The sequence below is a fragment of the Ruegeria sp. BI7 genome (genome assembly GCF_056537925.1).
In genome coordinates this window covers 113195-169324 of record NZ_JBQFSK010000006.1, presented here as the reverse complement: position 1 = coordinate 169324, position 56130 = coordinate 113195, and the positions used below count along the sequence as shown (strand labels likewise).

Genomic DNA, 56130 nt, shown 5'->3' with positions numbered 1-56130 from the left:
GAACTCGCCCAGAACCGCAAAAGAACCGGGCGCGGTCGGGGTCGAGTTACATGTGTCGACAAAGCTAATGTGTTCCGCGCTTTTGCGTTCTTCAGATCGATGTTTGATACAGAAGCTGCACACCATCCCGAATTGCAGGCAGACCATGCCTATGTTGATGCCACCGCTCTATGGATGGTTCAAAAGCCTTGGGAATTCGATGTATTGGTGACTGAGAACATGTTCGGAGACATCCTCTCCGACCTTGGCGCGGGTCTCATGGGTGGTCTTGGACTGGCTCCGTCGGCGGATATCGGGTTGAAGCACGCTGTATTCCAACCCTGCCATGGTTCCGCTCCGGACATTGCGGGACGGGGTATTGCCAATCCTTTTGCGATGATCCTGTCCGCAGCAATGATGCTTGAATGGTTGGGGTTGACCCATGATCATCCAGACCTGTCCAACGACGGCGAACGGTTGAGCGAAGCCGTGGAAAAGGTGACTGCGAACGGACAGAACCTGACGTGTGACTTAGGTGGCACCGCCGGAACGCAGGACGCAGCCGCGTCGGTATTGGAAGCATTGCGGGCATGAAAACTCAACAAGCCATCAGGGTCGCGTGTGTGGGTGCGGGGTACTTCAGCAGGTTCCACTACGAAAGCTGGTCCCGAATGCCCGGAGCGGTTCCGATTGCATCCTGCAACCGTGATATCAACAAGGCGAAGGAAACAGGACTGGCCGCTTACGACGATTTGTCAAAAATGCTGGAGGCGGAAGAACCGGATCTCGTGGACATCATCCTTCCACCTGTGGCGCAGGCCGCCGCCATCCGAACGGCACTGCGGTTTGGTATCAAGTGGCTGATCTGCCAAAAACCTTTCTGCATGTCATTGGATGAAGCTAAGAAGATCGTTTCGGAGGCTGAAGCATTAGGCGCAACTATTGTCGTGCATGAGAATTTTCGCTTTCAGCCCTGGTATCGTGCGATCAAGGTAGCGATGACCGAGGGTCGAATTGGAACACCTCTACAAGCGACTTTCCGACTTCGACCCGGTGACGGACAGGGACCAAGCGCCTACCTAGACCGGCAGCCGTACTTTCAGGATATGCCACGTTTCCTCGTTCATGAAACAGCGGTTCACTGGGTAGACACATTCCGATTTTTATTCGATGCGCCCAGCGCAGTTTATGCGGACTTGCGTCAAGTTAACCCCGTTATCGCGGGCGAGGATGCAGGTTACATCCTGTTTGACCACCCCAACGGTTTGAAAGCTCTGTTCGATGGGAACAGGTGCCTTGACCACAGCGCCGAAAACCTGCGTCAGACCATGGGCGAAGCTCTCGTCGAAGGAACAGATGGATCACTGGTTCTTAACGGCGACGGGTCAGTAGAACTCCGCGTTTTTGGAAAACAGGAGCGGCAGCAGATTCTACCTCCAAGCGATCACGATGGGTTTGGAGGAGACTGCGTCCACGCCTTGCAAAGTCACGTCGTTTCAGGCCTTGTAAAGGGCACGCCGCTGGAAAACACGGCCCGAGATTATCTGGACGTGATCCGCATTGAAGAGAAGATCTATCTTTCGGCTGCGGACGGACGAAAAATCAACCTGGAGACGCCGTGAAGGATCAGGACGCAAAAACTCTTTCCAATACGCAGCGCGCTGTAAGGGACTTGCGGCGGATGATCCTGTCCGGCGAACTTGCGGCTGGGACAGACCATCTGGAGTCGGAACTCGCCGAAACTCTGGGCATGTCCCGCACCCCGATACGGGAAGCTGCGTTGATGTTGGAAAGTAAAGGGTTGCTGGAAATGCGGCCCCGCAAGGGCGTGCGGATACTACCTGTTTCATCAGATGATATGCGTGAAATTTACGACATACTGACGGAACTCGAGAGCCTCGCAGCGCAGCGCGCTGCCGAAGCGGGTTATTCCGAAGATGAACTGGCGGTACTTGCTGGATCAATTGCAAAGATGGACCAAGCCATCGAAGCCGGAGACCTTGAAGCCTGGGCCGAGGCCGACGAGTTGTTTCATCAGGAGCTCGTTCGGTTGGGCGGCAACAAACGGGTCGAAGCGATTGTCGCCATGATGAGCGACCAGGTGCGTCGCGCGCGCGCAACGACGTTGTTCATCAGGCCCCTGCCCGTCAAATCCAATGAAGATCACCGGGTTGTTTTTCAAGCGATTAGTGAAGGTCGTCCAGATGCCGCCCGCGAACGTCATCGAGAACACAGGCTGCAAGCGCAGGCTATGCTTTGCGGGATACTCGAAAAGCATCGGCTCAACAGCCTCTGATCTTCTCGTGTCCGGTCGTTAATCAACTAAAATAACTGCCAATTTTCGACAACAAAGGCGCTCCGAATACTTGTCGCCCACGGCAGTCCACGGTTGCGTCCGGCTGTTCTGATTTTCTTTTTTCAAATCACTCAACCAATCACTGCATCGTTTGGGGTTGATGTGGTCCGAATTCGTATTAAATTAGTACGATATCGCACTATTGGAGAGTCAAGATGCCAAACCGAAGACGTTTTCTCAAGATTCTAGGCGGAGGCACAATACTGGCGGCAACCGGTGCGGTTGCGTTTCTCGCTACACGCACGCCGCATGACGCGCTGGCTCCGTGGACGCCAAAACCGTATGACGACCCACGCAAAGTTGCTTTGTCCTATGCAATTCTCGCCCCCAATCCGCACAACTTGCAACCTTGGCTGGTCGAGTTGGTTGGGCAAGACAGGGTGCGCATCCACCGTGATACAGATCGCGAGCTTCCGGAGACCGATCCTTACCACCGCCAGCTCTATATTGGCCTCGGCGCCTTTGTTGAGACGATGGTCCTGGCGGCAGGTGCTCTCGGGTTCGATACCGAGGTCAAGTTACTGCCAGATGGGGATGACGGGCCCATCGCAGAAGCAGTGTTTGTGCCGGGCGGGACATCCGATCCACTATCAGATCAAATCCTCAACCGACATTCAAACAAAGAACCGTACACTGAACAGCGGCTGTCCGAGGCGGAAGTGTCGGCCCTTGAAAACTACGCCACTCTGATTACCAGTGAAGATTTGGTGGCCCGTATTCGAGACCTCACGACACGCGCCTTTGAAATCGAAATGCGAACGCCGCAGACCCTGAAAGAATCCGTCGACCTGATGCGGATCGGGAAAGCAGAAATCATTGCCAACCCAGACGGGATTGAATTGCGCGATCCCATGCTGGAAACGCTGCGACTTACCGGCCTATTGGACAATGAGACCCTGATGAACGTTGACCACCCAGGCACTCAGTCACACATGCAAGGCTACTTCGCAATGCTGGACGCGACGCCGCAATACGCAGTCCTCACGACAGCCACAAATACGCGAAGCGATCAACTCAATGCCGGGCGTCGATTGATGCGTTTTTACCTGAAGACAACCGAAATGGGCCTGGGCGTTCATCCGGTCAGTCAGGCGCTTCAGGAATATCCCGAGATGGCCGATGAATACGCTCTGGCGCATGAGCTTCTTGCGCCAACAGGGCACACAGTGCAAATGTTGCTGCGTTTGGGGTATGGACCCGAACCAATTGCCACACCCCGCTGGCCGCTGGAGACACGAATTCTGAATGAAGCCTGAGGATGAGACCAACGAAGTCTACCGGTTCTTCACCGAGGTCGGGATCATCAATCAGTTGATCTCGACCAAGCTTGAAGCGTTCTTACCTGGTCGAATGACAGCGACTCAATTTGGAATTTTGGGCCATCTGGTACGGCGTCCCGAGGGTGAAACCCCACTGCAACTCTCGAACGCGTTTCAGGTGCCCAAAACTTCGATGACGCATATGCTCGCCAGCCTTGAAAATAACACCTTGATCACTCTTGAGACCAACCCAGATGACAAGCGTTCTAAAATTGCCCGGTCGACGCCGCAAGGCGCTGAGTTTTTGGAAACGTGTATGGATCGGATGTCGACAGCCCTCGGTCCGGTGATGTCCGAACTCGGGCCTGAGCCGTTTCATGAAACGCTGCCTAATCTGACGCTCATACGCGAAACTTTGGACAGCGAGCGCGACTAGCGGAAACCTGCGTCGACCCAAGCAAACAGAAAAGCTCTCAGAACATCATGCAATCCGCGCCCGGCGGCAGCGGCGGTGATCCTTCAGGCAATGTAGGCGTATAGTCAAATGTCACAATCTTCGCGCCGCCATCGAATGCCACGAACAGTTGGTTGGATCCCGGCCTAATGGCGATGCCTTCTGGGTCGGTTCCGAACTCCAACAAACTTTGCTGGGCGAGCAGTTGGCCATCTCCCGTGAACTCATACAGGCTGTTTGACCCTTCCCAGTCATCAACAATCAACATGTATCCGGTACGCGGATCAATCGCGATGCCCTGCGCCTCGCTCAAGGGCGGAGAGAGCTTCATGGTATCCAACCTCGCCGCCAGAGTGCCCTCGGTGGTGAACCTGGACAACCGTTCAGGGTCATCCTCGACAGTCACGATCTGTCCCGCGGCGTTGATTGCAATTCCTTCCGTATCCGCGAACCCACCTTCCAATTCGAAAGGCGCTCCCAGGGGTGATCCATCCTTGGTGACACGTTGAAGACTGCCGAGACCATCACCCAGCAACAAGTGATCCCCTTCAACAGCAATTGCTTTGATCCGAAAGAGATCGCTGGATATTCGGCGCAACTCATCCCCTTGCAATGTAACGAGAATTGCTTCGGGCCCCTCGTTGGCAATCCACAAGCCACAAAACGTTGGATCGTAGTCAAGGCTTGCAGGTTGGTTGAGCTCGTAGCGCCCAGTTTCGCGAAGCTCCAACGCCGTGGCCGGAGAAGCCCCAGCACAGATCAGTAAGGCTATGGTTCTTGCAAACACTCAGGATGCTCCCAGAAAGGTATGTTGTTTTTACCTGATTATTGCGCCCCTTCAGTGAGAAAGAACAGCTCAATGGGCCGAGCAAGGCCACGTATTTGGTGATCCCCACAGCTAACGAACATGTTCGGTGCAGCACTTGCAACGGCTAACGTCGCCAACACTCTCTGACCAATTGATTTTGTTAAGTTTTCAATTCGGCTTGCGACGTTCACCGCACCGCCCAAAACCGTAAAATCAAGCCTGCCGGGGCTGCCGATGTTACCGTAGCTGACCTGCCCAACGTTGATCCCAATTCCAATGTCCAAGGGCGGTTTTTGGAACTCGTCTCGTCTAGTATTGAGAGCTTTCAAACCTCTCAGCACACTCTGCGCTGCAAGAGCCGCCATTCTGCAACGGTCGGCATGGTTTTTTTGAGATTCAATAGTGAAGATCGACAGGATGCCATCACCCATGAACTTGAGGACGTCTCCACCGTTGTCTTCTACGGCTTTGACCACCAGATCAAAATAGTCGCTGAGCGTGTCGAAGACTTCTTCTTCCGTAGAGGTTTCGGAAAGTGCCGTAAAGCCTCGCAGATCAGAGAACATAACCACGGCATCCAGAGTTGTTCGCTCACCGCGCTTGATGTTACCGCTCCAGACTGCCTCGGAAGGCCCATCTCCTAAATAGGTTCGAAGTAGACCTTTAGACGATTTTCGCATCGTCACAGGTTCCAGAGCCGAAGAAAGGGCCGGTAAGACCGCTTCAATCAGCCTTAAATGTTCCGGCGAGAATCCATCCGGCGCCTGTGTAACGAACGTACAACCATGCAGCGATCCATCACCGTAATAAAGCAAAGTAGCGTAGTAGTCGGTGCCGCCTTGCTCTGCAAATTCCAAATAGGATGAATGCTCTGTTTCTGAGTCCAGTTGCTGGAGACTTTTGTGAAGCGGCTTTCTATTCGCCAGAATATATTCGAATGAGCTCCCAACATAACCATCCGTCAACGTCGTCTCATGTGTGACATCGTAGCTGTCGGTGCCGTTGGGCGTCCAAACCACGCCCCAAGCAATAAGCAGTGGATTGGCAAAGCGCTGGCCAATGTTTACTCGCCACAGCGGAACTCCGGCTTCGACCAAGGAGGAACAAAACTGTGACACCACCTTTACGGGATCGCCGGAGCGACGACCTTCTGTAATCATCCATTCGGTTAGTCGAGTGACTTCTTCCATGGACCCAAGTTAGTCGCATGGAAACGATCAGCAAAGACTATTGGATTGGCAACGTCGCTTGTTTTTTTGAGTCGCCTGATCTGGCTGGTTCAACGAAGATTGGAGCGCTGCGCCCGGGCGACCTTCAGTAGAAACCAATCTCGCTGACATCTACGTTGGCCTCATGATCGCGCCCGAAGGCTACAACCCCAACTGAGGTTATTGCGTCCGCAACGGGAATAGCGCGCAACATGGCACCTGAAGCTTTGAAGCCTGACAGAGGCAAATAGACTTCGGCCCACTCGTCAGAAGTTGCGAACTCGGCCTGATAGTATTGCCATGGAAGCACGGTGCCACTTGTCCTGAGGTGGACGAAGTATTGTTCGCCGTTGCCCCGGACCAATAGCCTGACACCTGATACACCCGTATCTGGCCGATCAGGCAACTTGCGTCGGAACTGGATGAAGCCGCCGTTGTTTTCTGTACTCACGGTTCCGGTCAACCGCGCGAATGCAACATCACCTTCCGAATGAAACTGCACCTGCCCTGAAGAGACCCCTCCCATGACGGTGTCGGCAATGTAGTCCCAACGAGTCTCCGGAGACTCGGAGAAGTCCTCAGCAAGATTTCCATCAGCCTGCGCCATTGTAGATCCGATGATAAATAGCCCTGAAACAAGCCCAACGAAGTTGCCACGCATATTGTTCTTCCTCAGTTCAATATCGCAATGGAAAGGTTAAGCGCCGTGGCAAATGCGACCCATGCTAAGTACAGCAGGAAGGCCAGTGCGGAAACCTGATCCGAATTCCTGACCCGAGCGATGAACATGACGATGACAACCAACAACGCGACAATGACCACAAGGGCAAACCACGGCTGTTGCAGTACGAAAAAGGTTGGAGACCACAAAAAGTTCAGACCCATCTGCGCCCACCACAGCTTCATTGCGGTCGAACTTCGGTCTGTTTCAAACTGACGCCAACCCGTCACAGCAATCAAGACATAGAGCACCGTCCAAACTGGGCCAAAAACCCAATTTGGTGGGTTGAAGGCGGGTTTAGAAAGCTGCCCATACCAATCGCCGGGTGCGGTCAATATCCCGATCAGGATGCCGCCTCCCATCACGAGGGCAAGAAATGCTATGCGGACCATCCAGTTCGACATTGTAAGGCAGCTTTCAGCAGTCCTTGGTCGCTACGTTGACAACTGCGTCGGAAGAGAAGGTTGCAGCTTTGGTCTCAACTGCGTCGGCATATGACACTGTTGCGCCTTCGATCTCGGACCCGGTTACGGTGATTTCGCGTTGCCCGATTGTATCATCAACATCGATGGTAAAGGCGAGTTTGTCCCCGACTGCGAGGGAGGCTATCTCAAGTTCAATTGTGTTTTGCCCGTCCACCACCAAAGGAAGTTGCCGCAGTGCATCAGCACCCTCAACGAATTCAAGCGGCTGGAATACCTCTACGCCTGCGCCACTTTCGGTGACATCGAAAATCAGGCGTCCGGCAGATTGCGACAAGTCAATTTTGAGGGTTGAGGCTTCTACTTCGCACGCTCCGACATTTGTCAGAACAAAACGGTCCTTGGGTGCACCTTCTATGAAGCGAATTTGTACACCAGCTTGAATCGAAGTAGCTGCGAAAAGTACGAGGCACACCGCAATAATTCTGGTCGGAAGCATTTTTTTCTCCTTTCGACAAGGTTCCTGACAAATACGCTCTGGCGGCTTTCTTGGATCAGACTTATGCCCTTTGACTATCGTGGTTCAGCCGACAGGACCTTTCAAAGTTCCATGCGCCGCTGTCAGAACGGTTAAGTCAAAACATGCCGTTTTCATTCTCGCTGTTTGCCGGAACCTCCTGAAGAACGTCCCAGTGCTCGACAACCTTCCCATCGACATCCAGGCGAAAAATATCGATGCCTGCGTACTCGAGACCATCGGGCCAGATTTGGTGGCAATGCAAAATAACGTGGTCGTCTTCAGCAAAGGCACGTTTGATATCCACACGCTTTCCCGGGTACTCGGCGGCCATGCGCTCAAAATACTCGACAAAAGCTTGCTTGCCGTCGCCAACATGTGGGTTGTGCTGCGTATAGGTTTCCCCAACAAAGGTCGCTATGGCCTCGGCAGGTCGACACTCGTTGAACATCATCTCGTAGAAAGCGATGACGTTTTTCTTGTTTGTTCCAAGGTCCGGCATGCTGATCTCCAAATCGACGTTTGTACCACCTAAAAATGTTGGTCCGCATAATTCTTGGAAGCAACCCGGCAAGGAACTCGACCACTAATCGGCAAGAGGCTACGCGCTTGATTTTGTGTTCCAACTATTTCGAGGTTTTGTCACTCACTCGCCTTCCTCGAAGTCTATGTGAATGTGATTTCCATCAGGATCGGCCACATGGATTTGGATCATTCGGGATCCCGGGACTTCGGATTTGCGATACTGGATCTGACACGAGATCAGTTTTTCTTCGAATGCTCTCAACCCTGTGGCTGAGAGCGCAAAATGCTCGAGCTTGAGCTTCACTTCGGAGCCGACATTAGGCATTCCTTCGTGACCCACAAGGTGAACCACGGCGTGATCACCCGCATACAACCAAGCTCCGGGAAACGGAAAATCAGGGCGGGCCCCGAGTTTTAAACCCAAGACCTCTTCATACCAAGTAACCATCTCAGGCAACTTAGTCGTTACGATATTCACATGATCCAGTCGCTCAATTCTCATCTAAAAACCCTCAAGCACGAGCTTTCCTTTGGCCATGCCGCTTTCAAGGATTGTATGCGCTTTCTTTAAGTTTGTAGCATTGATCCTACCAAGTGTATCGGTCGCTGTGGATCTGATCTTTCCGTCATCTATCAACCCCGCGACCTGATTCAGGATTTTGCTTTGACGGTTCATATCTCCAGTCCCAAAAAGCGACCGAGTGTACATGAACTCCCAATGCAATGAGATCGATTTAGGTTTGAACGGCGCGATGTCGAAGGTTTCAGGATCATCAATCAACCCAAAGCGACCTTGGGGCGTCATCACCTCTCCAGCTTGGGGCGCATAAAGCTGGGAATGGTTCGTGGAATAGATGAAATCTACGCTGTCGATACCGAGAGCCTCGAGTTGTGCGCTAAAAGGTTCCGCATGGTTGATGACATGGTGTGCGCCAAGCTCTCGAACCCAGTCTTGTGTCTCGGCCCGGGACGCAGTGGCAATCACCGTCAAGTCAGTGAGAGCCCGCGCCAATTGAATGGTGATTGACCCGACACCGCCTGCGCCACCAATAACCAGCAACGTCTTTGTTCCGCCGGGAACGGCATTTTGGACTCGCAAGCGGTCGAACAGCATCTCAAAAGCGGTGAGCGTCGTTAGCGGCATCGCCGCAGCCGCTTTCGCCGGTATGGACTTTGGCGCGGCTCCGACAATACGTTCATCCACCAGATGAAACTCGGCATTGGTTCCCGGTCGGTTTATTGCCCCGGCATACCAAACTGCATCTCCCGGACGGAAAGTCTCAACCGTTTCGCCAACTGCTTCGACGATCCCTACTGCGTCCCACCCCAGAATATCAGGTGCTGGGGCCGCAGGAGCACGTTTTTGCCGAATTTTCGTATCGACCGGGTTCACTGACACGGCCTGCACCTTCGCCAACAAGTCGCGCCCCTTAGGCGTCGGTTTATCGGCCTCAAAGTCGATTAAGGCGTCCGCCCGATCAATCGACCCTGTCTCACGGTATCCCACGGCTTTCATAACGTGCTCCTTTGTCCGGTTCTGTATCAACCGATGACTGTCATTTCATTCAGCGTGAATTCTGCAACGGCGCCTTCGGTTGCTTCCAGGTAAGCCGCAAGGTGCTGAGCACCCATGTGGGTTTGCCAAAGTTCTCGGCTTTCCCAGTTTTCGTAGAACACGAAATGAGCCGGGTTGTCGTTGTCCTGGTGCAGGTCGTAGTTAATGCAACCCTCTTCGGCACGGGTTATGTCGATGAGCTTGATAAGCTCACCCTTTACGAAGTCGATCTTGTCGGGGTTGGCTTTGATGTTGGCGAGGATTGTCAGCTTGGCCATTGGAATAGGTCCCTTGTGTTCTTGAGCGATGCGCAAGATTTACGCCGCAGTCTTTTCGGGATAAACGGGGTATAATCGAACATATAATCCGGAAATACCGTTTAATGCATTTAGACAATCTTCGCTTGTTTCTGACCATAGCCGAGAAAGGCAGTCTTGTGGCTGCGGCGCGCGACACAGGTATGTCGAGCACGACAGTGTCCGAGCGGCTCGCGGCTCTCGAGGCACATTACGGTGTGGTTTTGTTCAACCGCACAACCCGTTCTATTAGCCTGACCGAAGAAGGCCGGACACTAGCTGACGGAGCAAGAAGCGTACTCAGTGAGGTTGCGGACTTGGATACACTTGTTCGGCACGGCGCTGAAACTCTGTCTGGTCCAATTCGCATAAGTGCGCCGATTGACTTGGGACGGAGCATTGTCTCCAAGGTTATTGCCGAATTTACCGAAGAGAACCCTGACGTCTCAATCGAATTGTCCCTCTCAGACGGCTATGTCGACCTTGTGGGCCAGGGTTTCGACCTCGCCGTTCGCTTCGGAAACATTACAGACAGCTCGCTCAGGTTGCGAAATCTAGGAAGCTACCAACGTTTCGTATGTGCGTCCCCAAGTTATCTGGCCTCATTCGGAACGCCCGAAAAACCAGAAGATCTATTAATCCACAACTGCTTGGTCATGAGGTTTGGCGACATGATCGACAACGTTTGGGAGTTTGGATCAGGGCCAAATGCCCAGCGCGTATCGGTAAAGGGAAATCGAATAGTCAATGATGGTTCACTCATCCGCGATTGGGCGATTGCAGGCCATGGGGTCGTATTGAAGTCAGAGCTGGATGTAGGCGAAGATGTTCGATCTGGCAGACTTGTTTCTGTCTTGCGCGACTTCCTCCCACCACCGAAACCTTTGCAAATGATGTTTCCGCCTAGCCGAGCCCAACCACGTCGCATAACGGCCTTGGCCGAGCACTTGCGGCGCAAATTTGGTGTGAATTGAGGCCACAGGGGAAGAAACTAGACTGATATCAGCTAGGTTTGCTTAATGAATTTCAAAGTCGCCTGTGCTAGCTCTCTGCCAGCATCTTCTTGAATGAAATGCCCGGCTTTAGGCACAACGGTATGGTTTTGACCAACTGCCCCAGGGATCGACTTTTGGAACAGTTTGTCTACCCCCGCCATGACCCTGTCATCTTCTCCAAAAACGGTCAGAAACGGAGTGTCGAGGATCTTTAGGGTTTTCCATGCGGCTCGGTTGGCTTCAGAAGCTGGGTTGTCGGGTTTGTCGGGCACCAACATTGGAAACTGTCGAGCGCCCGCCAGATAGCGCGCATCCGGGAACGGTGCGTTGTAGGCTGCGACCTCTTCGTCTGAAATCTTGGATGTTGTACCGCCGAATACGATGCGGCCCGAATTAAATTCAGGCACGGATTGCGAGTATTCCCGCCATGAAAGAAACGCCTCACTCAAGGGCGCGTCACCAGTGGGCAAGGCCGTGTTTGCCACAATTACCCGAGAGAACCGCTCGGGCATACTCGCAACCAGCCGCAAGCCTATGAGCCCGCCCCAGTCCTGACAAACCAATGTGATGCCCATCGGGTCAACTTTCCGCAACCATTCGGACATCCAGTCTACATGACGTTGGTAGGTGTAATCGAACCGCTCAGTAGGCTTGTCCGACCGTCCGAACCCAATCAAATCAGGCGCCAGAACTCGGCGGCCCGCATCTTTGAATAATGGGATCATGTGCCGATACAGGAAACACCAGGTGGGCTCTCCGTGCATCAACAATACAGGCGGTACCTGTGTCGGCCCCTCGTCCAAATAGTGCATTCGGAGACGACCGCCTTCGGTATCATCCACATCAAGATAGTTCGGGCCGAATGCGAAATCTGGCAACCCGTCAAACCGATGGTCAGGTGTTCGAAGGAACTTCATCGTGAACTCTCCAAAATTGCTGACGGTCTTGGTCCAACAACAGTGATCGATAAAACTAAAACGGTCCAGTTCCAGCGTATACCGACTTCAGGTTTGGTTGAGTTGGACGCGTTACTTCGGTCCCTCGCGGAGGAGGCCCTTTTCGCAGACGTCTTGAATCTGCGCCAAAAAAAATGGTCTCAAAAACCTTATATTGTGAGTTCATCTGCACGGATCGCCGAGAGGCGACTCAGAAGAAAATCGCAAGCCCGGTCATTGAGACAACCAAGAAAAGGAGAGTCATAATTCCGCCCGAGCGAACAAAATCGACCACCCGGTAGCCTGCTGGGCCCATGATCAACGCGTTCACCTGGTGGGTTGGGATCAAAAATGAGTTGGACGTTGAAATTGCTACTGTGAGAGCAAATACAGCCGGGTTACCACCCGCCGATATGGCGATAGAAACCGCCAGCGGCACCAGCAGAACAGTTGCACCCACGTTCGACATGACCAGCGTGAACGCTGTCGCCAAAATGGCGATTCCTGCTTGCAAAGACCAGATCGGCCACCCCTTCAGTAGAGCCAACACATGCGCTGCAATCCAATCCGCAGTGCCGGTGTTCTGAACCGCCTGGCCCAACGGGATCAGCGAAGCGAGCAGAAAAACTGTGCTCCAACTGATCGACTCGTAGGCTTCATCAATCGAGAGCACCCGGCTCAAAACCATCCCAATAGCGCCGATCAACAGGCATAATGACAAGCGCAGATCGGAAAACAGGATTAAGCTCAACGCTATTAGGAAGAAAGCAAGCGCCCATCCGACCTTGTGTGGACGTAACTCTTCTTGGGGAAAATCCGAAGTAACGACGACAAAATCCCTGTCAGACTTCAGTCGTGTCAGACGGTCCCACTGCACGTGCACCACACACGTATCACCAGCCTGCAAAGGGACTTGCCCGATATGCGTGGCTGAATGATCCTCAGTTTCAACGTGGCTCAGTGTTTCCTCGCCGCGCTGAATGGCCAACAAAGACAAACCGTGTGTCTGACGGAGGCGCAGATCGATCGGGGTCTGGCCAATAACCGATGAACCGGGCGGAATAACAACTTCTGCCACCCCCGATTGGGTCGCGGCGAAATCATCCGCAAAGACGTCTAGTTGGGGTAGGATCTCTAGGCCGTAAGGCTCAGCGAACTGATGCTCAACCACACGGCGCAGGCCAAGCACTGCAAGCCGCGCTGGCGCTTCGATCTTGGTATCAGCCATCGGCGCGATGACCTTGTGGCCGCGATAGGATGTACCAAGAATGTAAATGTTATGGGCGACCATGACATCCGCGAGCGTTTGTCCAATCAAGATCGAGCCTTCTGGAACGCGAATCTCGAACATATCGGCCCTAAGCCCATAGGTGTTTTCTACATAGGTCTGCATCGACCGAGCTGAGCTTGCGTCTTCTCCACGCTCTCGCTGCGCTGGAAGGACCCAACGACCAAAGAGCACAAAGTAAAGCACCCCTGTCAGCACCAGCATCACGCCGATGGGCGTGACTGAAAACAACCCAAATGTCTCCATTTGTTGGTCAGCCGGAAGGGATGAGTTTGCTGAAACAATCAAGTCATTTAAAAGGATGAGGGGCGACGATCCGACTAATGTGATCGTACCACCCAGTATCGCACAAAACCCCATGGGCATCAGCAACCTACTCATCGGGATTTCTGTACGTGCTGAGATGCGGCTAACAACAGGCAGAAAAAGCGCAGCAGCTCCGACGTTCTGCATGAAAGAGCTGATGACACCAACCGTTGTTGAAATTATGGGGATTATCCGGGCCTCTGTCGTGCCACCATTCTTGAGGATCAAGGCCGCGACCTTTGACATAAGTCCAGTCTTATCAAGCCCAGCCCCAATTACCATCACTGCGATGATGGACATCACAGCGTTGGAGGAGAAACCTTCAAAGAGCTTGGATATATCGGCTAGATTATTTAACCCCGGTAGATAGCTCAGTGCGCCAAGCAAAACCATTACAAGAATTGCTGCAACATCGATCCGTATAATCTCGGTAACAAAAAGTAAGACCGTAAAAGACAATAGACTCAGTACGGCTATCATTTCGTACGTCAGTGTTGGTAATTCCATATCGTACTCCCAACCTGACGTTACCTGACTAGCGGCAAATACGAAGAACCAACTCTGCGCGGCAGATAAGTCCAAAATCTATCAGTCCGACTCACGCGGCTCGTTTTCTCGGACGTGGTATCTGCTGAAACCTGTAAGCAACCTTATCTGACTGGTCCAATTTGGCCGCTAGTGCATGTTTTTTTTCTCCTCTTAGGATCTCTATGATAAAATGAGCGGATGGAGTCTGATCAGATCATTTCAATCTTCGCCGTCGGCGTCGGTGTATTTGGTTTAGCAGTATGTTGGCTGACATGGCGATATCTGCCCGAAGAGCCGAAAGCGGCTACAGAGACTGTAGGTACGCTCATAACGCTGCATTGCTGTCATTGTATTCATTCAGAAAATTCGGCTGTGTTCGCCCATAACTCTGCGCAGTATTTTCGCATAAGCTTGCACGATTCGCCCATAAATTTGCGCGGTTCGAAAAACGCTCTCAATTGATGGCAGCTGTCGCGCACCTTCTTCAGCTTTAAAAGGCTACCTTTCAATCATAGGTGCATTTTGAGCAGCAAATTTCAACCCCTATCTGAAGGACGAAGCCCGTCAGCGCTTGTGGTAAATAGCGGAACTGGAATCCAGTTTCTGAAGCCCAAATACAGCGGAAGGCCGTGACGTGCATTCTATTCGATTTAGCCGAACGAGCCAAAAGCCGTCGTTTTCCTCGACAACGATTCTATGCCTGAATTGCGGAATTGAATTGTGCTTTGCCGATACCTGCTCAAGTTCTCATGTGCGGTTAGGCGATCCACCCAAAAGCATATCCCGCGGCGAGAGATCCCAAAATGGCAAGCAAAAGATAGAGCAAGAATGGCTTCAGTTTGAGAACCGGGGCGATGGCCATTGCGCCCCAGATACTGACCACACCACCTGAAACCAAAAAGGCCATGGCGGCACCTTCAGACATGCCGTTGTCAATCAGTCCGCGCGTTAGAGGGAGTGCGGCGTAGCCATCGATATAGGCTGGGGCGCCAACAAATACCGCAGCGGGTATGGCCCACCATTGATCCTCGCCTACGTAAGCCGCAAGCATTCCTGGGGTCAGAGCAGCATTCAACGCGTATTCGGCCGCAAAGGCAGGGATCAGGCAGATTGCGATAAGTCGTGCCGTCGCCCAGAATTGTTTGCTGAATGAATGCCGACGCGCTTGAGTTCTCCAAACCCTTGGATCGAAGGTTTGGTCATTGCCACATCGCGCAGCGCTCAATTGGCGTGCCAGACCATTGTTGCGAAGCGCATTCAATGCCCAAGGTGCTTTGGCAAACAAGCTAGTAACCGCCCCTCCGAACACACCCAATCCGAATGCTGCGAACGTTTTGCCAATTGCAAAGCTCAGTCCCAAAGTGGCAGCCGTCGTTGCGAGCATTGCAGGGTCTGTGATCGGGGATGACAGCCAAAACGCCATGATCGGGGCAAGCGGCACGCCAGCAGCCAACAACCCAGCCATCAATGGCAGTACTGTGACACCACAAACTGGCGTAATGGCCCCGATCAAAGATGCGGCCGCAACCGTCCGAAGAGTCTTGCCTTCGAACACGCCTGCAATGTGGGTGTCTGCTCCACTGGCGATAATCCAGGCCGCCAGAACGATGCCCGGGATAACTATCGGGGCAACGACAACGAGGCCCCAGAGAACAAATCTGGTGGCGTCCGCAATGTGTTCCGGCCAGACGAAACTGATGCTGATCAGCAGCAATAGGCACACGCCCCAGACCATGTAGGCCTTACCTGATTGCCGGCGGACAATTGTCTGATCGGTCATAGGATACTCCTTTGATCTTGAAAAATAGGAGATGAAAAGACATGTGTGAAACGAATAGTTTCAATCACTGATATTGGTGTTTCGAATGGAAAATCTGGATAGCGATTTGTTGCGCACCTTTGTTGCTGTTGCCGAAGCAGGCAGCGTCACGGATGGCGCCGCACGCATCTATAGGTCCCAATCCGCCACGAGCCTTCAAATCAAACGCCTCGAATCCATCCTCGGCCAACCCGTATTTGAGCGGCACGGGCGCGGAGTTACCCTAAGTGATGCGGGTCATCGGCTATTGCCTGTTGCTCAGGACGTGACCAACCGCCTCGACGTGGCATTGCGGGACATTTCCCAAACTGCCGTGACCGGAAAACTGCGCGTGGGCATTCCCGATGATCATGGCCGAGCTAAGCTGGCGCAAATTATCGCCGCGTTTACGCGTCACCATCCACAAGTCGAACTGGAGGTAACCTGCGCTATCAGTGCGAGGTTTCCCGAAGCGCTCGACAAAGGATCTCTGGACCTCGCAATCTATGAGGTGGAACGCCTAGGGAAACATGAGGAACTGTTGTACGAAGATCCAACATGCTGGGTCTCATCCGCGCATCGGGATTTCCGCGCAGAAAAAGTTCTGCCCGTTGCCTTGTTCGATCACGCCTGCTGGTGGCGCGATGCGGCAATCGCTTCTCTGGAGCGCCGTTCGAAACCATATCGCGTCATCTATTCAAGCCAAAGTGTTTCTGGCGTAATCGCGGCAGTAGAAGCTGGGATCGCGGCTGGTCTGCTGGGGCGTTCCTCACTTCATGCCAATCTGTCGATAGTGGGCGAGACCCTTGGCTTCAGCAGAACGCCGGCCTCGAAGCTAGTGATGGCGGCAGCCGGTTCACAGGAAACCGGGCCATTGGATGCCATGAAATCAGCTATCCGCTCTGCATTTCTAACTAAAATCTAGAAGACGTGCCTTTTGGCCAGCCGAGCGACCCACAAGCTCTTCTAAGTCTCACCGTGGCAAAACCAAATTTCATTGGAATTGATGGTGCGTCAGTTTTCCAGACTTTCAAACCAATCAAGCGCTATGGAGCTCCATCCTTTTGGGTAACCGTGCCCTCCATCGTGCAGAATGATTTCGAGACTACCGTATTCACAGTTCCAGCGTTTGCGCCACAGACCCTCGGTCATTTCGTGATGTGCAGCATTGGGTGGGCATTTGTTTTCTTGCCGCCACATCGACAGGCCTTGCCAGATATCTGCTTGCGTGATGGTAACGTCAAACTCCTCGCTGTGTATTGCGCGACCTTCAAGCGGAACAACTTTGTCGGCAAACCCGTGGGTATGAAGCAAGTGTACCGGCTTTAGACAATCTTCGGTCGCCGGGAGCCAGAAACCACCGGACGCCGGCGCGTAACCAAGAGCCAAATCCGGTGCATGACAAGCAACTTCCCAGGCCATTGACCCGCCTCTGGAAAACCCTGTCAGCAACACCCGGCCCACATTCACGTTTGCATGAAGGGCAGCGTCAGCCAAAACTTCGCGGAGAAACCTTGCGTCAGAGCGGGGGTAGGTGTTCCAACCGTCTCGAACAGACCAGTCGGTGGGTTTACCATCCAACCAAGGGAGCGCGGTCGGCGCGATAAATGCGTATCCTCGCTTGGTAAATTCTTCAACAAACGCCGTGTTCCCTACAATTTTCTCACCTGTACCCCCATAACCGTGCAGGTGCATCACAGCAGGTCCACCCTGCCAATCGTCCGGAAGGACGATATGATATTCTCCAGTTTCAATTTTGCACGACTTTGTTTTGTCACCACAATCAAGGGCGATTGCCTGCCCTGAACTCACGAGTAAAACAAAAACGGCCATTACTTTGTTGTGCATAATGTCCCCCTCGGGGATTCATGTTAGCACACTTCAACACAGAATTTCCCGAGAGAGCTTACTCGGGCAGCCCCACCGCGCGAAGCCCATCCAGGATTGCGTCCCACCGTGTGGGATCCTGAAAATGGAAACTGCGCACGCCGCTAATCCGGAAGTCCGGATCTGATGCCAAAAGGGCCTCCCGCGCCCTTACTCCTTGATCAGGTAAACCAGCCTGACCAGCCGCGCTGGCAAGATATAATTGTGCGACCGGCAGCCCCGGCGAATTTTGTAGCGCTCGGTTGGCGTTGGCGATGGCATTCTCGAAGTCGCCCATAACCAGATAAGTCTGGGCCAACGCTTGTGGGACACGGTGATATATCCGGTTCTTGGCAAGAGAAAACGAGCCCTTTTTGATGGACTTCAGCGCTAACTCTGGTTGGCCCATCAGGTTCTGGATCCAGCCCAGTACCATATGCCCCTGGGCAAACTGCGGACTGATTTCGAACCCGCGTTCAACACACCGCACCGCCGCATCCAAATCGCCGGTAATACCGTAGTGAAAAATTCCCCGGATCAGGTGCACGTAATCGCTTTGGTCATTCAACGAAACCGCCTTGCTCAGCCCTGCGTCGGCGGCTTCGATATCCTCCGGGCGTATCGGACGGTAACCCCATACCAATTCGCCAATCAACGTGTTCGCCTTCATCCCAACGGCCATGAAATTGCGTGGCTGGACCGTCAGGATCCTGTCCAACAGACGACCTGCCGCCTCCCATTCTTCGGGCTGCGATCCCATCATGTAGTGCCCCGCAAGATTCAGCATTGCCTCGGGGTCGTTTGTCTCTGTTTCCGCTGCGCGCTCAGCAATTCGTTGCAGAATTCCGTATCGTATCGTTGTCGCGATTTCCCCTGACAACAGATCTTCTGCCACGAAAGGGTTGGAAATGTCACCGTTCATCCGCTGGGTCAGATAGGTTGCTGACGTGCTCGTTTCGCGCAGCTTGAGGGTGGCGCGGACCTGATTGCCGGACGCCTGAAACACCGCCGTCGCTATATGATCCGGGTCCGCATCGAGAGCGATCAGATCCACCCCCGTAAGATTGGCAAGCGCCGCCTCTACCGTGTGATTGCAGGCCTCTGCCAGCATCTTGGCATCGTCATTATTGCCCAGAGCTTCGAATGCGGCGATGGCTATCGTTGGTTTCCTGGATGTACCACCGATGGGTGGTGTGCTGACACTGTTCTGCGCACCATCTTGGTCGGGGGGCCAGACAAAGGCGCGGATCGGACGCGAGATGTTTTTCAGTGTCAATTCACCGACATCCCCAAACAGCTCGTCCATTACGCCAACGATCTGGTCACGGACGGCAGCGGAGATGCAGATCCCGCCCGTCGGGGCAGCGCCTTCTAAGCGAGCCGCAAGATTCACACCATCGCCATAGATATCACCGTCATCAACAACCACATCGCCTATGTGAAGGCCCATGCGGTAACTGATCTGCCGATCCTGAGGCACGGATTCTTCCTCTGCGCGAACCGCTTCTTGCGCCGCTATTGCAAACCGTACCGCTTCCACTACGCTTGAAAACTCGGCCAGAAATCCGTCGCCCGTTGACTTGATGATCTTACCACCTGCCTGCGCAACACCGGGATCAAACACGGACACGCGCAGTTCTTTCTGACGCGCCAGCGTGGCTTCCTCGGCGGCTTCCACAAGCCGCGAAAAGCCTACAATGTCGGCAGCCAAGATCGAAGTGAGTTTGCGTTTCACCGTTGGGCTCGCGTATTCAAGGATATCCAACCGGTTTTGTCCGGTTCGGGCACAGCGACCCCATCCCCTCCGAACGATGTCGGAACCGTCTGCCATTTCGGCAGGCCATCGGCCATGTCGAAAACACGTTCGCCATAGAAGATGTGAAAGGTCGGCTCAAAGCGCAACCCGGATTCGACCAGCGACATAGCGTAGACCGCGACGATGTCCTTTCCGGGTTTGATATTCACCAATGCACCCCCGCATTTACCGCAGGAAACACGATGGCTTTCATCATTCTTGTCCGATTGAACCGTCGGTCCTGACAGCAAGACATTGTCTGCCGACCAGAGACACCATGCATTGACCGGCGCCGAATGCCATTTTCTACAAGAGTGGCAATGACAATAAGCCATGACCATCGGCTTACCGGCCGTAGAAACACTACATGCGCCGCAATAGCAACTTCCTTGGTAGGTTTCAGAATCATCACTCATTTTCCATCTACCCCCAATCGAACAATGGCTGTTAACGCAAGTTTTCCGCCACGCCTTCTTCTCCAATGCACTGCCAGTTATACATTCCAATTGCCGGGTCCCAAAGTGGCTTATTTACCTCTGAAACTGCGCTATCGAAGGTGCCGGAGGTGCTTCCAACTTCGCGCACCTTATCGCGTTGCGGATGCCTAAAGATGCAACGCAATCGCGAGATCGTGGAGCAAAACTTACAAAATCCTAAGACCCGGCTCGCCATTTCAGGCGCTCGCCACGCCAATGCATTCAAAAGACTGCGTTGGTCAGAAGGTCAAAGGATAACGGCATCCAAGGACTTTGGATGTTCCGTTATTGCCTCCCAACCATCTTCGGTGATTATGAAACTGTCGCCGACCTGCGCACGAAATGTATCGACTGACACTGAACCATCAACAGCGAAAACCATCCCTGGCTGCAATACTGTCGTATCACCGGTGACCAATTGTGGCTTCTCCAAAAAGCTATAACCGGTCGCGCGGCCACACCGGAACGGGTATTCAAACCCCGCCCCCTGTATAACCTCGGCATAGGCGGCATGCACACTTTCGGCGGTCACACCTGGGCGCAGCTCTGCCAGTGCGGCGGCCTGACTTGCTACAGCAACCTCATAGATATGCTCTTGTTGTTTATCCGCCATCTCACCGATCCAAAAGGTGCGGTCAAAGCCAAGTTTGAAGCGGTGAAAATTGGTCATACCGCAAAAGCACAAAAACACCGGTTCGCCCCGTTTCATAATCCGGGTTGAGGCGCGATGATGGGTTTTGGTGATGGTATCGCCCGACGCCATTATTTGCAGAAAATGAGTGTTGGGCGACATATCCGCGTCATCGTAATGCGCCACTAAAAGCTCCGCGGCCTTTCGTGTTCCGGCCCGGGACGTGGCAAGCGCAACTTCGAACTCCGGCACTCCGTCTGCAATGGCGTTGCGTCCGGCGTCCATCATAGCGCTTGCAACTTGCCCGGCATGCCGGGCCAATTGAAGTTCCTGGGCGGATTTTATCATTCGCATTTCAGCCAATATCGGTGTGGCGCTGACCAGATTTTCCCCCGGGACCAACGTATCCAGATATGTCCGCACAACAGGCGGTATATGATCAGGCTCAATCCCGACGCGCTTTGCAGTCTTGACTGCTTTGGGTAACTCCAGCCGCCACTCTTCACCCATACCGTCATTCCAGGCCGCGATACGATCAACGTGCGCCGCTGAAAGTGCCGTATTCAGGTCTATTGTCGGCGTGATCAGCAGGCTTTCGCCAGACCTGTGCACAACCAGAATGGTTGGGCGTCCGAACTCCATATGGAGGTAGTCATAATAGCCTGTCAGATAATAAACGTTGTCATCATCGGTTATGAGAGCAACGTCGATTCCGGCTTCTTGCAAATGAGTGCGAAAGCTTTTCATCCTCGAGGCAAACATCGTCAGTCTCCATCCTGAAGGTATCAGTTGAGCTTCTCAAATTGAGTTGCGTGATCGAGACCGTAGAACACGTTGTGTTCCACGGTCTATCAAAGCAAAATCAAGCACCTGTCTTGACGCTTCGCCTGCATTTTATCGGAATTACTTCTCTGATCACTGATTTTCCCGTTAAAGCCTATCATCAAGCTTCACGCATACGGTGATACGCCGCCGTAAGTAAAATAGCAGCGCTATCTGCGGCCTACCTCCAAAGCCATTTCCCTCAGGTGTCGCATATCCGTACCGCAGCAACCGCCAAACACCCTGATAGACGGGTTTTCCCGCAGGACATCCGCAATTTCTTGGCCGAGCTGCGCGGGATCTCCTTCATCCAAGGTATCGGCCTCATCCAGTTCTGCGTGCGAACAACTTGATGCATTGGCAACAACACCTTTGAGCCTTGGATGCGCGTTGAGCGCGTCGGCAAAGTGCGTCGGGTGTGCGCAGTTGACCATGTGGAACAGAGCTGCGCCGTCTGTTTCTGCTTCGATCTGGTCTATGGCATCAACAAGTTTTGTGCCGTCAGCCAAACAGCCATCGGTTTCGACGACCAATGACAAAATGATGGGTAAACCAATATCTCTTGCAGCCAGAACACAGCCAGCAGCCTCGCTTAGGCGGTTGAACGTGTACGCGGTCACCAGATCAACACTGGTTTCTTTCAGAACAGCGAGTTGCACACTGTGGTAACTGCGCGCCTGTTCAACTGTCATGGGTGGGATGTCAGCGTAAGGATCGTATCTTGGGCCAACGCAGGCGGAAACCAAAACGTCATCCCGGCCAGAAGCATTGCGCACCTCCTCCATCAGTGCGACACCATCCTTGTTTACCTCACGAAGACGTTCAGCATCGTAGCCCAAAGGTGCAGCACGGTCGGCATTGGCCATCCATGTCGGTGCGTCGAGAATGCACCCAACACCCATATCGCCGGCCAATTGCACGAGCGCTTGCATTTGTCCGGCCAGAACAGCCCGGGTGTCAGGCTTCTCCAGCAAGGGAAACGACGCAAAACCCGGAAGCTCGATACCGTGATTAAAAATCAGGTCCGTACCTGTACCTGCATAAACCAAAAATTTCTTGTCACCCTCGCCTAGAAGTCTCCGCGCCATTTTGCACCCCTCGAACACCGGCATTACTCCGCATCCACAATAACAATGATCAGATCTTCTGCAAAACTGAGGTGTTTACTTGTCCGTTCGGACGCTTTCTGCATTTGCGGTATCAGCTAGGCATATCTAGGCGCGAACCACCGGAGATTCTGAACAAGCGTGGCTGTACCGTTCTAACCTTGCTAGGTGGAGGGTTGCTTCCGTCATTTCGGCACACGTTTAGTTAGAAGGTTCCCGGAACTACGCGGTGAATTTCGAAGTGTAGCACACTCCGTCTTGACATGGCGATACGATCTGGTTCAGCTTCGGCTCATGACGTACACACGCATCCACTGCCATCGAATATCGGCCTGAGGTCGATAACCCACGCAAAATCCGTGGGAGGCAGCATTGGTATGCGGGCGAGGCTTATATCCTTGTAATTGCTCCAGATTAGAGTGCACGAGTCGGTTCGATTCCGACGCCTCCTACCATCCTCAGGAGGTGTCCGACATGGCGGACGAAGTTACGAACGCAATTGATTTCAACGACATCAAGCAATCGGTTGAGGAGAGCATCGGACGCACACCCGAAGGCTGGTCCGGCTTGGCCACGAAGCTCTTCAAAGAGGTTAAGGAATACTGCGATCTGAAGGGTGCCACCTACCCCTTTGTCCTCCAGATCAAGGAGAAGATGGGAGAACTCCGCATCTACCACAGGTGTGATGATCGACACATCCAGTCGATGATCACCGCCACGATTGCACGAGCAAATCGCACCTGTGAGCGCTGCTCAAACGCTGCCGAGACCCAGCTGTTGAACGGCTGGTACACGACCCTGTGTTGTTGGTGCGCGCATGATGTCGCGAGCAAGCGCCACCCTGAAAGGAAGAGGCTTTTTGGCGTTCGAAAAAAGCGTGTTCGAGATCGAATGACCTGCGGTGTCTGCGGATATTACGGCCAGATTGACCGAACGGATGACCGTAATCGGTGCACCGCGTGCGTGAAGAAGGACTGGTGATGACCGCCGAACAACAAGTGATCTTCAATAGGATTATGGAAGACTACGATGATGAGGACTACGCCCGGAAGCTCATGAATACGGGCTCGCTGGACACCGGTCATGTCCCGCCGATTGCCCTTTGTCAGATCTCGGGAGGGGTCTTCCATCTCAACAAGACCAAGTTCTGGAGAATGTGACTGATGGATGATGTCGAAAAGAGCTGGAAGGAATTCCGGGAAAAGGTCCGAGGTGTGATCGAGGACCATGGAGCGCCAGATGATCTCCACTCATTTGACGCCTGGTACGCCGAAGAGATGCGTTTGGTGATGGCGCACAACTACCCAGCTCCGCACGTCTCTGACGTCACATGGTCGACCGAGGGTCTGCATGTCGAGTGTGATGACCGCGAAGTGGTCGACCGTATGATGACTGCTATGGCGGAGGTTTCACACGATCTCAAAGAGGCGCGCGCTCGGAGGTCAGTGATGAGCAGTGTTGTCGACTGGAACGATATTCATGGAAGCGTCTTAAAGCAGCTTGGTGAGCATCGTGCCGGGTGGACTAAGCAGCTTACGCTTGCACTTGAAAAAGTGAAGAGGTTGATCGACGAGCAGCCCGACCTGTTTGGTGATGAACGCCCGTCCATCGTTCAGATCAAACAGAAATGGGGAGGCTTGCGCGTCTATGAGAGCCCGGGCTGCAACCAGGCTACGAGTGAAGAGATTCAATGGCGTGTCGATCAGATTGAGCAAACCTGTGAAGGTTGTTCTAATTCTGCCCAACGCCAGAACATCCTTGGGTTTGTGACGACGCTTTGCAGCTGGTGCTACAATGATGCTCTGCGGCGGCGATTTGAGGGCGCCGAAGAATCCTGGCCCGACAGCCTGAGGCTGGACATTGTGGCAAACTATCCAGACCTCGTTTCTCCGGATTGCGCATCTCTTGCTCCTGCTGTCGGAAAGGGCTGGCTCGTCATGATTTCGCAAGCACTCCACAAGCTTTCCTTTAGTCAGGATTTCAGGGCACTGGACCCTGGAACTATTCAGATCTCGGATATTAAGAAAGGCCAGGATGGCCAGATTTCCATCGGTTTCAGTCGATACCACGATCTCATTCAGGAGTACGCTGACTGGATTGAACTTCGATGCGGTGTGACGTGTGAAGAGTGTGGCCACGTTGGTGACATCGTTCGGACAGCCGACAGGTCTCAAGTGCTCTGTTCTCACTGTTACTGTACTCGGGAGAAGTCTGATGGTTGATGACGACGACGTTGAGCTGGATGAACAAACCTTGCGTTTGCTTAGGCTTCGGGAGGCTGAAATTGCGGCCGGTCGAGCAAAACTAACCAAGCCGATTACCTCGGATGAGATCCGGTCGCGAAAGGTGCCTGATCCGAAGGGTAAGCCAGATGAGTGACGAGACTACGGAAGAGGAAATTCCAATTTTCGTAGTCTGCGAGACTTTGGTGAACGGCAAACTTCAAGAGATTGAAGGAAAAGAGATCACTGTAAAACCAAACAAGATCTTAGTCTTGACGATCAGTGTCGAGGATGTTGAGCGATGACAGATGATTTTTCAGAAGACGAGATCTTCGGGCGCCCGTTACAGGATGTTCCTCTGGATGACTTGATCGCAGAGTTGCAAGCTCGTCGCAAAGAGGGTCCGGAGGTCTGGCTTGCATTGCGCAAAATGATTTTCGAGCAAATCGCCGATTTTGCACAGCGTCCGGCCGATGCGCCCAAATGGCGGGATGAATGGGTCAAAGAGAACACCTGGGATCTAGTGACTGAGGACGATGATGTCGAGATCACTGATGGTAGCGGCAACGTGTTCGACGACCTCGGGATCGAAGACCCAAGGAAGAAGACTTAGTGATGGGGGCGGAGCATATCAGCTTGATCTTATCCGCCGTGATCATTGTCGCGTTGACGATCTACGTCAGACACATCGTCCACACTGCTGGAAAAGATCGCGAAGTCGATCCAGAGCGAGTTAAAAGGATAATGCGAGATCTGGACTACAGCCACCTGGACCGAGTGATGAACCGGCGAAGGAAGGGGCAGTGGGATGTTGAAGGTGGTTGTCTATGTTGGTGATCAAGAGGTCGCCCGAGCTGTGGCTGAGAACGATTCAGAACTCGCGGACGTGTCTGATTACAATATTCGAATGAACGAACGGGCCGCTGAACAGCTGGGCATTCAAGAAAAAGGTCTGTGCGGCCAGATTGAAGGCCACCCTCGAAGTCAGACGGTCTGGGCGCTCGTCCGCAAGATCGCAGACCTTTGGCTTGCGGGGACCGGCGCGGGCGAAGAAAGCGTTGAGGCAGAGCTGCTGCCGATGATCCGCAATTCTATCCGAGAACTAGATGAGAGGGTCGAAAAGGAATCGAACCAGAGCGAAGATTGGAATGCTGTGATCAAGCAGATTTCTGATGACGAGCCGTATTCCCTGGGCTTCTACGCTGACAAATTTGAGTCGTGGATAGCGGACGAGATTGAAGCTCTACGATGTGATGTGTTTGAGACAGCCACAGAGGAAGAACTAATGGCCGAGGTCGAACGCCGGCGAAGAGCTGGTCTACTGCCCAAGGAGGCCTCGAATGATGGCTTCTCAGATCTGGTTGATGATCTCTGGGGCAAACTCGATACAGACCCAGACCGCTAGTACAGCTTACCTGCCGCCATTACCCAATGTTTAATATAAGATGTCTTATATGGCGACTGCCGTTGTAGTAGTGCGCGCTTCTTCTAAGCGCCTCTCCTGCTAGGAGCCAAAGCGCCCCGGATATGCATTACCCCAACACTGCTCTGCGGAACCATGTACTTCCAGTCTCTGCGATGAGCATGGTTGACCGCAACCAGCCCGAAGCGGACATTCGTAACAAGATTTTGCAATTTCCGAGACTGGGTGTAGGTGCGTTTAAACTGCTACATGTATAAGATTGATTTTATAAATTAATATGCTGAAACTTCGCCCAAAAGTTTGCATGCTACAGAGAACCCATCGAACAAACAGGCTCTCAGGCTCTCAGGCTTCTATACGGTGCCCAATTGCAGTTTACTCCCAATCACCAGCAGACGAGCGCCACGTTTTAGCTTCGGCGTCCCAAACACTGGCCGTAACGCAAGGCGTTGGGTTTATTCCGTCGCAATTGGATCCATGAATACCTGCCACAACAACGCGTTGGCGCCCAAAATCAACGACTGTCCAGCCTTGATTGAGCAAGGAGTGCACCTCTTCACCAACCCAAAAATGCGACATGCATCCGCCAGTTCCGCAATAAAGAGATGCGGCGCTTGAACACGCGAAACCAGACTCATTCAGAACCCAGTCGCGTCGTAGATCTCCGTCGAGATCGACCCTCTCAACCGCACCCCAGTCTAAGTCAAACTGACCGTCGTTGAACTCCGCGCAGGCCTGTGCCGCCAGATCAACCTTCGCCTGCAAACCGGGCGGAAGTTGCGATACATCAGCCGCGACAGCTGGTGAGTTCCATACTAGACCAGAGACCAGCACAAACCTGGAAACTAAACCTTTCAATTGACGCACTATTTGGGAAGCTGTTTGGAAGGTGGCATCAATTGCACTGATCATATCTGTAGTCCCCGTATTCCAGCCAGTTTACCGAGCCTTCGCTAAAAATCAGAAACTCGGACCTGTCTTCCCCAAGCAGGGCGACGACAAATCCGGCGGGAGGCTCATAGTTTCCAAAGTAACTGTAGGCCGTCATGGCTCTGATCGACTCGCCGTTGACCGTTACTCGCGCGTCCCATTCTCCCTCCGGATTGTCCAAAATTACCGGTTCGATGACACGCTCTACCGCTCCGCCACCACAATAGACGATGCCTTCGGGCGCTTCGTAGGAGGCCCCCAGGTTAATATCTGACTCGCAGGCGGAACGAAGGGACCGAATTGCCGCGCTGGAACCTTTCAAGTCAAAGATTCCGTAGCTGATATTTTGATCAATCATAGACAGGTTAACCGATGCATTGGCTGCAAGTTGGTCCAGTACAAAACCATAGTCCTGCTGACTATTAAAACTGATCTCGACAGGATAATTGTCGACGATCTGCAAGGCAGCGTTTTCTGCGCCGACCTGAAATGCTCCAACTTCGGTGGTGCTATTCTTCAAAAACCGAATGGAAAGCCCTTGCTTCTCTACAATGTCCTGACTGTCCTCGTACCCAGCCGGGGCAAATCGGATACGGTTACACTGAAGTTCCAGCGTCATGTTTCCGGTCTGAATAAATGCATTGGGATTAGGCCTGGGACTGAACGACCACTCTGCTGATGCTGTGGTCGCCATAGCCATCAGTAACGTTCCAAGGGAAATCGGCTTGCAACTCATTTTCTCTCTCCATGGTGGTGCGGTTCGCATTCTCATTCAGCAAAGACTCCGGACCACCAGGTCAGGAAACAGGTTCGCCGTATTCGTTTGCGCCTTCTTCCGAAGGGCGCGTCAACCACCAGATCATCAGAATGGACAGAACCAATTGAAGAATTGAGACAACAACAATACCGGTCACGCCCAGGACTGCCGCGGGTCCTCGTAGTGCGTCAGGGTTCTCGGTCCCTTGCTCCAATACCGAGAAGAACGCCACCCCACCCAGCATAACAAAGAGCGTTGTAATGCTGAGCGCCATCGGCAGCAGCAAATACCAGCCAGGTCGTCCTGTATCATGCAGCCTCCGCCAACCGGCGGCCAGCATGGGTAAGAGAACCGCCAATTGGAAAACAGAGGACAGAACCCGAGATCCTTGCCCTGTTTCGGGGTTGGTCCCGAATATGATCGTATCCAGCACAGCTAAAGCAGCGCTCGCTAGAACCACGAACAAGAAGAACCACCAGTATTCTGAGCGTAAAGCCCGACCGGAGAACTGGAAGTATTTTGAGAAACACGTTTTTACTGCTTCGCCAAATCCCATATTTCACTCCTTTCTTACTTTCTGTGCGGTCTCAAACGCTTCGCCGTTAAGGAGAACCCACTCGCCCTAAGGATGCTCCCTTTTACCTTTTTTGAAAGCAAACGCTTATCATACGAGAGCGTAGAGAAATTTACGCGCGGAAAAAATGTTGATTTATGAAAAAATAGATTCAAACATGCGAATTCGACACAACTTTCATTTTACCTCCGTCGTTGTCGTTGCTGCTCGATGTGCCGAGCCCTTCCGACTGCTGGAGTGAGTGCTGGCGGTCGGAAGGCACTTTACAATGATTGAGCGCTGGGAGGACGCGATGCTCAGACTTAACGTACTCGCCCTCTTTTCAGAGTTTGCTCTAGCTCTTGCCAGCGACGTCATTCGGCCATCACGCGTTGTTGGCGGTCTTGGCAGTCAACGAAATATCGTTCCGCCGACCAAGCCCGCCGCAGCAAGTTTTGGGAAAGGTATTCACAGGATGGAAGCATGTTCTGTTGGGTACTCAGACGCGAGAGTTTCAAACAAGCGCATCCAGTTTCACTAATTTCAAGGGAACCAGAGGGAGAAGAAAATGTCTAACAAGATGGTGATGATTGCGGGCGCAACTTGTTTCACACTGCTTGCGGCCTGCGACGATACGAGTACATCAAGCGCGTCCGCCGAGCTCACGCCGGCTCAGCAGGCGTGTTTGCGAGATGTAGCCAATACGACAAACAATTCGCAAGTCGTGGTGCTCTCATCCGCGTTTAGCGAGGCGGGAACACAGGTCACAGTCGGCGTTGGCGAGGATCGTGCTCCTTGGAATTGCATTGCTTACAGTGATGGCGCGACAGCTGGTATCGAGTTCCTGGGCGACGAAGGCGCATTGTGACCTGTCTGCTGCGTAGCTGAAAACGGCTGCGCAGCACTGGCTTGATCTGCTGAGGCTCGACTTGGTTTGTAGAACCACCATCATCGTATTCGCGGTCCTGTACCTGTTGGCGTTGGTTGCATTCTTGACGGGCACATTTGGCTGGTTGGGACAGGAACGAGACCCTTTGTCCGGAGTATTCCTACTGCCGTTGGGACTACCTTGGATACTTGTAGCGGACTTAATTTCGGAGTCCGCCAAGCCGTGGTTTGCAGCGATTGCGCCGATGCTCAACATTTTGGCGCTGGTCTTCATTTGCAGATGGGCTCGCAGTTTACACCAGAAATGAAGGCGGAGCTCTGTCTCACCAAAAAGGAGGAAAACATGGGAAAAGTGATCTTGGGAATTGTGATCGGGCTCGTCCTCGGCGTGGTTGGGGCGATGACCTTGGGTGGCGGGGCTGCGATGGGCGTCGGCGTTGCGACAGGCTTGTCCGCCGGTGTCTGCACCACATTGAAAGGAGCACAAGCCGAGAACCTGATCACCGCCGAGCAAGCGGATCAGATCCTCAACCGCGTAAATTCCGAAATGGCGTCACTGCAAGGCATTGAAACGACGGGCGAGATCGTCGGCAGCGCACAGGCATGTGATGAATTTCTGTCAAAGTTACGAGAAGCGAAGTGAGGTTCCGTTTTGCACGGAACAAAACTGTAAGGACAAGCCAACAGGGGACCATCTGATGAAACTCGGTTTACTCAAACTCCTCACACCCATGATTGCAATTTCGGGCACAACTGCTCTTGCAATGTCGGAAGCAGACGACGCGTGCCTCGACCACTTGCGGCAGGTTGGTGGGCCAGACGGTCAATCCGGAACCATTGAAAGCTCAGAGTTCTCAGAGGCGGGTACGCTCGTAATGCTGCGAGACGCAGGCGGAACACTTTGGCGCTGCATCGCTTACGGAGATGGAAGTATCGGCGAGATGTCGGTTGTCGAAGCCATGGATGATGGTGGTGGAGCCATGGACGGTGCCGCCGGGTCTACCGGTAGCCAGCGTGTCAAATTCGATGCCGGGTCCACCGGTGTCGAACTCGTCGGCCAACTCGCGCCCGGCGCCTCTCAACAATATGTCCTTGGCGCGCAGAACGAACAGTTTCTGTATGTGCGCGTCGCGCCACGAAACGGGTCGTTAGACTACGTCATTCGCAACCCTGATGGCTCGGAGCTTCTGGAGTTGATGTCGGCGGACAAGGAATACCGGGGCCAGCTTTGGCAATCTGGTGACCATGTCGTTGAAGTTATTAACCGGGGAAATGCGCAAGTTGACTACAACGCCATATTTGGAATCGAGTAAGACCACGCGTGAGTTGCACTGGATTTTTGGATTGCTGGCGACCAGAAAGGGAGAGAAGAAATGAGAACCAATCTATCGCTGCTTGGAGGCGCAGTTTGTGCCCTTGCTTTGGCGGCATGTGACGATAACGGGGGATCAGTGGATACTGGGTCGCCAACCGTCGGCAGTTCAAGCGACCTTTCGTCTTTTGAAGGTGCGCGCGCCGGTCAGGCTGAAATGGGCATCCAAAGTCTCGGATTTGAACTCATCCGAAGCGAAGGTCTGACCTCGTACTGGTTCAACCGGAATACAGGCGCTTGCGCGCGCATTACTACATCTGAGGGTCGGTATTCAGATGTCACCATGCTTCCTTCCTCCGACTGCTGAATTTTGTCCGGATTAGTTTATAAAAGTGAAGGAGGCTGAGAAATGCACTTCGATCTTGCACACGCTGTGGTGACTGTTGCAGCTTTGATAGTCACAAACCTCGTATTGAAATCTGCCGGGGTGATCAACGAAGAAAACAAACACCAATGGAACTGGAAAGTTGTTCTGGCCTACTTCGTAGTCGTCTTTCTCATCAATCTGGTGTGGCCAATTTGAAACTTCAGGACGGGAAGCCAACCGCCCACCTTACATGGTTACCGTGAACGAGCCTCTCCGCGGGACTCCCGGCAAGAAAAGCGTGAGCATCGCTGGCTGAAAACAGAAAGGAATACGCATGCGGTTTTTGACGTCCCTCATATTCATTGGTGTTCTTGCAACCGCGGCGAATTCTGATGTGACCAGTCGAAACGGTGGCCCAAGCAACAGTCAAATGCTTTCAAAGGGTGGCGACGGAGGAGTTGATGGTGTCGCTTTTTTTCGCCCAGTCTTAAGCGGAGTATTGTATCGCTCTGGTTTCAAAGGCGGCGACAAGGACCGAACGGGCCTGAGTGAAGGACAACGCGAAACTTTGTGCGGTGAAGGGTTTTCAACCGGGTTTTATGCCGACTTTGGCAAAAACACTGAGTACGGTCGCACAAGTTGTGGAAACGGATCCTTTGACTATCAAAGTGCCAGATCCTCCCGACCCGGTGCTGTCATGGCTTCCATACACGAGGTGATTGAAAACCCTGGAAAAGGCCCTGTATTGGTGCACTGCATGTGGGGCGTTCATTCCTCGGGGGCATTGTCGGCAATGGCGCTCGTTCAGTTTTGTGGTTGGACGGAAGAAAGGGCCAAGGAATATTGGAATGATGCCCGAAACGGGGCCCCTTGTTCAGGCGGGTGCGACCAGTGGATTGACTCAAAATTCTCCAACTTCAGCGTCGACCCCAAGTTGAAAATCTCCACCGAACAACAGGCAACGATTTGCCCCAAATGATATTGGGAGGACTATCCAAATGAAGTTCATCCTTCTGGGGTCACTTGCTTTCATTGCACCCACCGTCTTGTGGGCGAACGACGATGTTCTAGGTGAAGCCACGACATTTAATAGTCCCAACGGTGTTACTGAACGCTGTATTCGGATCAATAAAGTTCCAACGGGCGAGTATAAGAAAAGCGATCTTGAGGAAGAAGCGGCCTATTGCGAGATCGATTTCTATGCCTCCGAAATTGCTATTTGCCCAAAAACCTGGAGCACCAGCCCAGGAATGGCCGTCTACGATATTTCGGAAGGACCTTACGTGGGGAACCGTTCTGAATTCGAGAGAAACGCTTGCAAGGAGGGGAAGGCGGCAAAAGATCTGGCCAAGGACAGGGTGGCTAAATTCAAGTCCACCATGAACCAAAAAGGCACCAGTGGAACGTTTTCCACGTCTTCACTGCTTTACTATCATTTCTCCAGGTATTTCGACGCAACTGTCAGAGTTCCAGTCGCTGTTTGGCGTAGCATGGACGCCCAGGCGCATTTTTCCGAGGTCGCCGAGCCTGGCCTTGCGATTTCTGGTGGATCTCATGGCGGGCGCATGAACCACGAAGGCTGGCGGGTCTTCGCAGCTGCGGACGCTGACCCGAAATCATACCAGCCAACCGACGATCTATTCACCGCGGATCTAACGCAAATTTACGGTGTACTGCTTGATAGTCCTGGGCATCGATACGGCTCGGAAATCAACGGCACTCGCAAGTCTGGTTGGGGGAAAGGCCAAAACCGTGACTTTCAGGAAACCCCCGCTTTCTTGGCTTTGCGTTCTTCAAAACCCTTGCCAGAGGCCATTGCAGAGGGCGTCGGAGAAGGTCGAAAAGACCGGATGATCAACAAGGATCTCGGCCCCGATGTCAGCGACCAACAGATGGCATTTTGGATGCAAGAACTTACCGAGATTGTTCTCCTCGATTTCATCTTTAGCCAGCAGGACCGTGTAGGAAACATAGACTTCACACCCTATTGGTATTGGGTCGAAGACGGAAAACTGAAGCAGAAGAAAGCCAGGCACCATGAGCCAAACGATGGAGACGTTCCCGCCGACGCGCTATTGATCCGTCGCAGCAATCTAAACGACAACGATGCTGGTGGGCGTGTCGAATACGCCAACTTCGCGAAATCTACTCAAATGCTGGAGAAAATTCGCCACTTATCTCCAAGCACGTACCGGCGCTTGGTTACATTGAATAGTGACCTTCAAACCCAAGGCCCGGTCTATGACTGGCTATCGCAAAGCTTTGGGTTGTCAGACAGTCAGATTGCACAGGTTGTCAAAAATACTGCGCTGGCAACGGCCATCCTCCAGAGCAATTGTTCAAATGGCGATTTGATGTTCGACTTGGATCCTGTCGCATTCTTTTTGAGAAACGACACCGAGGTAGAGGCTGTGGACTGTTATGAACCGTAGGTGTTCTGCTCTTATTGCGGTGTTCATTTGGACCGCTCTGCTCGCCTGCAAAGCGGCGGCATTGGATGTCATCGTCATATCGGATCTGAATGGAAGCTATGGTTCGGTAAGGTACGATGCCCGCGTCGACAAAGCGATTGAGCGCATAATTGAGATTGATCCAGATCTGGTTATTTCGACCGGAGATATGGTTGCGGGACAGCGCATTCCCAACTTGTCCGACAAACAGGTCAGGGATATGTGGAAGGCGTTTCACGAGGCCGTATCAGACCCTTTAGAGGCTGCCGGCATTCCATTTGCGGTCACGCCTGGGAACCATGATGCCTCCGCCTACCGTGGTTTCGAGCGTGAAAGAAAAATATACGCAGAGGAGTGGGCACCAAGAAAACCAGACGTCGACTTCTTGGTTTCGGATGACTACCCGTTCTTCTACGCGTTTGAGATGCAGGGCGTAACGTTTGCATCTTTGGATGCTACGACCTTAGGGCCGCTATCCGGTGATCAACAGGACCGACTTGTGGAACTGGGTGCAAATGGAAATCCGGTTGTCACTTTCAGTCACCTCCCACTTTGGCCCTTCGCGATCCAGCGCGAACGCGAAATCATCGGTGACCCAACACTTGAAAAAATCTATTTGGAAAGCGGTGTCGTTCTGCATCTGTCAGGCCACCATCATGCCTTCTATCCCGGTTGGAAAGACGGTGTAGCTTACGTCTCTCAAGCTTGTTTGGGAGGTGGCCCACGACGGCTAATTGGCGATAACGCCAGATCGCCTCACAGCTTCACTCATGTTACATTCCAGCCAGACGGAGAGTTTGGGATAGCAGTATACCGAGGACCTGATTTCGAAAGGTCGGTAAACTTCAAGTCGCTCCCGCAAGAGATCAGATCCCCGAATGCGGTGTTGAAACGCTTAGACCTTGTGAAATGACTAGAGGTTGAGTTTCAGTTCAACTTTTTCAGGAACCAGATCGTTTATCATCTCTTCTATCCGGGCTTCTGAAAGTCCACCCGAAGTAATGAAAAGCAATGAAACGCGAGATTTTCCAGGAACGTGGTGTTTTCTGACCAGCTTCCAGCCAGCGTCTGCCGCCATAGCTTCAATGGCGCCGCTGACATTCAACGAGTGCTCTTCGTCTGAAGCTTTGAGCGAAACTTCCACGCCCTTGTTTCGCCCTCCCAGCCAAATGAAGCACCAACACACAATCGCCACCAAAGTGGCCATCAACGGCAAGCCCAGACCGACCGCAAGACCAAGAACAGTCACGATTATCATTTCGACAGTGTCCACCGGATCATCGAGATTGGAGCGGAACCTGAGCAACGCGCCGATGCCAAAGATAACGAAACCGATCATTGAACCGTGCTGAACTACCAGAAAACCAACCGCCATGCCGATAAGCGCATATAGAAAGAAAAGCCTTGGCATAACTATGTCGCGGACGCTTCTACGGGCTTTACGTCTCACCGGATGATAGACGATCAAACCAGCCAGAAGGATCGTGACGATCACATCGAGAGTGAAGAAATACAGTTCCTGTTTGCCACGAAACTGCGTCCACCGGCGTTCGATAACGATTTCCGACCCCGAAGCCCCGGCCAGCATCGTCGCAGGGTCGACTTGTGACACCGCAGCACCTGGCAACAGCAGCATCAACAACACGGTCACAAATGTGAGGGTCGTATTCAACTTGTCTTCCTTCCTGCTCACGCCAAAGGCTTACGCTTCACCAAAGGCACATCGTGCCCTATTCAATTCAATCGCAACAGGCGGGATCAGGTAAAGAGATTACAGTGCATTCTTCGGACATCGTATCCGGACTGTGATACGAACGCTGATACAGGAATGTGGTCCAAGCGCGAGAGAATCCAATGACAGAAAACAGATTGTTTTCGTCAAAAGCTGAAATTTCACGGTGTTTCTGCAAACTTAGACGACTCGCTGTTGCGGCCAGCTTGGTTGCGGCAGCCTTCTTGCCTTGGACCGATTTTGCCTGCGCCGAAAGTGCTGAATTGGTTCTGGTCGATAAATTCAAGGTGGCAGACAAATCAGAGGGATTTTCAGAGCCTTCCGGTTTAGCAATGTCTAACGCTGGAGGCTTCTTGTGGTCTGTAAGTGATGCCGAACCTAAACTGCACCTACTCGGTGTCGACGGGGTATTAGGAAACTCTTTCAAGTTGCCAGCATTGGCAGGATCAGATTTGGAGGGTGTTGCACCTCGAAAAGATGGGTCTGTTTTGGTGCTTCAAGAAACTGACCGATCAATCCTAGTCGTTCACCCAACTGACCCCATTCAACTGACTACAATACCTCTCGCATCTCTTAAAGGTTACCCGACCGCCGCTGCATTACTCATCGACAACCCTTTGAACAAGGGCCCCGAAGGCATCGCCGTTGACCCGGAATCTGGGCGGGTCTTCGTTGGCATTGAGGGACAACCAAGGTTGTTAATGGTGTTATCGCCAGAGCTAGACGAAATTATTGAGATCATTCCTTTAGCCCGCAATGCAGGTTTTATCTCCGAGCGTGTAGATGATGATGAACTGGATTTGAGTGGCCTGGCATGGTCCCGGTCCTCGCGTTCTCTTTGGATTGTGAGTGACAAAAGCCGTCAGATCTTCGTCTACAATCCAAAATCCAAATCAGTAAAGTCTATCAGTTTGACGTTCACAGAAGATGGAAAACAAAAAGAGGTTAAACATCCCGAAGGGATCGCTCTCGATGAGACCAGAGGGCTTCTCTATATCCTGACGGACGATGCCAAGAAATCGCGGCTTTATGTTTTTGAGCAACCGGAGTTGTGAGGACTGTCCTACTAGTTCTCTACTCTAACTGGTTGAGAAGCGGGGTTGTGTAATTGAGCGCCGCCGTATGTGCGGCGTACTAAGTAATTCTGCGCTCTGTTCGATATGTTTCTTAAAAACATCACCCATCAATGTATTCGAATAGCGTCAGGTTCACATATGCGAACCACGTAATAACATCGGGCTTCAACATGCTCAATCATGCTAAGGTTGTAAAAAATGCCCGTAACCAACTCGGTTGTAATTGCGATCATTTGCACTTTTGTGGCTATTGTATCAGTGCCAAAATACAGCATTGCACAAACTTGGGACATAGCATCACAGCACTCTGTCAGCGGCGTAACGGTGTATGATACTGATGAGCTGTTAACGTTTGCCGGTCAGTTGGCCTTTAATCGGTCAGGGAGCATCACAGCGGTGGAGGTCGCATCAACGATCTCTCAGATCTACCGAGAAGACGGCTATTTCTTGGCTGAGGCCTGGCCCGGTCCCGATGGGCAGAGCATAATTGTTGATGAAGGGCGCATTCAAACCATCGAAATTGAAGGCGTAGATACTCGCACGTTCCAAACACTAGAGAAGATTTTTCAGCCCCTCACCACCTCCTATCCCATAACGCTGAAACGATTTGAGCGGGCAGTGATGCTGGCCGAGGACATACCTGACTTGGAATTGTCGACCGAACTTGATTACCCGGATCAGGCTGGTGCTCGGCTGAGAGTGTTGGGAGAACCTCTACGCAAACAAGCCGGCAGTGCGACACTCGACAACCCTCCGCGTGAGCTTGGAGAGGCGCTCAGCTTCTATATCGTACAAGAGTTTTATTCGACGCTGACCGTCGGCGATTTGCTGCGCTTTGAGGGGTCAGGCAACTACAATTGGGACAAAGACGACGAACATTCATTGTGGGGCGCTGTTACCTATCGCGCACCGTTGAACAGCAATGGCCTGTATGGTGAGATTTTCTACGGAAACATAAACGCAAAACGTGACCTCTCGGGGGATTTTGCGAGAACAGATGTTGATGGCGAGAACTTCACCGTCGCGTTGGGTTACCCAGTGATCCGCGATGTGGCCCGCTATGGGTATCTTCTGCTGGACTATCGCCTTTCCGAAGCGGACTCAGTCAGTGGCGGCGTTCCATTGTCTAGTGACGCGAGTGTCGTTGGCCTTACGTATCTTTACGGGCAAAACTATCCAAAAGGACAAGCTCTGGAAGCGGGACTAACCTTATCTTTTGGCGATAACGACAATGACACGACGGACGCGAATTTTGACGACGGAGACTCTTCGTTCTGGCATCTGCGGGGTGGCATTGGATACGAAAGCCCGCTAACGAGCTTGTCGCCCAACACAGCTTGGCGCACTGAGATTTGGGGGCAATACACCACCGACCGGCTGCCCTCGGTCGAGGAGTACTTCCTTGGTGATCGTTATGCTTTGCGTGGATATCGGTTTGACGAAGTGGATGGTGATTCCGGGATTTCCGCGATTTTCGAAGTGTCTCACTCCTACTTTCCAAGTTCCCAAAGCATTCATCGCTTAACGCCCTTTGTCTTTTTCGACGTGGGCTACATCTCGAACAATGACCCTGCGAGTTTTGAAGTTGATAGTGCGACACTGGCCTCGACAGGTCTGGGTTTGGACATTGAGTTTAAGCAAAACCTATTCCTGTCCGGATATGTAGGTGTCCCTTTGAGAGACGGCCCTTTGACCGACTCTGGCGATCCTGGCGCGTATCTTGCTCTGACAACAAGTTGGTGAGGATGTTATGAAACGGAACCGCATTGCTTTGCTCGCAGCAGCTTGTTTGTTTGCAGAACTGGCCGCTACGCAGGTCGTCGCGCAGGGAAATCATTTCGGGTGGTGCCGAGGCGTAGGGAACCCACACCAGTCGAGCCAAGGGTGCGGGCAGGCTGGTGGGCAAGGGGCAGGTAATCAAGTTACTGGCCCAACTCAGCCGGTGGCAAATCAGTTGCCGCCTAAGGGAACGCAGCAAACGCCCACGTCCGTTGCTGTTCCAGTCCTTGCGCCGGGCGCGGTCCCGAACGCAATTCCCGGTCAGGTTCCTATTGCGACACCGATAGCGGTTCCTGGTCAGGTTCCCACGCCGGTAGTAGCGCCGACCCTAACTCCGCCTCTGGCACCAAACGCGACACCAAACCGGGTTCCGACAGCTGTTCCAAATCAGGTTCCGCCATTGGCCACTGGTCCCACCGCGGTGCCGCCGCAAGTTCCGACTGCAACTCCCAATCAAGTTCCGATAGCTATCCCTGGCCAGGTTCCGCCTCAACCTACCGGCCCAACAGCGGTGCCGCCACTTGTGCCCACCGCAACACCAAATCAAATACCAGTCGCAGTTCCTGGTCAGGTCCCACCTCAACCCACGGGTCAAACCGCTGTGCCACCGCTCGTCCCGACTGCAACACCAAACCAGATTCCGGTCGCAGTGCCCGGCCGCGTTCCGCAACCCAGCGGCACTACAGCGACACCACCGCTTGTCCCAACCGCAACCCCCAATCAGGTTCCCACGGCGGTTCCTGGTCAGGTTCCACAGTTGACACCGAAACCTACGGCAACTCACGTGGCAGTCCCAGGACATCCGAATCCACAAGGCGTCGTGACAATCATGCGTCCTAAGCCGAGGCCAACAACCGGTACTGTCCAGCAACCTGGCACAACACAAGTGACCCACCATTTAACCCACCAAAGAAATGCGAAGAAACACGATCACGTCGCAGCAACACCTGGACGACATGACCCGCACGATTTACCGAGATTCCGCAACGCGGCGGCCAAGGAAGACTGGGAATGCGTTGCCAGCGGATTTGGACAGCGCCGGTATGATGCTGGGCGAGGCGTGTTGCTGAACAACGGAGCGTTGCGGCACCTCGGAAACGTGGACGCAATGGCCCGGGATGTACCTGCTCGTCATCCAAAACACTCTGGATGCATTATTTCGGTTAAACGAAAGCGGCAGTAGCGCCAGTCTGGTAAAGGTACATCTAGAAACCTTAGAGGAATTCTTCCGAGTGGGAAGCTGGTTTCCAACCAAGGTTAAGTTGAAGAATAGACATCAACCGAAGGTGTCATCTCTCAGAAGGTTAATGAGGCATACAATATGCCTTTCTGATTGCTGTTTGGGCATCCGGCTCGGATCATCGGTTGCCTCAAAAAACCGATTGGGAAATTCGCAAAAGAGCGAAACCTCTACGAGAAGGAGTCCTCCATGAGTGCTAGATTGGTACTTTTGCTTGCTGCCGTCGGCCTCGTGCCAATTGCGTTATCATACGGTCTGATGCCCGGCAGTTCGATCCCAGTTTTGCTGGGATTTCCTGTGGAAGGGACGAACCAAACCCACGTGTTCCGAGCGATTATGGGTCTTTATCTGGCAAACGCTTTGTTTTGGTTAGCGGCTGTGGCGAAACCAGATTTACAACAACCGGCGCTTTGGGTTCTTTTTTTGTTTATGTCGGGACTGGCAGTTGGACGCATGCTAAGCATTCTTATCGATGGAGTTCCAAACGGGGTACTTCTATTTTTTCTTGCGGCCGAGATAGCTTTTGCAGCTCTGGCGGCGGTTTCCCTGAGAAAAGTACAATGAAACAGGAAGTGTTAAAGTGCTGAGGTTTTTCTTTGTTCTCTCGATGATTACAACCGCGTCGGTTTCGACCTCCGGTCTGGCACAATCGTCATCTGTTCAGACTGCGGTGGACAAAAACTTTTTAGAGCTTGAGACTGCCGTTGTCGAAGCCGGAACTACTCCAATCGCATCGATAGATCACGCGCGTTTGGCCAAAGCTGAAGGCGTAGAAATGCCAGCATCACGTGTACTCATTTTCTCTGATCCAGAGATAAACACGCCCATTCTGGAAGAGAACGTACGAGCAGGTCTGGACCTTCCTTTTCGCGTTCTCTCATTCGATCAGAATGATCGCCCGCAGATCGCCTATACAGACTCTCAGTTTCTCAAAGTGCGGCATGGTCTGAATGACACCCAAGCGTTAAATACGTTTGAGAGCAAGCTGCTCGAAGTTCTGAACGGCTTGGATGCAGCACCAGCGCCAACCAGCGAATTGTTTGCCGACTATGGGGTCATCGAACTGCGATCTCAGCTCAGCGTACCAGAGGCAGTCGAACGTCTCAGGACAGCCGTAATGGGGCAGGACGATACTGTCTGGTTTGGGGAAATCGATTTTGCGACCGAAGCTTCCCAACAGGAGGTGGCGCTGCCGGATACGGTTCTCTTGCTGTTCGGCGGACCAGCACCCGGTGGCGTGGCAATGGCGGGCTTTCCGGCAATTGGTTTGGATGCCTTTTGCCAAAAACTACTGGTTTATGCGAATGAAGAGGGCGGCTCCGTAGTCATTTTCAATGACATCGCTGCCTTGGCGGAGTTGCACTACGGTTCCTCTGCCGAGCCTCATCACGGTTTGAACAAACGACTTACCTCAACATTTCGCACTGCAATTGAGTAGCCGCTGGTTGGAAGTCACAATTTTTCTGAATTGCTATATTCCGTATTTAGCTGCCCATTCTGGGCTGGGTACACTGCTCAAATTGAATTCAAAAAATGCTCTATTTCCACTAGGGCTTTAGGCCAGGCAGGATCATACTCTGGCATCGTATTGTTTGCTGTCTCAAGGCCAATAAAGCGCGCATTCTCGATGCCGGAGGCGAATATCCTACCTTGTTCTACACTGTGCATCCTGTCTCGATTAGCGTGCATGACCAGAGCCGAACAGGTGATCCGCAGAAGTAAATCGGTTACGTCGACCCCTGCGACCAGTGGTCCAATCTTGAGCCAATCCTGATGGACCTCGATTGCATCGCAATCCAGCCTTCGGCAGGTATAATGCGAATATGACAAGAGATATTGAATCTAACGCTCAGAAAATCGCTGATGCCCTGACCTCTGCCCAGCAGATACCTAAACTGTCTTCAGAGGCAGGACAGCTATCGCTGGATGACGCATATTCGATTGCTAGTCGTGTCCGCGAGATTCTGGGCAAAGAAAGAGTTGGCAGAAAAGTCGGCTTCACGAACCGCACGATTTGGCCTGTTTACGGTGTGGATCAACCCATTTGGGGAGAGGTTCACGCAGATGGGCTGTTTTCGGCTGATCAGCCTGTAAACTTGGCAAGGTATTCAGAACCGAGGATTGAACCAGAAATTGTACTGGGCCTTAAACATGCACCAACAGCTGAAATGAACAATGAGCAGTTGGCAGGTTGCGTGGAGTGGGTCGCTCCAGGATTTGAAATTGTGCAATCGATTTATCCCGGCTGGAAATTCTCGGTCGAAGATTCAATCGCAGCACAAGGATTGCACGGCTGCCTTGTTCTTGGCGACAAAATCGAGGCTACGCATGATGTTTTGACCGGCTTGGCCGAAGTGCCACTAGCATTGTTCAAGGGTGCCGAGGCCATCGAGTTCGGCAAAGGTGAAAACGCGCTCGGCGGCCCAATTGAAGTCTTGGCTCATCTAGTGTCTCTGCTCTCCGAAGCCGACCAGCTTCGGGGAGGCGAGCTGGTTACAACCGGTACTTTGACAGACGTATGGCCAGTGTCTCCGGGTGAAGAATGGTCAGCTGGTTTTGGTGGCGTGATGGAAACTGAGCTATCGGTACGATTTACATGAGGCTTTGGTAGAGTGGTGACGCCGACTGCACCAAAGAAAAGTTACTCTCAATAGCTGACCATGATGGTCTTCCACTGATTTCATCAATTCTGGGATGCAAATTACATGATGCTATCCAAATCAGATTACATGATGTTTCTCAGGCACCCCGCCTGGCTATGGATCAAGAAGCACGCCAAGCATCTGTTGCCGCCGATTGACCCCTCATTGCAGGCGCGTTTTGACGAGGGGCACGCGTTTGAGCCTTATGCTGAGGAGCTATTTGGTGATCTCGTTCGCCTCGGTTTTTCAGATTTTTCAGAATACCAAGCTCTGCCCGCGCGCACTCTGGATGCTTGGAGAGATGGTGCGAACGCCGTGGCACAGGGACGCTATGAAGATGGAACCATAACTTGCATCTCCGACATCGTGAGCCGTAATGGCGATGGGTACGTTCTGACAGAGATCAAGAGCGGGACATCTGCAAAGCCCGAACATACTTTTGATCTCGCATTCCAGCGTGTCGTGCTTGAGGCAGCCGGGTTCCCCATTGTGCGCTGCGAAGTGGCACATGTGAACCGTGATTACGTCAGAAACGGCGAAATCAATCCGCGAGAGCTTGTCAGCATCACCGACATCACTGGTGCGGTGACTGAGCAGCTCGAAAAAACACGCACGCGTATCGATCAGGCATTGAGCGTCGTTGCCAGTGGTACGATGCCTGATCCGTCCCCCGAACGCGCGCGATTAAAATCCTATGGTGAATGGTTGGACATTCGCGAAAAACTTGACCCTCCAATCGTGCAAGACAGCATCCACCGCCTTCCGTTCATGAACGCGGAAAAAGCCTCCGAACTCATCGCAGACGGGATCACAAAGATTGACGAGATCAGTGATCCATCTGTGTTGGGCAAGTCGGCGCAACGCTACTTGAGAGCAGTGGCAAACGGTGCACGCACTATCGATCATCAGGAGTTAAGCAGGTTTCTGAGCGAGATTGTCTATCCGGTTTATTATTTTGACTACGAGTCGTCTCAGAGTTTGGTGCCACCCTGGGACGGAACGCGTCCCTATCAGCAAGTGGCTTTCCAGTATTCCTTGCATGTCCAGCATGAGCCTGGAGGAGAAATTGAGCACAGGGAGTATCTCCACCAAGACGCCAGTAACCCGATGCCAGCCTTGCTGAAAAGGCTTCGTGAGGACATAGGAAACGTTGGCTCTGTAGTGGTTTGGTATGCTCCGTTCGAGAAATCGCGCAATACGGAAATGGCGGAAACTTATCCAGAGCATGCAGAGTTCCTGGAAGGCCTAAACGCCCGCGTTGTAGATCTGATGAAGCCGTTTGCGGATGAAGTGATCAACGATCCCGCGTTCAAGGGAAGCGCCTCTATCAAGGCCGTTCTTCCAGCGTTTTTGCCAGAACTTTCATACGATGATCTGGACATCAAAGAGGGGGCGAGCGCGTCTCGCCTTTGGAAGGACGTAACACTGACCAAACCGGATGATCCAGCGCGCGAGAAGGTCTATTCTGATCTTGTGGCGTATTGCACGCGCGACACCTGGGCGATGGTCGCAATTCATCGGGAATTGCTGGCGATGTGAGGTGTGCCACGAACCTCAAAACACCTGGCGGTGCTGCTCCCCCACGAGACCAGGCGATTTGCCGGAGTTACGGCGCCCCCAAGACTTAATCTTGCCAATCCAACCGATACAAGACGTGGTGAAGCGCCGACGATCTGCTGCAATGTTGAGAACTTCGAACCTGGGAACGACTGTTTGATTATGTCCAAATCCGCGTTGACTGATCTTACCAGCGATCTCTTTTTTCTGGACTGCCACAACGAGACGCTGTGCAGAAATTCCGAGTTGTCGCGCCGCTTCCGTTGCGGGCAACCACTCTCTCGATGAAGTAGACGCCAAATGACCCGGATGGAAGCCACTGAATTCTTTCTCGATCACACGAGCCACTGCGTCCTTATTCACATTTAGACCTTGCAGTTTCCAAGACGCCAAAGAGCGAACTTTTGCAAGAGGCTACACCCGATACCAGTTTTCAACGTCTCGGGTAGCTTCCTCGACTGTAAAAGTAGCCTCTACCTCTGCGACTACACACCGTACTTCATCCGAGCTTGCATTGAGTTCTAAAATACTCGCCCCCAGATCATGGGCTGACCCGGCATTTGAAAAAATCGAATCGACCCCAATTCTGATGGCGTTTCGATGTTGCAGTAGGTGCTCAAAAAACCGCACATAAATCATCTCCTCGTACGGAGAATGACTGTCCGCTTCTGAGATCAAACCCAATTCTGCGGCCTTGGTACACGTCAAACGCCAAGCCAGCTCCATTGTCGATGGAGGCGCATCTCTGGCCTCATCAGGGTGTTTTGGGTTCGCAAACGTAGACCTTCGGATGGCTTCGAGATTGGCACGCAAGCTCATTGAAGGAACAGGATAGATGAATGTGGTTTCCTCGGATGCTAAGGCTGGTTCAACCTGATCCGGCTGCGCCTGGATGAACTCGGAAAACCTGTTTCCGATGATAGGGACTTCACCGACAATCATGTCTGTGGGATCGGTGGTCTCTGCGAGCCATCGCGCCAGGGCTCTCCGGCCCCACAATCCGGCTGCCTTTCGGATCAACGGATGAGTTCCATCTGAAACATCTGGATACTTTGCGAGTATGTTTTCGGTCTGAAACGCCGCGAGTCCTGTATCCCACCGCATGATATGTACGCGTCGTCCCAACGAGACCGAAATGGATATATGCTGGCGCAACAGAAATGACTTTCCAGACGCTGGTAATCCAGTGAAGAAAACCATGCGGCAACGACGTGCAGCGTCGGCAAGGTGTTTTCCAATCTCGGTTTCCGCAAAACTGTCGATAGAAATTGCGTATCTCCTAATTTGGTGTCAGCCGCAGACCGGAGCGGCAAGCGTTCACCACCTCCAAAATTGTTACCCAAGAAATCCGGCGATTTCACAGATAAATTGTCAACCTAAATTGCCCCAAAGCCCAGGCTGAGAGCTTTCCATTGAACATAGATACTTCGGGGCTCGCAGCAAATCCATGGCGCGCCCGGCTTAGACGGCAATATCAGCTCCTAGGCGTTACCAGGATGATCCGACCAGGTAGATAAGGTTGATGAAAGACACGCTGCATTACCCATGGGGACTGGCTAGGCGATGCCTGCTATGGGTTTCAATTACTGCTCGCAGCTCAAACCGGACCTTCATTACGAGCTCTACATCCTCCGAGATGCGGAGCAAACTGCCGTTCGCTTTCATCAGCGCAATGCCTGCATCCGGTAAGCGGTATTCTCTCAGGAAGGGCTCAACTATTTGGGAAATAGCAAGGTAGCTACAAGTCTTACGCCCCAACCGTCAGGTCCACTATCTGGGCCGTCGGCCCAGTAGCGTACTCCCCCGCCTACGCTGACAAGTTGATCCCCGAGTTGGGTAACTTTGGTGACAACACCGTTGATTGGCACAGACCATTGATCGGTTTCCCAGTTGTAGGTGGACTCAGTGTTTAATGTGAACGTCCACGCGTTCGAATTTGTGTAGGAAATAAACGGCTGTAAGAACGTCTGGTTGATGTCGGTATCACCATCAATGTCCCAGATGTGATTTGTCAAGCCACCATATGTCCACTGACCCTGCTGTTTGAGTGCCACGCCGGTAACTCCAGCACCCCACTCTCCGAGACCTAAGCTGTTATCTGTCGACGTTGGCAGCAGAAAAACGGGGCCAGCCCCCCAGATCCAACCGCCCGCACTTGGTTTTTTGGGCGAAAGGAAAAAGCTTTGAACAGTATCTCCTAGCCCAGTCTCGGATCCAGAACCCGGCAAGCCACCATCTATGGAGGCAATTGGAAGAATTGTTCGGGATATGAGGTTCCAATCATCCGTAAGATCAAAGGGAACAACCGGTTGTACGTTTAATATCCAATGCGAACCATTTCTGTCGGCACCCAAATTCTGATCATAATTCAGCTGGAATGGTACACTAATGAGAGCGGCCACGGGGTTAGCAAGTTGCTTTGCTAGTTCTTCTTCCCGGGACTCTGCCCACGCAGTACCAGAAAGGGCACCAATCCCGGCAAGTATGGAGCAGCGTAGCAACCTGAGGTTCATAGGCGGTCTCCTCTTAGCTGGCCGTTTTCTCATGGGTGGCTTGCACTTGAGATCGCCAGGTTGGCAATGACGTCAATGGCCCACTCACAGTCCGCCGCCGCCGAACTGGATGACATTATCCAGCACGGTTGACTTATAGCCAAAATACTTGATCGAACATGGCTTTCAGACTGTCTCCATAAGCGTATCCGAAAGCACATCCTCGGAGAGGGCCCCCGGTGCGCCTATGGCGACAAGCCTTGTTTCGGGTTTGCGGTCACCCCATGTGCCATCCCGTGCGATGTCCATACGTTTTCCAACGACCTGAACAAGAATGCGATGATCCGGATCCTCCTCACTGAAGACAAAACCCTTGAGACGATAGACATCACCGGGAAGCTTCCGAATAGCGCTGCGGAGAGAGGATAGGCTTATGGGGTGTTCAGCTTTCATCATAGTTGTTGAGAAGCTGTCCGAGTGATCAGAGTGGTGGCAACCACAATCCGGTCCATGTTCATGATGATCGGGTATTTCTGTTTGTAGCTGTTCGGCGGCAAAGCGACCGACTGAAAGAAGTATATCCAGTGGGACGTCCGCATTGACAGCTTCGACCAAACGATAGCGACGGAAGCGAGACCCGAGCCAATCGTGCACCCTTTGAACAGCCGCCCTGTCGACAAGATCGACTTTGTTCAAAATAACCATATCTGAGAACGCGATTTGACGGAGCTTCAGTTCCATTTGTTCCGGCGCAGCAAAAAGCTGTTCCGCATCGACCAGGCACATCAGGCTGTCCAAGCGGATCATGTCCCGAAACTTCTGATCGGTAAATGTCATCGCAATTGATGACGGATCCGACACTCCGCTTGCTTCAAGGACGATGTATTCCGGTTTCTCAGGCCGGGCGAGAACGGCTTCTACCGTTTCGATCAGGTCATCTCGGATCGAGCAGCACACGCAGCCATTTGCCAAACTCATCACATCATCTTCAAGACCGACGACCAAGTCGGCGTCTACGTTTATTGATCCAAAGTCATTCACCAGAACCGCAACCCGCAACCCGTGATTGCCGGTCAGGATGCGGTTCAAAAGTGTTGTCTTACCGGCTCCGAGAAAGCCGGTAAGGATCGTTACGGGGATTGCGGAAGTCGAACCGAATTCAATCATTGTTCAATCTCTCCTCAGTCTTCATCACGCGAGCCGATTACATCCGAAACTTTGATGGTAAAGTCCTGCGGCCAGTCCCCGCCGGGTGCTCGGAAAACGTCAGTTGGGTAGTATTCGCGTGGATCGATCTCCATATCACGGTACTTCTGGTCTTGCTGATCTGCTCGGGTGAGCCTCGGATTCGGTAATGTGATTTCATCCGGAAGCTCAATACGCCCGGCCTCGGCTGCCGCAGCCAGTTCACGAAATGGTGGCACAGTACCGGATTTTCCGGGCAATGCAGCTTTCCTGTACCAGATTGCATCCTTGGTCACGTTCACAACGGCTACATCGAGACCCCATTGGAACAGACCGTCGTAGTGGGCGCGAATACCAGCCAGCATTTCAGCGTCAATGTCTTCGTCCTGGGTATAGTGTGTCACCATTCCCAAACGCGGCCTTGTGTCAGCAAAGAGCTTACCCACGGCATAGTGGGAGGTGTGATGCGTATCGATAGTGTAATTAAAGAGATCCTGTGGGATACCGTATTTGTAAGTCATCAACTGACCAATATCCTGTCCCGACATTTCGGTTACAAAGACATCAACGCCTTCGCCGTATTTCCGTGAAAGCTCATCCGGGCGTCCATCGCCGGTCCATACAAAGCTCAGACCGTTCCAATCGAGCCGATAACCAACTGCGCCGTCCTTGGCATGACTGCGCGGCCAGGACCGAACAGTCACACCTTCTTGGTCATAAACGATGCCACCTTCTTGGCGGAAATCGAACTCGTTGACCTCGATCTCATAGCCGTCCCCAATCGGGAACACATCAAAGGCCTCCAGATGCCATTTGAGCATCTGTTGCATGCCTTTGACCATACCGGCTGTGCCAAGCTCGGGTGTTCGACCTGACGGCCCATGGATGCGTAGTGGCGTGTAGCCACCCGACCAGGCACGGAAGGGGTAAATATACGGAATGTCGGCATAGTGGTCGACATGCAGGTGAGAGATGAAGATGTCGTTGATCAACTGCCCAGGCACTTGCATCGCAATGATGTTGCGGACACAACCGGACCCAAAGTCGAAGAAGAACCGTTTTCCATTCCCCAACTCCACCATGATACAAGTACCCGCCTGATCTTCGCGCGGCGGATATGGTGTTGAGCCGCAGAATGAGATGCGCATCTCATCTGGCCCCAACTCCTCACTAAGCGGAAAATAGTTCGCATTTGAACCAGTCATGTACTTCGTAGGACGGAAGTACTCTGGCAAAGAGATGCCGCCTGCGGGTCGACCACCATATGGGTTCTTGAGTGTTTCTCCAAGTGGACCGTCTCCTTCGTGGGCCTCGGCACTTCCAGCCGCAAACCCAGCTGCCCCTGTCGCAGCCGCTCCAGTTGCCAAGCCCTTAAGAACACTCCGCCGCGACGGGTCTTCAATTTGATCTGATGCCCGAACCTGTTTGTCGTCCTGGTCTTTTCTATTGTCTTCCTTGGTCATGGATTGGTCCTCAGTTGGAAGTATCTCAAAGGTTGCGCTTCAACATCCGGCGAAGCTCGTTGATGAGTTCAGATTTGATGTGGGCCCATTCGGCGCGCTCTGAGGCCGAGATCGATGCGTCTTTCGAAAACGCAGATGCTTTCTTCAGGTCTTCGATGACTTCGCCGAGTAGCGCATCCGTTCCGATACGCCCCGAAAGCACATCAGAAAGTTCTGGAATTTCTTCAATCAGGTCGACCGTCACTGGAAAAGTCCCGACACCCACTATCTATTCTCAAATCAAGATGAGTGCGGTTGACCGCAAAGGCCAAGTGAGTCACCGTGAGTTGGGGGTGAGTTGACATTGAACAAATCCAACGATTTAACAATAAATCAACATGTTGGACAGCCTTCTCCGGAACTCATCCGGGAAGCTCTGAGTCGAATCGTATCAAGCGACGGGTTTCAAGCTTCACCACGACTCACGCAATTTCTCACCTATATAGTCGAGGAATCTCTATCTGGTCGAAGCACTCAGATTAGAGGCAAAGCTATCGCTGTTGAGGTCTATGGGCGGCGCATAGATGGTACTGGTGGTCAAAACCTGGTTCGCGTTGAGGCAAGGCGGCTGCGTCGTCTTTTGCATCAGTTCTACGAAGATCACTGGGACGGCAATGGAGTTCGCATTTTTGTTGACCCCGGCGGATACAAGCCGCGGTTTTCATTCGAACCTGCAATCGAAGACCGCACATCAAGTGAACTGAAGAGCGACAATCCAGTTGGCCGTTGGCGTTCGCGGCAACTGCTGCATGCAGGACTGGGTGTTCTTGCATTGGTCGCTGTGCTTGGCATCTGGATGAGCCAGGATAGCAGGGAGGTTGTGCCAACAACTCGATCCATCGAACAAGCAGAACGTGTGGCGCTTGGTGAACAATCATTGACACGACTCCAGGCGGTCAACCTTGCGGATCAAGCCCGCGGCATGTTTTTCCCCGTTTTTGATGTCAAGCGTCAGCAAATAGCGCTGGGAATGTTCCAGCACGCTAGGGAACTCGACCCGGCTCTGTCCGACGGCTATGCCGGATCAGCGCAGGTCTTGGCGATCCTGGCAGTGTTGTCGCCGGATGAAGCACAAAGGGATGATCTCTTCAATCAAGCCTCGGAAATGTCTGGAAAAGCGCTTGAATTGTCCCCCTCTGATGCGTGGGCAAACGGCGCAAATGGTTGGGTGCTGGCTGTCAAAAACCAGCCAAACGAGGCATTGAAATACGCTAGAATGTCCGTCGAACTGGCGCCGAAGGATGGCCATATTCTCGACGTTGCAGGTATGACCGCCATCTTGGCTAACGCCCCGGAACTTGCTGCCGAGGTTAGCAACCCGGAGAGACCCAAATCAGGATCTGGTAGGTTTGGTGCGAGAAACATCTGGGGCGTTTCACAACTAATGCTCGGGAACTACGAAAGTGTTGTTGAAGCCTTTCAGGGAGCGCCAGCTGCCGGAGCGCCAGTCAGTGCGCCTTCGCTCTTATTCCAAGCCGTTGCGTATGATCAGTTGGGAAATTCAGAAGAAGCACGACGGCTCGTCGCTGAAATGCGCAGGACATGGCCTGAGTTTCCGTCCGAGTTTCTCGCCGGCAGGATTTTCCACAACGACGTCAATACGCGGAACATAATACTGGAGACGCTGAGTAGATACTGACGAAACGTATCGCGCCTATTGCCTAGAAACGAGCGTCAAAATCAATTCATATAATTCCGCTTTGAAATCACACGGCGTTGATAAAATCGGTGATTGAGCCGGACCACGCCGTCTGTCGATTGAGGATGGGCTTTGCAGATTTGCAAAGCCCGCTTTCTGCGCATCGCAGACCTTCGCGAGAATCCAAGGTTCCTTAGGGAGGCCCATTGCGGGATTGAGCAAAGCAAAGGGCCATAACCGCGACGACTAAGCCATAAACTGATTTAATTCGTCGCTAATGCGGACAAACGCGCAGCGCAAAACTATGGGCGAACTACGCAAATTTATGGGGTGCGCGAAGTGTTATGGGCAAACCTACAGAGACTTAGAAATCCAGATTCTCGACGCTCAACGCGTTTTGTTGGATGAATTCACGGCGCGGCTCTACCACGTCGCCCATCAGCTTGGTGAACAGGTCATCTGCCTCGACCATATCGTCCACCCGCACCTGCAGCAGAGTCCGTGCGTCCGGGTCCAGCGTGGTTTCCCATAGCTGGTCGGGGTTCATCTCTCCCAACCCTTTGTAGCGTTGCAGCGATAGACCCTTTTCACCCTCTTCCAGAATGGCGCGCAACAAGTCCAGCGGGCCGTGGATCATCTGGCTACGGTCGCGACGGATGAGGGTGGCGGGGGTGTTGTAGATCTCTTGTAGGCTTTGGGTAAAGCTGCCGGTTTTGCGGGCCTCGCCTGAGCGCAGCATGGGGCCGTCCAGCGTGCGGACCTCTTCAACACCGCGCAGGATACGGGCCAGACGGATGCCGTGATCCTGCGTGATCCGACCTTGCCAGCCGCGTTCGTATTCCAGCGCAATCAGGTCCAAACGGGCGGCAACTTTGTCGGCCACACCCTGCAGGTCAGCATCCACAGCACCCGGCACAAAGGCACCGGCAACGGCGGCCTGTTCCAGAATGTGGCGCGGATAATGGGTCGGGAATGCGTCCAATACGCGTTTCAATTGACGCGCCTCGTCCACGACGCGAGTCAAGTCCTGCCCGATGATCTCTTCACCCGAGCCCAGTTTCAGCACGGCCCCTTCAACGCCCTGATTGATCAAGTAGTCATCCAGAGCGGCCTGGTCTTTCAGGTAAACCTCTGATTTACCGCGTGAAACTTTATAAAGCGGCGGTTGCGCGATATAGAGGTATCCGCCTTCGATCAGTTCCGGCATCTGCCGATAGAAGAAGGTCAGCAACAGCGTCCGGATATGCGCGCCGTCAACATCCGCATCGGTCATGATGACGATCTTGTGGTAGCGCAGCTTTTCGATGTTGAACTCATCGCGGCCAATACCGGTGCCCAGCGCCATGACAAGGTTGCCGATTTCCTGCGAAGACAGCATCCGATCAAACCGCGCCCGTTCCACGTTTAGGATTTTCCCGCGCAGCGGCAATACCGCCTGCGTCAGACGATCCCGCCCGGTTTGCGCCGATCCGCCGGCCGAGTCCCCCTCGACCAGGAAAACTTCGGTCTTTGATGGGTCCTTCTCGGAGCAGTCCTTCAGCTTGCCGGCTAGGTAATTCACGTCCATCGCCGTTTTGCGGCGGGTCAGTTCGCGAGCCTTGCGCGCGGCCTCACGCGCCAGAGCAGCCTCGATGATTTTGCCGACAATGGTCTTGGCCTCGTTCGGGTTCTCTTCGAACCACTCTGCCAGCTTTTCGTTCATCAGACCTTCAACCGCTGGGCGCACCTCGGACGACACCAGCTTGTCCTTGGTCTGGGACGAGAACTTCGGATCGGGCACTTTGACGGACAACACACAGGTCAAACCTTCGCGCGCATCATCGCCAGTGAAGTTGACCTTCTCCTTTTTCGCGATCCCGCTGGATTGTGCGTAGTTATTGATTGTACGGGTCAGCGCTCCACGAAAACCGGCCACATGAGTGCCTCCATCGCGCTGGGGGATATTGTTGGTGAAGGGCAACACCGTCTCGTGATAGCTGTCATTCCACCACATCGCGATTTCGACACCGATCTCGTCGCGCTCGCCCTTGATATAGATCGGTTCAGGCATCGCAGCGGATTTCGAACGGTCGAGGTATTTGACGAATTCCTTGACGCCGCCCTCATAGAACAACTCGGTTTCCAGCCGTTCCGCAGGGCGTTCGTCGATCAAGATAATCCGCACGCCCGAGTTCAAGAACGCAAGTTCGCGCAGTCGTTTTTCCAGAGTCTCGAACGAGTACTCAAGGTTCGAGAACGTATCCGTAGAAGCCAAAAACCGGACCTCGGTTCCTGTCCGTTCACCGCACTCACCCACGACTTTAAGGTGTTCAACCGTCTCACCGCCCTCGAACCGTGCGACGTGTTCCTTGCCGTTACGCCAGACGCGCAATTCCAGCCAGTTCGACAACGCGTTCACCACCGAAACGCCAACGCCATGCAGGCCGCCCGAAACCTTGTAGGAATTGCTGTCGAACTTACCTCCGGCATGTAGCTGAGTCATGATCACTTCGGCGGCAGAAACACCTTCTTCCGGGTGAATATCGACGGGAATTCCGCGGCCGTTATCGCTGACAGATACACTGGAGTCGGCGTGAATTTTGACGGTTACATGGTCGGCGTGACCGGCCAAAGCTTCGTCAATTCCATTGTCCACGACCTCGTACACCATATGGTGCAGGCCCGAGCCATCGTCCGTGTCGCCGATATACATACCGGGGCGCTTGCGAACTGCCTCTAACCCTTTGAGAACTTTAATGGAATCTGCACCGTATTCCTGGGGTGCCTGTGCGTCGTCGGACATTCAGTCAGTACCTATATTATTTTGGTAACTTATACGTTTTCTGGTGGGGAATGTCACGCGCTCCCCCAAGATTTTGTGGTTTGGATGACCTTGATTTGCGGATCAAAGCCGATCGAGGTCGGCCGCGATATCTGCGGCAATTTCCGCTGCGTTCACATCATCCCGCTCGGCCGACAATCGCAGGCCCAGAAGGTCGGATTGATACCGCGCGGCAAGACGCTCCGGGTCATGTTCCGAACCGATCTCACCGGCTTTTTGCGCGCGTTGAAACAGGTCTGCAAAACAGGTCTTCATTGCGATCATGTGGATGCGGGCCTGACTTGCCAACTCATGTCCCCGCGCCTGCAATTCGGCATAGGTTTTGGACAACATGCAAGCCTTGGTAGGCAACACAGACGCCTCAACCACCAGTCGCGGCTGGGCCTTGAGCGCCTCTAAGGGGCCCAGATCCTGCGCCAAGGCCACCATATTGGCGACGCCATCCTGCGCATAGCGTTCCATTGCCAGCGCATAAAGCGCATCCTTTGAACCAAACGCCGCATAAAAGCTGCCTGGCTTCAACTTCAACTCACGCTCTAGGTCCTTCAACGATGTTCCGGCCCAACCGTGACGCCAGAATATATCTCGGGCCTGTGCGATCAGGGTATCTCGGTCATAGGCAGGTTTGCGGGGCATCATCTTCACCAATTCTTGAACGGTTGCTCAAATATATACTTGAGCGAACGCTCAAGAAAGGCTATTTCGGACTCAGCCGCCAGAAAAAAGGAATTCCCAAATGGCCAACTTCCCTTCACACGACCTCGAATCCGCCCCTGAAGGTTCCAAACCATTGCTGGAAAAATCTCAGGCCGCGTTTGGCCGCCTGCCCGGTTTGCACAAAGTGATGGCCGAAAGCCCCCAGCATTTGGAAGGCTATCAGGTGCTACACCATCTGTTCGTGCAGACAGATTTCGACAATGACGAAAAAACCGTCGTCTGGCAGACCATCAACGTGGAAAACGAATGCCATTACTGCGTGCCAGCGCATACCGGCATTGCCAAGATGATGAAGGTCTCGGACGAGATCACCGAGGCCCTGCGCAACGAAACCCCGCTGCCCAATGCCAAGCTTGAGGCGCTACGCACGTTCACCCTGCAAATGATGGAAACCCGGGGCAACCCGTCCGAGGAACAGCTGCAGGCCTTCTTTGATGCAGGCTACTCGCACCGCGCTGTATTGGACGTGGTGCTGGGTCTGGCGCAGAAAACCATGTCGAACTACGTCAACCACATGGCACAAACGCCGGTTGACGAGGTCATGCGTGGCTTCCTGTGGGAACGCAAAGTCAGCGAACCCGCCTAAGCGGATACGACCGAGCCCTCAAAGCCATCACTCACGATTAACATCTGGGCTCGGTCGCCCAATTCCGCAAACAGCTCAGGCCCGGTGCCCGTCATCCAGGCCTGAGCGCCCAGCGCGCAAATCTCATTATACAGCGCCGCCCGTCGCCCCGCATCCAGATGGGCAGCCACCTCATCCAGCAACACGATCGGAGGCGCGCCAACCATCCCGGCCAGCGCCCGCGCGTTTGACAGGATCAGCGACACCAACAGCGCCTTTTGCTCTCCGGTCGAGCAATCCTTGGCTGGCACACCTTTGGCCGCAAACACACCATAGAGGTCCGACCGATGCGGTCCGACCAATGTGCGCCCTGCCGCCAAATCGCGGAAACGGCTTTCATTCAAGGCCTCGCGCAAATCCTCAGCTGCCTCGGGCATCACGCCTTCGGTTTGCACCAATTCCAGATCAGCGGACGGAAACGCCGTTTCCGCCTGTTCCTGCGCCCTTTGCAGATGTTCCAACGCGGCCAGCCGCGCGGAGTGTATTCTATGGCCGGTCTCGGCCATCTGCCCTTCAAGCGCTGCATACCAATGGGCATCGCGCACCTGCTCTTTCAGCAGACGGTTGCGCTCGCGCATGGATTTTTCATAGGTCAGCGAGGCCTCGGCATGGGCGGGGTCGAAACTCAGCGCAATCCGATCCAGAAAGCGGCGCCGCCCCTCAGCCCCTTCGATCCACAGCCGGTCCATCGAGGGGATCAGCCAAACCACCCGCGCCAGTTTACCCAAATCTATCTGATTGGACGCTTTGCCATCGATCCGAACCTGCCGCGCCGCGCCACTTTCGGACCAGGTCTCGATCTCGTAATTCCGGCCCTGTGCTTGCAACAGGCCGGACAGCTTCCAGCCCAGTGCCTCAGGTCGCCGGGTCATCTCGGCCGCGCTGGCCCGGCGCATACCGCGACCGGGGGAAAACAACGACACTGCCTCAAGAATGTTGGTCTTGCCAGCCCCGTTCGGCCCATGTATCGCCACCGGCCGCCCATCCAAGGACAACCGCGCCAGCTTGTGCGACCGGAAATGCGAGACCGTAAGTTCGGTCAGGGCCAAACTCATGACCCATCCCTTTCGTTAAAAAACACCCCGCGGGGTCGATCAGACGCGCATCGGCATGACAACATAGACTGCGCTTAGATCATTGCCTTCCCGCATCAGGGTCGGATCACCGGCCGAGTTGAACAGGAACACGGCGTTTTCACGATCCACCTGGCTGGCGATCTCAAGCAGGTATTTGGCGTTGAAGCCGATCTCCAGCCGTTCGTCGCCGTAGGCCACGGCCAATTCTTCTTCGGCGGCACCACTATCGGGGGCGTTGACCGACAGAACCAGCTTGTCCGCATCCAATTGCAGTTTCACAGCGCGTGAGCGTTCCGACGAAACGGTAGCAACCCGATCCACGGCCTGCGCGAATTCAGCAGCGTCCACTTCCAGCTGACGCGTATTGCCCTGCGGAATCACGCGGGTGTAGTCGGGGAAGGTGCCGTCGATCACTTTTGAGGTCAGTGTGATATCGGGCGTTGCGAAGCGCACCTTGGTTTCGCTGACGGAGACGGCGATATCCATTTCATCATCGTCC

At 53.2% G+C, this 56130-nt stretch carries 60 protein-coding genes and 1 tRNA gene (2 of these 61 only partly in view); 30 read left to right on the top strand and 31 right to left on the bottom strand.

Annotated features, from left to right (window positions below; genetic code table 11):
• The 5 genes from ACR0JB_RS15135 to ACR0JB_RS15115 all read left to right on the top strand — a co-directional run.
• Positions 1-573, top strand: partial view of an isocitrate/isopropylmalate dehydrogenase family protein gene (locus ACR0JB_RS15135; protein WP_480790042.1) — the 3' portion only. 516 nt of this gene lie to the left of the window's left edge; only the last 573 of its 1089 coding nucleotides appear in the window; the start codon falls outside the window, past its left edge; it ends in the stop codon at positions 571-573.
• A complete protein-coding gene (locus ACR0JB_RS15130; protein WP_480790041.1) occupies positions 570-1601 on the top strand; it encodes a Gfo/Idh/MocA family protein in 1032 nt (343 codons plus the stop codon). Before ACR0JB_RS15135 ends, ACR0JB_RS15130 begins: the two co-directional genes overlap by 4 nt.
• Positions 1598-2275 (top strand): GntR family transcriptional regulator, encoded by a 678-nt coding sequence (locus tag ACR0JB_RS15125; protein WP_480644837.1) that lies wholly within the window; start codon positions 1598-1600, stop codon positions 2273-2275. Before ACR0JB_RS15130 ends, ACR0JB_RS15125 begins: the two co-directional genes overlap by 4 nt.
• A gap of 215 nt (positions 2276-2490) precedes the next feature.
• A complete protein-coding gene (locus ACR0JB_RS15120) occupies positions 2491-3591 on the top strand; it encodes an Acg family FMN-binding oxidoreductase (protein ID WP_480790040.1) in 1101 nt (366 codons plus the stop codon).
• On the top strand, positions 3581-4030 hold the full coding sequence (locus ACR0JB_RS15115; RefSeq protein ID WP_480692037.1) for a MarR family winged helix-turn-helix transcriptional regulator: 450 nt from the start codon (positions 3581-3583) through the stop codon (positions 4028-4030). The genes ACR0JB_RS15120 and ACR0JB_RS15115 overlap by 11 nt, the downstream gene beginning before the upstream one ends.
• Positions 4031-4067: 37 nt before the next feature.
• Here ACR0JB_RS15115 and ACR0JB_RS15110 read toward each other — a convergent pair whose 3' ends face one another.
• The 9 genes from ACR0JB_RS15110 to ACR0JB_RS15070 all read right to left on the bottom strand — a co-directional run bounded on the left by ACR0JB_RS15110 (position 4068) and on the right by ACR0JB_RS15070 (position 10082).
• A complete protein-coding gene (locus ACR0JB_RS15110) occupies positions 4068-4778 on the bottom strand; it encodes a hypothetical protein (protein ID WP_480790039.1) in 711 nt (236 codons plus the stop codon).
• A gap of 95 nt (positions 4779-4873) precedes the next feature.
• Positions 4874-6046 (bottom strand): adenylate/guanylate cyclase domain-containing protein, encoded by a 1173-nt coding sequence (locus ACR0JB_RS15105; protein ID WP_480692033.1) that lies wholly within the window; start codon positions 6044-6046, stop codon positions 4874-4876.
• A 124-nt stretch (positions 6047-6170) separates the two neighbouring features.
• Positions 6171-6725, bottom strand: a complete 555-nt coding sequence (locus ACR0JB_RS15100; RefSeq protein ID WP_480790038.1) for a CIA30 family protein — start codon at positions 6723-6725, stop codon at positions 6171-6173.
• Positions 6726-6736: 11 nt separating this feature from the next.
• Positions 6737-7189 (bottom strand): TspO/MBR family protein, encoded by a 453-nt coding sequence (locus ACR0JB_RS15095; protein ID WP_480790037.1) that lies wholly within the window; start codon positions 7187-7189, stop codon positions 6737-6739.
• Positions 7190-7202: 13 nt separating this feature from the next.
• Positions 7203-7706, bottom strand: coding sequence for an aggregation factor core (locus tag ACR0JB_RS15090; RefSeq protein ID WP_480790036.1), 504 nt, complete (start codon positions 7704-7706; stop codon positions 7203-7205).
• A 136-nt stretch (positions 7707-7842) separates the two neighbouring features.
• The gene (locus tag ACR0JB_RS15085; RefSeq protein ID WP_480790035.1) at positions 7843-8226 is read right to left on the bottom strand and encodes a nuclear transport factor 2 family protein; all 384 of its coding nucleotides are present in this window, start codon (positions 8224-8226) and stop codon (positions 7843-7845) included.
• A 144-nt stretch (positions 8227-8370) separates the two neighbouring features.
• Positions 8371-8751, bottom strand: coding sequence for a VOC family protein (locus tag ACR0JB_RS15080; protein ID WP_480790034.1), 381 nt, complete (start codon positions 8749-8751; stop codon positions 8371-8373).
• Complete coding sequence (locus ACR0JB_RS15075) at positions 8752-9765, bottom strand: zinc-binding alcohol dehydrogenase family protein (RefSeq protein ID WP_480790033.1); 1014 nt, start codon at positions 9763-9765, stop codon at positions 8752-8754.
• A 26-nt stretch (positions 9766-9791) separates the two neighbouring features.
• Positions 9792-10082, bottom strand: coding sequence for a putative quinol monooxygenase (locus ACR0JB_RS15070; protein WP_480790032.1), 291 nt, complete (start codon positions 10080-10082; stop codon positions 9792-9794).
• A gap of 104 nt (positions 10083-10186) precedes the next feature.
• On the opposite strand from ACR0JB_RS15070, the gene ACR0JB_RS15065 reads away from it, so the two are divergent.
• Positions 10187-11074: a LysR family transcriptional regulator gene (locus tag ACR0JB_RS15065; RefSeq protein WP_480790031.1), complete on the top strand. Its 888-nt coding sequence runs from the start codon at positions 10187-10189 to the stop codon at positions 11072-11074.
• Between the two features lie 32 nt (positions 11075-11106).
• On the opposite strand, the gene ACR0JB_RS15060 is transcribed toward ACR0JB_RS15065, so the two are convergent.
• From ACR0JB_RS15060 to ACR0JB_RS15050, 3 genes are all read right to left on the bottom strand, one after another.
• The gene (locus ACR0JB_RS15060) at positions 11107-12012 is read right to left on the bottom strand and encodes a haloalkane dehalogenase (RefSeq protein WP_170399896.1); all 906 of its coding nucleotides are present in this window, start codon (positions 12010-12012) and stop codon (positions 11107-11109) included.
• A 229-nt stretch (positions 12013-12241) separates the two neighbouring features.
• Complete coding sequence (locus tag ACR0JB_RS15055; RefSeq protein ID WP_170399894.1) at positions 12242-14131, bottom strand: SLC13 family permease; 1890 nt, start codon at positions 14129-14131, stop codon at positions 12242-12244.
• Between the two features lie 778 nt (positions 14132-14909).
• Positions 14910-15932, bottom strand: coding sequence for a permease (locus ACR0JB_RS15050; RefSeq protein WP_170399892.1), 1023 nt, complete (start codon positions 15930-15932; stop codon positions 14910-14912).
• Positions 15933-16017: 85 nt separating this feature from the next.
• Between ACR0JB_RS15050 and ACR0JB_RS15045 the strand changes: the two genes are divergently transcribed.
• Positions 16018-16875, top strand: a complete 858-nt coding sequence (locus ACR0JB_RS15045) for a LysR substrate-binding domain-containing protein (protein WP_170399890.1) — start codon at positions 16018-16020, stop codon at positions 16873-16875.
• Positions 16876-16964: 89 nt separating this feature from the next.
• Here ACR0JB_RS15045 and ACR0JB_RS15040 read toward each other — a convergent pair whose 3' ends face one another.
• The 5 genes from ACR0JB_RS15040 to ACR0JB_RS15020 form a co-directional block, all read right to left on the bottom strand.
• Entirely contained in the window at positions 16965-17798 is an 834-nt protein-coding gene (locus ACR0JB_RS15040; protein WP_170399888.1) for a CE1 family esterase, read from the bottom strand.
• Between the two features lie 58 nt (positions 17799-17856).
• Positions 17857-19551, bottom strand: a complete 1695-nt coding sequence (locus ACR0JB_RS15035; RefSeq protein ID WP_170399886.1) for an adenylate/guanylate cyclase domain-containing protein — start codon at positions 19549-19551, stop codon at positions 17857-17859.
• On the bottom strand, positions 19548-20027 hold the full coding sequence (locus tag ACR0JB_RS15030) for a GFA family protein (RefSeq protein WP_170399884.1): 480 nt from the start codon (positions 20025-20027) through the stop codon (positions 19548-19550). Before ACR0JB_RS15030 ends, ACR0JB_RS15035 begins: the two co-directional genes overlap by 4 nt.
• 307 nt (positions 20028-20334) lie before the next feature.
• Positions 20335-21480 (bottom strand): M24 family metallopeptidase, encoded by a 1146-nt coding sequence (locus ACR0JB_RS15025; protein ID WP_170507785.1) that lies wholly within the window; start codon positions 21478-21480, stop codon positions 20335-20337.
• A gap of 230 nt (positions 21481-21710) precedes the next feature.
• Positions 21711-22628, bottom strand: coding sequence for a homocysteine S-methyltransferase family protein (locus tag ACR0JB_RS15020; protein ID WP_254442433.1), 918 nt, complete (start codon positions 22626-22628; stop codon positions 21711-21713).
• Between the two features lie 379 nt (positions 22629-23007).
• Here ACR0JB_RS15020 and ACR0JB_RS15015 point away from each other — a divergent pair.
• The 8 genes from ACR0JB_RS15015 to ACR0JB_RS14980 all read left to right on the top strand — a co-directional run bounded on the left by ACR0JB_RS15015 (position 23008) and on the right by ACR0JB_RS14980 (position 26273).
• Positions 23008-23101 (top strand) — tRNA-OTHER (locus tag ACR0JB_RS15015).
• 19 nt (positions 23102-23120) lie between these two features.
• Positions 23121-23627: a hypothetical protein gene (locus ACR0JB_RS15010; protein ID WP_170399878.1), complete on the top strand. Its 507-nt coding sequence runs from the start codon at positions 23121-23123 to the stop codon at positions 23625-23627.
• Positions 23627-23806 (top strand): hypothetical protein, encoded by a 180-nt coding sequence (locus ACR0JB_RS15005; RefSeq protein ID WP_170399876.1) that lies wholly within the window; start codon positions 23627-23629, stop codon positions 23804-23806. Before ACR0JB_RS15010 ends, ACR0JB_RS15005 begins: the two co-directional genes overlap by 1 nt.
• Positions 23807-23809: 3 nt before the next feature.
• Entirely contained in the window at positions 23810-24868 is a 1059-nt protein-coding gene (locus tag ACR0JB_RS15000) for a hypothetical protein (RefSeq protein WP_170399874.1), read from the top strand.
• On the top strand, positions 24861-25025 hold the full coding sequence (locus tag ACR0JB_RS14995) for a hypothetical protein (protein WP_170399872.1): 165 nt from the start codon (positions 24861-24863) through the stop codon (positions 25023-25025). The genes ACR0JB_RS15000 and ACR0JB_RS14995 overlap by 8 nt, the downstream gene beginning before the upstream one ends.
• Entirely contained in the window at positions 25018-25173 is a 156-nt protein-coding gene (locus ACR0JB_RS14990) for a hypothetical protein (RefSeq protein WP_480790030.1), read from the top strand. The genes ACR0JB_RS14995 and ACR0JB_RS14990 overlap by 8 nt, the downstream gene beginning before the upstream one ends.
• Positions 25170-25481 carry a hypothetical protein gene (locus ACR0JB_RS14985; RefSeq protein ID WP_170399866.1) on the top strand — a complete coding sequence of 104 codons (312 nt, stop codon included), beginning with the start codon at positions 25170-25172 and terminating at the stop codon, positions 25479-25481. Before ACR0JB_RS14990 ends, ACR0JB_RS14985 begins: the two co-directional genes overlap by 4 nt.
• A gap of 195 nt (positions 25482-25676) precedes the next feature.
• A complete protein-coding gene (locus ACR0JB_RS14980; protein WP_170399864.1) occupies positions 25677-26273 on the top strand; it encodes a hypothetical protein in 597 nt (198 codons plus the stop codon).
• A 393-nt stretch (positions 26274-26666) separates the two neighbouring features.
• Here ACR0JB_RS14980 and ACR0JB_RS14975 read toward each other — a convergent pair whose 3' ends face one another.
• The 3 genes from ACR0JB_RS14975 to ACR0JB_RS14965 all read right to left on the bottom strand — a co-directional run bounded on the left by ACR0JB_RS14975 (position 26667) and on the right by ACR0JB_RS14965 (position 28534).
• The gene (locus tag ACR0JB_RS14975; protein WP_170399862.1) at positions 26667-27203 is read right to left on the bottom strand and encodes a hypothetical protein; all 537 of its coding nucleotides are present in this window, start codon (positions 27201-27203) and stop codon (positions 26667-26669) included.
• Entirely contained in the window at positions 27187-27957 is a 771-nt protein-coding gene (locus ACR0JB_RS14970; RefSeq protein WP_170399859.1) for a hypothetical protein, read from the bottom strand. Before ACR0JB_RS14970 ends, ACR0JB_RS14975 begins: the two co-directional genes overlap by 17 nt.
• Before the next feature lie 61 nt (positions 27958-28018).
• Entirely contained in the window at positions 28019-28534 is a 516-nt protein-coding gene (locus ACR0JB_RS14965) for a DUF805 domain-containing protein (RefSeq protein WP_170399856.1), read from the bottom strand.
• A gap of 565 nt (positions 28535-29099) precedes the next feature.
• Here ACR0JB_RS14965 and ACR0JB_RS14960 point away from each other — a divergent pair.
• The 7 genes from ACR0JB_RS14960 to ACR0JB_RS14930 all read left to right on the top strand — a co-directional run bounded on the left by ACR0JB_RS14960 (position 29100) and on the right by ACR0JB_RS14930 (position 34461).
• A complete protein-coding gene (locus tag ACR0JB_RS14960; RefSeq protein ID WP_117870867.1) occupies positions 29100-29399 on the top strand; it encodes a hypothetical protein in 300 nt (99 codons plus the stop codon).
• Between the two features lie 243 nt (positions 29400-29642).
• Complete coding sequence (locus tag ACR0JB_RS14955) at positions 29643-30062, top strand: hypothetical protein (protein WP_480790029.1); 420 nt, start codon at positions 29643-29645, stop codon at positions 30060-30062.
• Between the two features lie 55 nt (positions 30063-30117).
• A complete protein-coding gene (locus ACR0JB_RS14950; protein ID WP_480790028.1) occupies positions 30118-30732 on the top strand; it encodes a hypothetical protein in 615 nt (204 codons plus the stop codon).
• A gap of 408 nt (positions 30733-31140) precedes the next feature.
• On the top strand, positions 31141-31314 hold the full coding sequence (locus ACR0JB_RS14945) for a hypothetical protein (RefSeq protein ID WP_170399849.1): 174 nt from the start codon (positions 31141-31143) through the stop codon (positions 31312-31314).
• A 118-nt stretch (positions 31315-31432) separates the two neighbouring features.
• The gene (locus ACR0JB_RS14940) at positions 31433-32077 is read left to right on the top strand and encodes a protein-tyrosine phosphatase family protein (RefSeq protein ID WP_170552483.1); all 645 of its coding nucleotides are present in this window, start codon (positions 31433-31435) and stop codon (positions 32075-32077) included.
• A 19-nt stretch (positions 32078-32096) separates the two neighbouring features.
• Positions 32097-33530 carry a hypothetical protein gene (locus ACR0JB_RS14935; protein ID WP_480790027.1) on the top strand — a complete coding sequence of 478 codons (1434 nt, stop codon included), beginning with the start codon at positions 32097-32099 and terminating at the stop codon, positions 33528-33530.
• 61 nt (positions 33531-33591) lie between these two features.
• Entirely contained in the window at positions 33592-34461 is an 870-nt protein-coding gene (locus ACR0JB_RS14930) for a metallophosphoesterase (RefSeq protein ID WP_170399839.1), read from the top strand.
• On the opposite strand, the gene ACR0JB_RS14925 is transcribed toward ACR0JB_RS14930, so the two are convergent.
• Positions 34462-35220, bottom strand: coding sequence for a hypothetical protein (locus tag ACR0JB_RS14925; protein WP_170399836.1), 759 nt, complete (start codon positions 35218-35220; stop codon positions 34462-34464).
• A gap of 182 nt (positions 35221-35402) precedes the next feature.
• Here ACR0JB_RS14925 and ACR0JB_RS14920 point away from each other — a divergent pair, with 182 nt between their 5' ends.
• From ACR0JB_RS14920 to ACR0JB_RS14895, 6 genes are all read left to right on the top strand, one after another.
• Positions 35403-36335, top strand: coding sequence for an SdiA-regulated domain-containing protein (locus ACR0JB_RS14920; protein ID WP_170399833.1), 933 nt, complete (start codon positions 35403-35405; stop codon positions 36333-36335).
• Positions 36336-36554: 219 nt separating this feature from the next.
• Positions 36555-38099 (top strand): ShlB/FhaC/HecB family hemolysin secretion/activation protein, encoded by a 1545-nt coding sequence (locus ACR0JB_RS14915; RefSeq protein WP_170507768.1) that lies wholly within the window; start codon positions 36555-36557, stop codon positions 38097-38099.
• Positions 38100-39564: 1465 nt separating this feature from the next.
• The gene (locus ACR0JB_RS14910; protein WP_010443491.1) at positions 39565-39939 is read left to right on the top strand and encodes a DUF4345 domain-containing protein; all 375 of its coding nucleotides are present in this window, start codon (positions 39565-39567) and stop codon (positions 39937-39939) included.
• A gap of 16 nt (positions 39940-39955) precedes the next feature.
• The gene (locus ACR0JB_RS14905) at positions 39956-40813 is read left to right on the top strand and encodes a DUF302 domain-containing protein (protein WP_480715936.1); all 858 of its coding nucleotides are present in this window, start codon (positions 39956-39958) and stop codon (positions 40811-40813) included.
• 385 nt (positions 40814-41198) lie between these two features.
• Positions 41199-41975: a 2-keto-4-pentenoate hydratase gene (locus ACR0JB_RS14900; protein ID WP_480790026.1), complete on the top strand. Its 777-nt coding sequence runs from the start codon at positions 41199-41201 to the stop codon at positions 41973-41975.
• 105 nt (positions 41976-42080) lie between these two features.
• Positions 42081-43556, top strand: a complete 1476-nt coding sequence (locus ACR0JB_RS14895; protein WP_170399553.1) for a DUF2779 domain-containing protein — start codon at positions 42081-42083, stop codon at positions 43554-43556.
• Positions 43557-43571: 15 nt separating this feature from the next.
• On the opposite strand, the gene ACR0JB_RS14890 is transcribed toward ACR0JB_RS14895, so the two are convergent.
• The 6 genes from ACR0JB_RS14890 to ACR0JB_RS14865 form a co-directional block, all read right to left on the bottom strand.
• On the bottom strand, positions 43572-43913 hold the full coding sequence (locus ACR0JB_RS14890; protein WP_170399550.1) for a hypothetical protein: 342 nt from the start codon (positions 43911-43913) through the stop codon (positions 43572-43574).
• Positions 43914-43988: 75 nt separating this feature from the next.
• Positions 43989-44678 carry a hypothetical protein gene (locus ACR0JB_RS14885; RefSeq protein WP_480790025.1) on the bottom strand — a complete coding sequence of 230 codons (690 nt, stop codon included), beginning with the start codon at positions 44676-44678 and terminating at the stop codon, positions 43989-43991.
• Between the two features lie 611 nt (positions 44679-45289).
• Positions 45290-46087, bottom strand: a complete 798-nt coding sequence (locus ACR0JB_RS14880; RefSeq protein WP_170399544.1) for a transporter family protein — start codon at positions 46085-46087, stop codon at positions 45290-45292.
• Positions 46088-46252: 165 nt separating this feature from the next.
• Positions 46253-47233 carry a CobW family GTP-binding protein gene (locus ACR0JB_RS14875; protein ID WP_170399540.1) on the bottom strand — a complete coding sequence of 327 codons (981 nt, stop codon included), beginning with the start codon at positions 47231-47233 and terminating at the stop codon, positions 46253-46255.
• A 14-nt stretch (positions 47234-47247) separates the two neighbouring features.
• The gene (gene gntH, locus ACR0JB_RS14870; protein ID WP_217354401.1) at positions 47248-48714 is read right to left on the bottom strand and encodes a guanitoxin biosynthesis MBL fold metallo-hydrolase GntH; all 1467 of its coding nucleotides are present in this window, start codon (positions 48712-48714) and stop codon (positions 47248-47250) included.
• A gap of 25 nt (positions 48715-48739) precedes the next feature.
• Positions 48740-48958 carry a hypothetical protein gene (locus ACR0JB_RS14865; RefSeq protein ID WP_170346907.1) on the bottom strand — a complete coding sequence of 73 codons (219 nt, stop codon included), beginning with the start codon at positions 48956-48958 and terminating at the stop codon, positions 48740-48742.
• A 99-nt stretch (positions 48959-49057) separates the two neighbouring features.
• On the opposite strand from ACR0JB_RS14865, the gene ACR0JB_RS14860 reads away from it, so the two are divergent.
• Entirely contained in the window at positions 49058-50392 is a 1335-nt protein-coding gene (locus tag ACR0JB_RS14860; RefSeq protein ID WP_170399537.1) for a tetratricopeptide repeat protein, read from the top strand.
• 364 nt (positions 50393-50756) lie between these two features.
• Here ACR0JB_RS14860 and gyrB read toward each other — a convergent pair whose 3' ends face one another.
• A complete protein-coding gene (gene gyrB / locus ACR0JB_RS14855; RefSeq protein WP_170399534.1) occupies positions 50757-53174 on the bottom strand; it encodes a DNA topoisomerase (ATP-hydrolyzing) subunit B in 2418 nt (805 codons plus the stop codon).
• A 102-nt stretch (positions 53175-53276) separates the two neighbouring features.
• Complete coding sequence (locus ACR0JB_RS14850; RefSeq protein ID WP_170399531.1) at positions 53277-53849, bottom strand: TetR/AcrR family transcriptional regulator; 573 nt, start codon at positions 53847-53849, stop codon at positions 53277-53279.
• A gap of 100 nt (positions 53850-53949) precedes the next feature.
• Here ACR0JB_RS14850 and ACR0JB_RS14845 point away from each other — a divergent pair, with 100 nt between their 5' ends.
• Positions 53950-54516, top strand: a complete 567-nt coding sequence (locus tag ACR0JB_RS14845; protein ID WP_170351932.1) for a carboxymuconolactone decarboxylase family protein — start codon at positions 53950-53952, stop codon at positions 54514-54516.
• On the opposite strand, the gene recF is transcribed toward ACR0JB_RS14845, so the two are convergent.
• Both recF and dnaN read right to left on the bottom strand, forming a co-directional pair.
• Positions 54513-55610 carry a DNA replication/repair protein RecF gene (gene recF, locus ACR0JB_RS14840; protein ID WP_170399528.1) on the bottom strand — a complete coding sequence of 366 codons (1098 nt, stop codon included), beginning with the start codon at positions 55608-55610 and terminating at the stop codon, positions 54513-54515. The genes ACR0JB_RS14845 and recF overlap by 4 nt on opposite strands.
• A 39-nt stretch (positions 55611-55649) precedes the next feature.
• On the bottom strand, positions 55650-56130 hold the final stretch of the coding sequence (dnaN, locus tag ACR0JB_RS14835) for a DNA polymerase III subunit beta (protein WP_170351930.1). The gene runs 641 nt beyond the window's last position; 481 of the gene's 1122 nt are visible here — the last part of the coding sequence; the start codon falls outside the window, past its right edge; the stop codon is at positions 55650-55652.

Excerpts from the sequence above, each read along its gene's own strand:
- ACR0JB_RS15130 (WP_480790041.1), top strand. The coding sequence starts at position 570 with ATGAAAACTCAACAAGCCATCAGGGTCGCGTGTGTGGGTGCGGGGTAC.
- ACR0JB_RS15120 (WP_480790040.1), top strand. The coding sequence starts at position 2,491 with ATGCCAAACCGAAGACGTTTTCTCAAGATTCTAGGCGGAGGCACAATA.
- ACR0JB_RS15115 (WP_480692037.1), top strand. The coding sequence starts at position 3,581 with ATGAAGCCTGAGGATGAGACCAACGAAGTCTACCGGTTCTTCACCGAG.
- ACR0JB_RS15105 (WP_480692033.1), bottom strand. The coding sequence starts at position 6,046 with ATGGAAGAAGTCACTCGACTAACCGAATGGATGATTACAGAAGGTCGT.
- ACR0JB_RS15100 (WP_480790038.1), bottom strand. The coding sequence starts at position 6,725 with ATGCGTGGCAACTTCGTTGGGCTTGTTTCAGGGCTATTTATCATCGGA.
- ACR0JB_RS15095 (WP_480790037.1), bottom strand. The coding sequence starts at position 7,189 with ATGTCGAACTGGATGGTCCGCATAGCATTTCTTGCCCTCGTGATGGGA.
- ACR0JB_RS15090 (WP_480790036.1), bottom strand. The coding sequence starts at position 7,706 with ATGCTTCCGACCAGAATTATTGCGGTGTGCCTCGTACTTTTCGCAGCT.
- ACR0JB_RS15085 (WP_480790035.1), bottom strand. The coding sequence starts at position 8,226 with ATGCCGGACCTTGGAACAAACAAGAAAAACGTCATCGCTTTCTACGAG.
- ACR0JB_RS15080 (WP_480790034.1), bottom strand. The coding sequence starts at position 8,751 with ATGAGAATTGAGCGACTGGATCATGTGAATATCGTAACGACTAAGTTG.
- ACR0JB_RS15075 (WP_480790033.1), bottom strand. The coding sequence starts at position 9,765 with ATGAAAGCCGTGGGATACCGTGAGACAGGGTCGATTGATCGGGCGGAC.
- ACR0JB_RS15070 (WP_480790032.1), bottom strand. The coding sequence starts at position 10,082 with ATGGCCAAGCTGACAATCCTCGCCAACATCAAAGCCAACCCCGACAAG.
- ACR0JB_RS15065 (WP_480790031.1), top strand. The coding sequence starts at position 10,187 with ATGCATTTAGACAATCTTCGCTTGTTTCTGACCATAGCCGAGAAAGGC.
- ACR0JB_RS15060 (WP_170399896.1), bottom strand. The coding sequence starts at position 12,012 with ATGAAGTTCCTTCGAACACCTGACCATCGGTTTGACGGGTTGCCAGAT.
- ACR0JB_RS15055 (WP_170399894.1), bottom strand. The coding sequence starts at position 14,131 with ATGGAATTACCAACACTGACGTACGAAATGATAGCCGTACTGAGTCTA.
- ACR0JB_RS15050 (WP_170399892.1), bottom strand. The coding sequence starts at position 15,932 with ATGACCGATCAGACAATTGTCCGCCGGCAATCAGGTAAGGCCTACATG.
- ACR0JB_RS15045 (WP_170399890.1), top strand. The coding sequence starts at position 16,018 with ATGGAAAATCTGGATAGCGATTTGTTGCGCACCTTTGTTGCTGTTGCC.
- ACR0JB_RS15040 (WP_170399888.1), bottom strand. The coding sequence starts at position 17,798 with ATGCACAACAAAGTAATGGCCGTTTTTGTTTTACTCGTGAGTTCAGGG.
- ACR0JB_RS15030 (WP_170399884.1), bottom strand. The coding sequence starts at position 20,027 with ATGAGTGATGATTCTGAAACCTACCAAGGAAGTTGCTATTGCGGCGCA.
- ACR0JB_RS15025 (WP_170507785.1), bottom strand. The coding sequence starts at position 21,480 with ATGTTTGCCTCGAGGATGAAAAGCTTTCGCACTCATTTGCAAGAAGCC.
- ACR0JB_RS15020 (WP_254442433.1), bottom strand. The coding sequence starts at position 22,628 with ATGGCGCGGAGACTTCTAGGCGAGGGTGACAAGAAATTTTTGGTTTAT.
- ACR0JB_RS15010 (WP_170399878.1), top strand. The coding sequence starts at position 23,121 with ATGGCGGACGAAGTTACGAACGCAATTGATTTCAACGACATCAAGCAA.
- ACR0JB_RS15005 (WP_170399876.1), top strand. The coding sequence starts at position 23,627 with ATGACCGCCGAACAACAAGTGATCTTCAATAGGATTATGGAAGACTAC.
- ACR0JB_RS15000 (WP_170399874.1), top strand. The coding sequence starts at position 23,810 with ATGGATGATGTCGAAAAGAGCTGGAAGGAATTCCGGGAAAAGGTCCGA.
- ACR0JB_RS14995 (WP_170399872.1), top strand. The coding sequence starts at position 24,861 with ATGGTTGATGACGACGACGTTGAGCTGGATGAACAAACCTTGCGTTTG.
- ACR0JB_RS14990 (WP_480790030.1), top strand. The coding sequence starts at position 25,018 with ATGAGTGACGAGACTACGGAAGAGGAAATTCCAATTTTCGTAGTCTGC.
- ACR0JB_RS14985 (WP_170399866.1), top strand. The coding sequence starts at position 25,170 with ATGACAGATGATTTTTCAGAAGACGAGATCTTCGGGCGCCCGTTACAG.
- ACR0JB_RS14980 (WP_170399864.1), top strand. The coding sequence starts at position 25,677 with ATGTTGAAGGTGGTTGTCTATGTTGGTGATCAAGAGGTCGCCCGAGCT.
- ACR0JB_RS14975 (WP_170399862.1), bottom strand. The coding sequence starts at position 27,203 with ATGATCAGTGCAATTGATGCCACCTTCCAAACAGCTTCCCAAATAGTG.
- ACR0JB_RS14970 (WP_170399859.1), bottom strand. The coding sequence starts at position 27,957 with ATGAGTTGCAAGCCGATTTCCCTTGGAACGTTACTGATGGCTATGGCG.
- ACR0JB_RS14965 (WP_170399856.1), bottom strand. The coding sequence starts at position 28,534 with ATGGGATTTGGCGAAGCAGTAAAAACGTGTTTCTCAAAATACTTCCAG.
- ACR0JB_RS14960 (WP_117870867.1), top strand. The coding sequence starts at position 29,100 with ATGTCTAACAAGATGGTGATGATTGCGGGCGCAACTTGTTTCACACTG.
- ACR0JB_RS14950 (WP_480790028.1), top strand. The coding sequence starts at position 30,118 with ATGAAACTCGGTTTACTCAAACTCCTCACACCCATGATTGCAATTTCG.
- ACR0JB_RS14945 (WP_170399849.1), top strand. The coding sequence starts at position 31,141 with ATGCACTTCGATCTTGCACACGCTGTGGTGACTGTTGCAGCTTTGATA.
- ACR0JB_RS14940 (WP_170552483.1), top strand. The coding sequence starts at position 31,433 with ATGCGGTTTTTGACGTCCCTCATATTCATTGGTGTTCTTGCAACCGCG.
- ACR0JB_RS14935 (WP_480790027.1), top strand. The coding sequence starts at position 32,097 with ATGAAGTTCATCCTTCTGGGGTCACTTGCTTTCATTGCACCCACCGTC.
- ACR0JB_RS14920 (WP_170399833.1), top strand. The coding sequence starts at position 35,403 with ATGACAGAAAACAGATTGTTTTCGTCAAAAGCTGAAATTTCACGGTGT.
- ACR0JB_RS14915 (WP_170507768.1), top strand. The coding sequence starts at position 36,555 with ATGCCCGTAACCAACTCGGTTGTAATTGCGATCATTTGCACTTTTGTG.
- ACR0JB_RS14910 (WP_010443491.1), top strand. The coding sequence starts at position 39,565 with ATGAGTGCTAGATTGGTACTTTTGCTTGCTGCCGTCGGCCTCGTGCCA.
- ACR0JB_RS14900 (WP_480790026.1), top strand. The coding sequence starts at position 41,199 with ATGACAAGAGATATTGAATCTAACGCTCAGAAAATCGCTGATGCCCTG.
- ACR0JB_RS14895 (WP_170399553.1), top strand. The coding sequence starts at position 42,081 with ATGATGCTATCCAAATCAGATTACATGATGTTTCTCAGGCACCCCGCC.
- ACR0JB_RS14885 (WP_480790025.1), bottom strand. The coding sequence starts at position 44,678 with ATGCGGTGGGATACAGGACTCGCGGCGTTTCAGACCGAAAACATACTC.
- ACR0JB_RS14880 (WP_170399544.1), bottom strand. The coding sequence starts at position 46,087 with ATGAACCTCAGGTTGCTACGCTGCTCCATACTTGCCGGGATTGGTGCC.
- ACR0JB_RS14875 (WP_170399540.1), bottom strand. The coding sequence starts at position 47,233 with ATGATTGAATTCGGTTCGACTTCCGCAATCCCCGTAACGATCCTTACC.
- gntH (WP_217354401.1), bottom strand. The coding sequence starts at position 48,714 with ATGACCAAGGAAGACAATAGAAAAGACCAGGACGACAAACAGGTTCGG.
- gyrB (WP_170399534.1), bottom strand. The coding sequence starts at position 53,174 with ATGTCCGACGACGCACAGGCACCCCAGGAATACGGTGCAGATTCCATT.
- ACR0JB_RS14850 (WP_170399531.1), bottom strand. The coding sequence starts at position 53,849 with ATGCCCCGCAAACCTGCCTATGACCGAGATACCCTGATCGCACAGGCC.
- ACR0JB_RS14845 (WP_170351932.1), top strand. The coding sequence starts at position 53,950 with ATGGCCAACTTCCCTTCACACGACCTCGAATCCGCCCCTGAAGGTTCC.
- recF (WP_170399528.1), bottom strand. The coding sequence starts at position 55,610 with ATGAGTTTGGCCCTGACCGAACTTACGGTCTCGCATTTCCGGTCGCAC.